Origin of the sequence: Kitasatospora sp. NPDC057015 (assembly GCF_042673745.1) — a bacterium.
Lineage (GTDB): Bacteria > Actinomycetota > Actinomycetes > Streptomycetales > Streptomycetaceae > Kitasatospora.
Genome location: NZ_JBHUSG010000065.1, coordinates 1 through 51,931 on the forward strand (window position 1 = coordinate 1; position 51,931 = coordinate 51,931).

Annotated in this window: 47 protein-coding genes and 5 pseudogenes; 10 read left to right on the forward strand and 42 right to left on the reverse strand. The window is 70.7% G+C overall.

Features of this window, described 5'->3' with window-relative positions:
- Nucleotides 1-91 precede the first annotated feature (91 nt).
- The 8 genes from ACFTWP_RS37320 to ACFTWP_RS37355 form a co-directional block, all read right to left on the reverse strand.
- Entirely contained in the window at nt 92-1,063 is a 972-nt protein-coding gene (locus ACFTWP_RS37320) for a hypothetical protein (RefSeq protein ID WP_380269558.1), read from the reverse strand.
- A gap of 41 nt (nt 1,064-1,104) precedes the next feature.
- On the reverse strand, nt 1,105-1,575 hold the full coding sequence (locus tag ACFTWP_RS37325; RefSeq protein WP_380269559.1) for a hypothetical protein: 471 nt from the start codon (nt 1,573-1,575) through the stop codon (nt 1,105-1,107).
- A gap of 274 nt (nt 1,576-1,849) precedes the next feature.
- A complete protein-coding gene (locus ACFTWP_RS37330) occupies nt 1,850-2,236 on the reverse strand; it encodes a hypothetical protein (protein ID WP_380269560.1) in 387 nt (128 codons plus the stop codon).
- 60 nt (nt 2,237-2,296) lie between these two features.
- Nucleotides 2,297-2,764 carry a hypothetical protein gene (locus ACFTWP_RS37335; protein WP_380269561.1) on the reverse strand — a complete coding sequence of 156 codons (468 nt, stop codon included), beginning with the start codon at nt 2,762-2,764 and terminating at the stop codon, nt 2,297-2,299.
- A gap of 436 nt (nt 2,765-3,200) precedes the next feature.
- The gene (locus ACFTWP_RS37340) at nt 3,201-3,638 is read right to left on the reverse strand and encodes a hypothetical protein (protein ID WP_380269562.1); all 438 of its coding nucleotides are present in this window, start codon (nt 3,636-3,638) and stop codon (nt 3,201-3,203) included.
- Between the two features lie 5 nt (nt 3,639-3,643).
- A complete protein-coding gene (locus tag ACFTWP_RS37345; protein ID WP_380269563.1) occupies nt 3,644-4,156 on the reverse strand; it encodes a hypothetical protein in 513 nt (170 codons plus the stop codon).
- The gene (locus ACFTWP_RS37350; protein ID WP_380269564.1) at nt 4,153-4,935 is read right to left on the reverse strand and encodes a ParB/RepB/Spo0J family partition protein; all 783 of its coding nucleotides are present in this window, start codon (nt 4,933-4,935) and stop codon (nt 4,153-4,155) included. Before ACFTWP_RS37350 ends, ACFTWP_RS37345 begins: the two co-directional genes overlap by 4 nt.
- A gap of 208 nt (nt 4,936-5,143) precedes the next feature.
- A complete protein-coding gene (locus tag ACFTWP_RS37355) occupies nt 5,144-5,935 on the reverse strand; it encodes a hypothetical protein (RefSeq protein WP_380269566.1) in 792 nt (263 codons plus the stop codon).
- Nucleotides 5,936-6,815: 880 nt separating this feature from the next.
- On the opposite strand from ACFTWP_RS37355, the gene ACFTWP_RS37360 reads away from it, so the two are divergent.
- Nucleotides 6,816-7,748 carry a recombinase family protein gene (locus tag ACFTWP_RS37360; RefSeq protein ID WP_380269567.1) on the forward strand — a complete coding sequence of 311 codons (933 nt, stop codon included), beginning with the start codon at nt 6,816-6,818 and terminating at the stop codon, nt 7,746-7,748.
- A gap of 178 nt (nt 7,749-7,926) precedes the next feature.
- Here ACFTWP_RS37360 and ACFTWP_RS37365 read toward each other — a convergent pair.
- Nucleotides 7,927-8,511: pseudogene (locus ACFTWP_RS37365) on the reverse strand (family 43 glycosylhydrolase); the annotation flags it as partial.
- Between the two features lie 915 nt (nt 8,512-9,426).
- Here ACFTWP_RS37365 and ACFTWP_RS37370 point away from each other — a divergent pair.
- The 4 genes and pseudogenes from ACFTWP_RS37370 to ACFTWP_RS37385 all read left to right on the forward strand — a co-directional run.
- Nucleotides 9,427-9,951, forward strand: coding sequence for a DUF1349 domain-containing protein (locus tag ACFTWP_RS37370; RefSeq protein WP_380269568.1), 525 nt, complete (start codon nt 9,427-9,429; stop codon nt 9,949-9,951).
- Nucleotides 9,952-10,260: 309 nt separating this feature from the next.
- On the forward strand, nt 10,261-10,581 hold the full coding sequence (locus ACFTWP_RS37375) for a hypothetical protein (RefSeq protein ID WP_380269569.1): 321 nt from the start codon (nt 10,261-10,263) through the stop codon (nt 10,579-10,581).
- A 50-nt stretch (nt 10,582-10,631) separates the two neighbouring features.
- Nucleotides 10,632-12,272 carry a phosphoglucomutase (alpha-D-glucose-1,6-bisphosphate-dependent) gene (gene pgm / locus ACFTWP_RS37380; RefSeq protein ID WP_380269570.1) on the forward strand — a complete coding sequence of 547 codons (1,641 nt, stop codon included), beginning with the start codon at nt 10,632-10,634 and terminating at the stop codon, nt 12,270-12,272.
- A 9-nt stretch (nt 12,273-12,281) separates the two neighbouring features.
- Nucleotides 12,282-12,596 (forward strand): annotated as a pseudogene (locus ACFTWP_RS37385) (DeoR family transcriptional regulator); the annotation flags it as partial.
- 118 nt (nt 12,597-12,714) lie between these two features.
- On the opposite strand, the gene ACFTWP_RS37390 reads toward ACFTWP_RS37385, so the two are convergent.
- The 4 genes from ACFTWP_RS37390 to ACFTWP_RS37405 form a co-directional block, all read right to left on the reverse strand.
- A complete protein-coding gene (locus ACFTWP_RS37390; protein WP_380269571.1) occupies nt 12,715-14,466 on the reverse strand; it encodes a beta-galactosidase family protein in 1,752 nt (583 codons plus the stop codon).
- 215 nt (nt 14,467-14,681) lie between these two features.
- A complete protein-coding gene (locus ACFTWP_RS37395) occupies nt 14,682-16,022 on the reverse strand; it encodes an ABC transporter substrate-binding protein (RefSeq protein ID WP_380269572.1) in 1,341 nt (446 codons plus the stop codon).
- A gap of 85 nt (nt 16,023-16,107) precedes the next feature.
- Nucleotides 16,108-17,004, reverse strand: coding sequence for a carbohydrate ABC transporter permease (locus tag ACFTWP_RS37400; RefSeq protein WP_380269573.1), 897 nt, complete (start codon nt 17,002-17,004; stop codon nt 16,108-16,110).
- Nucleotides 17,001-17,957: a carbohydrate ABC transporter permease gene (locus ACFTWP_RS37405; protein ID WP_380269574.1), complete on the reverse strand. Its 957-nt coding sequence runs from the start codon at nt 17,955-17,957 to the stop codon at nt 17,001-17,003. The genes ACFTWP_RS37400 and ACFTWP_RS37405 overlap by 4 nt, the downstream gene beginning before the upstream one ends.
- Before the next feature lie 244 nt (nt 17,958-18,201).
- Here ACFTWP_RS37405 and ACFTWP_RS37410 point away from each other — a divergent pair, with 244 nt between their 5' ends.
- Entirely contained in the window at nt 18,202-19,278 is a 1,077-nt protein-coding gene (locus ACFTWP_RS37410; protein ID WP_380269576.1) for a LacI family DNA-binding transcriptional regulator, read from the forward strand.
- Between the two features lie 60 nt (nt 19,279-19,338).
- Here ACFTWP_RS37410 and ACFTWP_RS37415 read toward each other — a convergent pair whose 3' ends face one another.
- Together ACFTWP_RS37415 and ACFTWP_RS37420 are read right to left on the reverse strand one after the other, a co-directional pair.
- On the reverse strand, nt 19,339-19,818 hold the full coding sequence (locus ACFTWP_RS37415) for an RICIN domain-containing protein (protein ID WP_380269577.1): 480 nt from the start codon (nt 19,816-19,818) through the stop codon (nt 19,339-19,341).
- Between the two features lie 56 nt (nt 19,819-19,874).
- Nucleotides 19,875-20,111 (reverse strand): annotated as a pseudogene (locus tag ACFTWP_RS37420) (RICIN domain-containing protein); the annotation flags it as partial.
- Between the two features lie 714 nt (nt 20,112-20,825).
- On the opposite strand from ACFTWP_RS37420, the gene ACFTWP_RS37425 reads away from it, so the two are divergent.
- Nucleotides 20,826-22,868 carry a family 20 glycosylhydrolase gene (locus tag ACFTWP_RS37425; protein ID WP_380269578.1) on the forward strand — a complete coding sequence of 681 codons (2,043 nt, stop codon included), beginning with the start codon at nt 20,826-20,828 and terminating at the stop codon, nt 22,866-22,868.
- 129 nt (nt 22,869-22,997) lie between these two features.
- Here ACFTWP_RS37425 and ACFTWP_RS37430 read toward each other — a convergent pair.
- The 18 genes and pseudogenes from ACFTWP_RS37430 to ACFTWP_RS37515 form a co-directional block, all read right to left on the reverse strand.
- Nucleotides 22,998-23,747, reverse strand: a pseudogene (locus ACFTWP_RS37430) (ISAzo13 family transposase); the annotation flags it as partial.
- A 1-nt stretch (nt 23,748) separates the two neighbouring features.
- Nucleotides 23,749-24,566 (reverse strand): IS5 family transposase gene (locus ACFTWP_RS37435; RefSeq protein ID WP_380269579.1). Its coding sequence is split into 2 segments (ribosomal slippage): nt 23,749-24,218 and nt 24,218-24,566, totalling 819 coding nucleotides; the frame shifts between segments, so codons are not numbered across the junction.
- Nucleotides 24,567-24,604: 38 nt separating this feature from the next.
- Nucleotides 24,605-25,408 (reverse strand): annotated as a pseudogene (locus tag ACFTWP_RS37440) (ISAzo13 family transposase); the annotation flags it as partial.
- 51 nt (nt 25,409-25,459) lie between these two features.
- Nucleotides 25,460-27,100 carry an IS1182 family transposase gene (locus ACFTWP_RS37445; protein ID WP_380269607.1) on the reverse strand — a complete coding sequence of 547 codons (1,641 nt, stop codon included), beginning with the start codon at nt 27,098-27,100 and terminating at the stop codon, nt 25,460-25,462.
- Between the two features lie 68 nt (nt 27,101-27,168).
- Nucleotides 27,169-27,366 (reverse strand): hypothetical protein, encoded by a 198-nt coding sequence (locus ACFTWP_RS37450; RefSeq protein ID WP_380269580.1) that lies wholly within the window; start codon nt 27,364-27,366, stop codon nt 27,169-27,171.
- Between the two features lie 102 nt (nt 27,367-27,468).
- Complete coding sequence (locus ACFTWP_RS37455) at nt 27,469-30,177, reverse strand: SpoIIE family protein phosphatase (protein WP_380269581.1); 2,709 nt, start codon at nt 30,175-30,177, stop codon at nt 27,469-27,471.
- Nucleotides 30,178-30,439: 262 nt separating this feature from the next.
- Nucleotides 30,440-30,982, reverse strand: a complete 543-nt coding sequence (locus ACFTWP_RS37460; RefSeq protein ID WP_380269582.1) for a hypothetical protein — start codon at nt 30,980-30,982, stop codon at nt 30,440-30,442.
- A 191-nt stretch (nt 30,983-31,173) separates the two neighbouring features.
- Complete coding sequence (locus ACFTWP_RS37465; protein ID WP_380269583.1) at nt 31,174-31,401, reverse strand: hypothetical protein; 228 nt, start codon at nt 31,399-31,401, stop codon at nt 31,174-31,176.
- Complete coding sequence (locus ACFTWP_RS37470) at nt 31,398-31,919, reverse strand: LuxR C-terminal-related transcriptional regulator (protein ID WP_380269584.1); 522 nt, start codon at nt 31,917-31,919, stop codon at nt 31,398-31,400. Before ACFTWP_RS37470 ends, ACFTWP_RS37465 begins: the two co-directional genes overlap by 4 nt.
- A 32-nt stretch (nt 31,920-31,951) precedes the next feature.
- Nucleotides 31,952-33,460, reverse strand: coding sequence for a glutamate ligase domain-containing protein (locus tag ACFTWP_RS37475; protein ID WP_380269585.1), 1,509 nt, complete (start codon nt 33,458-33,460; stop codon nt 31,952-31,954).
- Nucleotides 33,461-33,546: 86 nt separating this feature from the next.
- The gene (locus ACFTWP_RS37480) at nt 33,547-34,956 is read right to left on the reverse strand and encodes a glutamine synthetase family protein (RefSeq protein WP_380269586.1); all 1,410 of its coding nucleotides are present in this window, start codon (nt 34,954-34,956) and stop codon (nt 33,547-33,549) included.
- Nucleotides 34,953-36,449 (reverse strand): amino acid permease, encoded by a 1,497-nt coding sequence (locus ACFTWP_RS37485; RefSeq protein WP_380269587.1) that lies wholly within the window; start codon nt 36,447-36,449, stop codon nt 34,953-34,955. The genes ACFTWP_RS37480 and ACFTWP_RS37485 overlap by 4 nt, the downstream gene beginning before the upstream one ends.
- A gap of 64 nt (nt 36,450-36,513) precedes the next feature.
- On the reverse strand, nt 36,514-37,491 hold the full coding sequence (locus tag ACFTWP_RS37490; protein WP_380269588.1) for a hypothetical protein: 978 nt from the start codon (nt 37,489-37,491) through the stop codon (nt 36,514-36,516).
- A gap of 303 nt (nt 37,492-37,794) precedes the next feature.
- Nucleotides 37,795-38,247, reverse strand: a complete 453-nt coding sequence (locus tag ACFTWP_RS37495) for a hypothetical protein (RefSeq protein ID WP_380269589.1) — start codon at nt 38,245-38,247, stop codon at nt 37,795-37,797.
- A 124-nt stretch (nt 38,248-38,371) separates the two neighbouring features.
- Nucleotides 38,372-39,013 carry an HAD-IA family hydrolase gene (locus tag ACFTWP_RS37500; RefSeq protein WP_380269590.1) on the reverse strand — a complete coding sequence of 214 codons (642 nt, stop codon included), beginning with the start codon at nt 39,011-39,013 and terminating at the stop codon, nt 38,372-38,374.
- A gap of 31 nt (nt 39,014-39,044) precedes the next feature.
- The gene (locus tag ACFTWP_RS37505; RefSeq protein WP_380269591.1) at nt 39,045-40,247 is read right to left on the reverse strand and encodes a helix-turn-helix transcriptional regulator; all 1,203 of its coding nucleotides are present in this window, start codon (nt 40,245-40,247) and stop codon (nt 39,045-39,047) included.
- 300 nt (nt 40,248-40,547) lie between these two features.
- Nucleotides 40,548-40,976: an NUDIX domain-containing protein gene (locus ACFTWP_RS37510; RefSeq protein WP_380269592.1), complete on the reverse strand. Its 429-nt coding sequence runs from the start codon at nt 40,974-40,976 to the stop codon at nt 40,548-40,550.
- A gap of 423 nt (nt 40,977-41,399) precedes the next feature.
- Entirely contained in the window at nt 41,400-41,654 is a 255-nt protein-coding gene (locus tag ACFTWP_RS37515) for a hypothetical protein (RefSeq protein ID WP_380269593.1), read from the reverse strand.
- A 59-nt stretch (nt 41,655-41,713) separates the two neighbouring features.
- On the opposite strand from ACFTWP_RS37515, the gene ACFTWP_RS37520 reads away from it, so the two are divergent.
- From ACFTWP_RS37520 to ACFTWP_RS37530, 3 genes are all read left to right on the forward strand, one after another.
- Nucleotides 41,714-42,253 carry a GNAT family N-acetyltransferase gene (locus ACFTWP_RS37520; RefSeq protein WP_380269594.1) on the forward strand — a complete coding sequence of 180 codons (540 nt, stop codon included), beginning with the start codon at nt 41,714-41,716 and terminating at the stop codon, nt 42,251-42,253.
- A gap of 72 nt (nt 42,254-42,325) precedes the next feature.
- A complete protein-coding gene (locus tag ACFTWP_RS37525; RefSeq protein ID WP_380269595.1) occupies nt 42,326-43,498 on the forward strand; it encodes an acetyl-CoA carboxylase biotin carboxylase subunit family protein in 1,173 nt (390 codons plus the stop codon).
- Complete coding sequence (locus ACFTWP_RS37530; protein ID WP_380269596.1) at nt 43,495-43,863, forward strand: hypothetical protein; 369 nt, start codon at nt 43,495-43,497, stop codon at nt 43,861-43,863. Before ACFTWP_RS37525 ends, ACFTWP_RS37530 begins: the two co-directional genes overlap by 4 nt.
- A 302-nt stretch (nt 43,864-44,165) precedes the next feature.
- Here ACFTWP_RS37530 and ACFTWP_RS37535 read toward each other — a convergent pair whose 3' ends face one another.
- The 9 genes from ACFTWP_RS37535 to ACFTWP_RS37575 all read right to left on the reverse strand — a co-directional run.
- Nucleotides 44,166-44,726 (reverse strand): hypothetical protein, encoded by a 561-nt coding sequence (locus tag ACFTWP_RS37535; RefSeq protein WP_380269597.1) that lies wholly within the window; start codon nt 44,724-44,726, stop codon nt 44,166-44,168.
- Nucleotides 44,672-45,259 (reverse strand): hypothetical protein, encoded by a 588-nt coding sequence (locus ACFTWP_RS37540; RefSeq protein ID WP_380269598.1) that lies wholly within the window; start codon nt 45,257-45,259, stop codon nt 44,672-44,674. The genes ACFTWP_RS37535 and ACFTWP_RS37540 overlap by 55 nt, the downstream gene beginning before the upstream one ends.
- 80 nt (nt 45,260-45,339) lie before the next feature.
- A complete protein-coding gene (locus ACFTWP_RS37545) occupies nt 45,340-46,050 on the reverse strand; it encodes a restriction endonuclease (RefSeq protein ID WP_380269599.1) in 711 nt (236 codons plus the stop codon).
- Between the two features lie 43 nt (nt 46,051-46,093).
- Complete coding sequence (locus tag ACFTWP_RS37550; RefSeq protein ID WP_380269600.1) at nt 46,094-46,777, reverse strand: restriction endonuclease; 684 nt, start codon at nt 46,775-46,777, stop codon at nt 46,094-46,096.
- Nucleotides 46,777-46,980, reverse strand: coding sequence for a hypothetical protein (locus ACFTWP_RS37555; protein WP_380269602.1), 204 nt, complete (start codon nt 46,978-46,980; stop codon nt 46,777-46,779). The genes ACFTWP_RS37550 and ACFTWP_RS37555 overlap by 1 nt, the downstream gene beginning before the upstream one ends.
- Before the next feature lie 864 nt (nt 46,981-47,844).
- Complete coding sequence (locus ACFTWP_RS37560; protein ID WP_380269603.1) at nt 47,845-48,375, reverse strand: hypothetical protein; 531 nt, start codon at nt 48,373-48,375, stop codon at nt 47,845-47,847.
- 191 nt (nt 48,376-48,566) lie between these two features.
- Nucleotides 48,567-48,908 (reverse strand): DUF317 domain-containing protein, encoded by a 342-nt coding sequence (locus tag ACFTWP_RS37565; protein WP_380269604.1) that lies wholly within the window; start codon nt 48,906-48,908, stop codon nt 48,567-48,569.
- Nucleotides 48,909-49,184: 276 nt separating this feature from the next.
- The gene (locus tag ACFTWP_RS37570) at nt 49,185-50,984 is read right to left on the reverse strand and encodes a hypothetical protein (RefSeq protein ID WP_380269605.1); all 1,800 of its coding nucleotides are present in this window, start codon (nt 50,982-50,984) and stop codon (nt 49,185-49,187) included.
- A partial coding sequence (locus tag ACFTWP_RS37575; RefSeq protein ID WP_380269606.1) for an AAA family ATPase occupies nt 50,981-51,931 on the reverse strand: 951 nt, incomplete at its 5' end. The genes ACFTWP_RS37570 and ACFTWP_RS37575, both read right to left, overlap by 4 nt.

The following is a 51,931-nucleotide window of genomic DNA, read 5'->3' on the forward strand; positions in this document are numbered from 1 at the left end:
CGTCAGACAGCGCGATCGACACAGCGGAGGGCCCAGGATGCGACACCATAAAAGGGTATCAACTTACCCTCGTGATTTGTGGCGCGTCACACTAGAGAGAGGGGGCGTGGGTGACGCCGGGCTGCGGTACGGCGGCGGGCCGGGCGGGCCCGGTGGCCTGGAGGATCGGTCCGCCGGTCACGGCGTGGGCGGTGGCGGCGGTGGCGGCGCTGGACCGGGCGGAACGCAGCGAGGTGACGGGGGCGTCGACGACGGCGCCCAGGACCGCGAGGTCGCGCTGCAGGCCGGTGATGTTCGACAGCAGCTCTTCGGTGGCGATGCGGGCCTCGGCGATCCGGCCGCCGATCTGCTGGTCCTGCCCGGCCAGGAGGGCAGAGGCCCACTCGTTGATGTCGTCGAGCAGTCCGCTGAGCTGGGGCAGGGCGCCGGTGCGGTCGTCGACGGCGGCGTCCAGCAGGTCGGCGATGTCGCGGCTGTCGGTCAGGGTGCGGATGTTGACCTGCTCGACGGCGAGGTCCTCGGCGGCCTCGGCGAGCCGGTCGGCGCTGGCCGGCGGGGTGGCGAGTCCGCGGGTGGCGACCTGCAGGCCCAGGGTCTGCAGGACGAGGCTCGCGCGGGCGGCGGCCACCAGGGCTGTGCGCTCGTCGGCTCCGGCGGGCTGCAGGTAGATGTCGCGGTCCGGCGCGCTGCCGTCGTACTTGAACCCGAACCGCCGCAGGACATCGGGCACCAGGCCCTCGGTCGAGTCGTTGGCGGTGGCCGCGACGATCCCGTCGGTGGGGTGGCGTGCGAAGACGACGTCCACGCCGTCCACGGGCTCGGGGACGGGCCGCTCCAGCGGTCCGGTGAAGGTGTCCACGCGCAGCCCTCCCGTGTTCAGGAGCAGCGCGGCGCGGGCCGCTCGGGCGACGGCGTCGCTGCCGACGAACGTGTAGGTGCCGTTCTCGCCACGCACGGCGTCGTGCTGTTCGAGAAGACGGCGGGCGCTGTCGGGGAGGCCGGGTGCGATCTCGGCGATGATCGCGCCGTCCGCGCCGGGGGTGAAGGCGATGTCTGCAGGCAAGTTGGGCCTCTGCTGGTAGGAAGGGGAACGGGGAAGTGAGGTCAGCGGCGGCGGGCTTCGAGCGCCGCGACCGCCGGGTGGACGGGACGGTCGGCCAGGCGGGCGGGCAGCTGCACCGGGGCGGCGGGGAGGGCTGCCGCGCGGGCTCGGGCAGACTTCGGCGGGCGGGTCTCGCGCAGGATGTCGATACGGAAGTCCCGCCGGGCCTGGCCCGCGTACCACGTCGCGTAGTCGTCGGTGATGCCGAGATAGGCGTCGTGCAGGTTGTGCCGCAGGCCGAAGTAGTGGTCGGGCTCACCTCGCGGGGTCGCCAGCATCCACTCCGTGTCGCCGAGGGTCCGCCGGGCCTCCACCCGCAGAAGCCCTCGGGCGACCTCCTCCGTGGCCATCCGCACGAGCGGGGGCAGCTCGCAGGTCGACAACCGGGTCAGGGCCTCGGCGGATGCGGCCCGGGAGACAGCCGCCGCGTCGGGGAACGGATCCGTGCTGCGCAGCCACCGGTAGTGCCGCACGACGTCGGCCGTTCCCTGGCGGGATTCGTGCCAGTTGCCCACCCGTAGGCGGCCACGACCAGGAGGTCGACGGCCACGCCTGCGGCTGCGATCTGCTGGTCACGGTCGTCGGCCCCCGGTTCGAGCCCCCAGGCGCCCGGTTCCTCGATCCGGCGCTCGAACCCGCAGTGGTCGAGGATCAGCCGCACCAGCGGGTGGGGCTCGTCGGTGACGACGGCGAACTCCCCGTGGTCGTAGGCCCACCCGAAGAACACCGCCGGGGAGTGCGGTCCGCTCATCGGCTCCGGCCCGCGGCCTGGACGACCGGCGCAACGCGGGCGGGGCCGGCCAGGGCCGTGGCCGCGTGCTTGTGCTCCTCGATCCGGGCGAGCAGGTCGCTCTCCGCCTCGTCGCGGGCGTTGACGGCGTCCTCCAGTACCTCCAGCTGGGCGCTGATGTCGTCCAGCAGCTGGTCGTCGACCCGGCGCTGACGGTCGGCGCAGATCAGCAGCCGCACGCGCTCGAAGGCGACGGTGGTCTCGGCCTTCGTCAGCGTGCGGTGGGCGTCGAGCACGCGCGAGGCAGCGGCGTCCAGCCGGGCCTGCTCGGCGTGCAGGGCGGCGATGCTGTGCCCGAGCGCGGCCTCCACCCGGGAGTCGAGGCGGGTGAGCGATGTGGACAAGTGGAACCTCCGGAAGTACAGGTGCAGACGGAAGGAGGAGAGCGAGAAGGCGGGGTCTGTTCAGCGAGCCCGGCTGGATGCCTTCGCCGTGACGGGCACTGCGGGCGACGGGGCCGGCGCCGCCGGGGCCTTGGGCGGGGCGGAGAGGATCGCGCCAGACCCGGCGCGGGCAGCGGCCGATCCTGGTCGTGCGGGGACCTCGACCGGCAGGCGCCCGTCTGGGAGCCAGAGGTGGGTGCGGTCGCTGAAGCGGCTGCGCGGATCCGTCTCCCACGGCACGACCGGGCCCCGGTCGTGCTCGCTCAGGCCGATCACTTCGATGCCGTGCGGGTGCAGCACGTACGCCCACTCGACATCACCCGTGTCACGATCGGTGATCAAGTAGCTTCCCGCCCCGCTCAGTTCGCGGCTGGGGTCGGTGCTGTGGCCGGCGACCTCGGCGCGGAGGTCGTCGGGGGCGCCGTCGAGGAGGTCGGTGCCCAGGAAGGACCAGCCGACCTTGACGTTGTCGACCAGATGGCGGCCCATCGCCGCCAGGTCGCCGCCGAACCGGTGCTGGAAGGCGGTCAGCAGGAGCGGAAGCTGGTGGCTGGGATAGCCGTCCCAGTGGCAGTAGACGCCCGAGTAACCGGTCTCGGTAGCAAGGGTGATCGCGGAACGAGTGGCCAGGAGGTCCTCCGGGGTTGCTGGGGAAGGTCGCTGAGAGCGGAGATCAGAAGGGCTGTCCCCTGCCGCGGCGCGCGGCCTGCGTGGCAGGCAGGGCCCGAGCGCTGGTGGCGGCCTCGGCGGGTTGCCCGGGGGCCGTGCCCGTGCGGAGCTGGGCGGCGTTGCGCGAGGCGGCGCGGGCCGCGTCGCCCCGCGAGCCCGCGGGAGCCGGGAGGGACAGCGGGCGGCCGAAGTCGGCCACCGCCCGGTCGAAGTCGTCGTGATGGACGACGCCCCACCAGTCGAGGTCCGCCTCCGTCTAGAACGTCGCCCCGCCTCCGGTGGCCGGGTACGAGCCCAGCAGTTCCGTCTCGCCGTGCGCGCCGTTGAAGCGGGCCAGCAGGACGAGGTGGCCGCGGGCGACGTCCCCGTTCACGTGGTGGCTGCGGATCGTGCCGGGTGCGGTGGTCTGGACCGGACCGGGCTCGCTCGCCGCGGCCTGGGCGGCCTGGCGCTGCTGCTCGACCTGGGAGAAGAGGCGAAGGAGGCCGTAATCCGATAGGCGCAGGTTCCGGGCGGCTTCCCGGATCATCCGGTCCCCCACCGACAGCGGGGTGTCCCGGGGCAGGCGGTGCAGCCCGCTCGCGTCGTGCCGCACGAAGCCGGCCCGCTCCAACTGCTGGGCGCCGTGCCGGTCGGGGGCCGAGGCGACATAGGTGCCAAGGTTGGCATCATGCGTGAGGGTCGCGTAGGCCACGGCGCTCACCCCCGCCCGGCTTCGAGTTCCTCGAAGGGACCGTCGCCAGCGGTGTAGCCGTAGACGGCGCGCTCCAGGTCGCCGAGGTGGGCGAAGCCGGTGTGGATGCGGAACATGTCCAGGCGCTCGGCGACGTAGTCCTGGCGGTCCGCCTCGGCGATGGCCACCCGCGCCAGGTTCTTGGTGGACAGGCGGCCCCATTCGAGGAGGTCGGTGGGGGTGGCGTGCTCCATCCACACCCACACTCCGCTGCCCAGCTTCAAGATCCCCTGCGGGTGGAACATTGAGCTGCGCTTGCGGGGCTTGGGGCTGCGGCGTTCGCCGAAGCCGCGCGCGAGCGAGCCGGCGAGCTTGTCGACGGCGGCGGACCGCACGTGGACGTCGAGGTCCTCGGCGGCCAGCCGATCGCGCAGTTCCGCCTCAAGGTCGCTCTTGCGGAAGCGGCCGGTGTCGTCGGTGACCTTGGTCGCGGCTTCCTCGACGATCTCCCACAGCCGCAGGTCAGCGGTGTCGATCACGCCTCCTCACGCTCCCGCCACGCCTGGGCCATCTCGGCCAGGGCCTCCATCGCCTGGTCGATCACCTCTCCGGTGATCGCCCGGCCGGTCAGCATGAACTGCGGGTCGTAGAGGCGGACCGTGTCGGTGCCCCGAGCCTGAGCCAGCGGCGGAACCACCTCGCACAGGAACGTGGTGGCGACCTTCCGCTGGCGGACCTCTTCTTCCGCCCGCTCCTTCCGCTCGGCCCAGGCTCCCGGGAGGGTGAGATCGCCCTCGACCACCCGGTCGGCGAGCTGCGAGTCCTCCGCCCGGAGACGGGCGAGCTGGGCCTCGGCGGAGTCGGCGTACGCCTTGTTCTCCCGGGCCACCTTGTATGCATGGTCCAGCCCCGTCGCCCCGCTGATCACCGCATCCACCAGGTCAGGGGCGTGATGCAACACGGTGTTGGCCTGACCGACGCGGCCGATGGAGACGCCGGCGGTTTCAGAAATTGAACGAACGGACCTCTCAGTTTTTGAACGGGGGTCGTCTACAGAAACTGAAACTGCCTTGGCGGCCACCATCGCCGCCTGTCCCTTCGTCAGACTGCGCCGGCGGATGTTGACCGAGAGGGCATAGGTGGCTGGGTCCTCTCCCTGGTAGGTGGCGAACTGCGGCTCCACTCCAGCGATCTCACATGCCCGGAGGCGGTTACGACCGTCGAGGACGCGGCCTCGCTCGTCCACGACGATCGGGTGGAGCTGGCCGAGTTCCTTGATGTCCTCGGCGAGGGCTTGCAGTTCGTCCTCGTCGAGCATGGGGAAGACGGCGGCGGTGGGGTGAAACTCGATGGATTCCTCCTGGTTGAAGGGGCTGGTCCGGAGCGCTAGTCAGCGGCTGCGGATGGGGAGCGGCGGAGACGGGGTGGGTGCCGACGGCGAAGGCGCGGCCGGCCGCGGCCGTAGCGTGTGGGCGCTGCGAGGTCAATCACCACGCGCAGCAGCCGGGTGCTGCGGGACGGGCAGCTCATCGGGAGAGACCCGGCGCTGAGGGCAGACCCGGCGGAACGGCCGGCGAGGATGCCACCGGCCCCGGGGTGAGGCTGGGCGCGGTGCGAAGACGCGCGGCCTGGGACCGGTCAACCTGCGGGGGTGTGGCCGTGGCGGTCAGGCTTCCCACGTGGGCTGCCAGCTTCGCGAGCGGACCGTCGGCCGCCAGGGCAGCGTAGGGCCACGCCAGTTCGTTGCGCAGTTCCTCCTGGAGGTAGCGCTCCGCCTCCACGTTGTCGTCCGACCCGGTGATGCGGGCCGACACCTGCTGCCAGCCCGCCCTGACCATGTCGAGCTGGGCGAGGGCGTGCTGAACCGGGTCGAGGAGCTGCAGGTCGAATCTGATCTGCGGGTCCAGGCTGTCCGCACTGCGCAGCGCGGCCCTGATCCCGGCGATGAGCGGCGGGCCGTGAAGGATGGCTGTCTCAATGTGCGGCCAGGCGACGCGGTTGCGGGAGTCGTCGGCCTCCTGGTAGTACGCCACGTAGTCGTCTTCGACGTCGTCCGGGTCGGGGCCCCAGTCGGTTGCCGTCTGCTTGATTGCCGCGAGGGCAGTGGTGACGGCACGGGTGCGTGCTTCCCAGACCGCCTGCCGGTAGCTGGGCAGGAAGACTTCCCTGATCTGGCCGGCCGCGGAGGCCGGGTCCTCATCCAAGGAGAGCGCCAAGGGGATCGACGCTCCGGCCGGGATGTCGCTGAACACGCCCGTGCCGTCGGGCCGCAGGGCTGCGACGAGCAGGTTCGCGCGCCCTGGCGGCAGCACGGCCACAAGGCGTTCGCCCGCGGGGCCGGTGAGTTCGGCGGCTTCGTACGGAGCACGGGCACGGTCGGCCTCGGGTTCGGCCGGGGTCCACGACTGCTGTCGCAGTTCGAGCCCGGCGACTCCACCGGTGAGCCGGACGGGGGTTCCTCCAGGCCCGGCCAGCGGGCCGCTTGACAAGATCGGTCGGCCCCGCGCTCGCGGGGGTTCCTCCACCTGGTCGTCCTGGGCGGCTCTGGACTGGGCGTCGGCCCCGCGCTCGCGGGGGTTCCTCCTGCACGTCGAATCCGAGCAGCAGTGCGTCGTCGTCGGCCCCGCGCCCGCGGGGGTCAGCCGGGCAACGTTGCCGAGATGCAGGCCGCGATGGATTCCTCCCCGCGCTGGCGGGAGCCAGCCGGTGCCGTGGACGGCGCCGACGAAAAGGGCCCCTCCTCCCCGTGCAGGTAGCGTTCAGTCAGGCCAAGGTACGCCTGTTGTTCAGGCCGCACTGGTCAGGGCCGAGCATCTGCCGGGTGAGGGTGGCGCTATCGCTACGGGGCACCTCAACTGCTTGCGTCCCTGGTTGAGTAGGCATCAACCCCATTGCACGACCGGGAGCTGATCGCTGGTCGAACATGGGGAGGCGCTCTACCACAGGGTAGTCGTGTACATAGGAGTTCGGATTGGATCGCCTCCCTTCGGGTGGGCGTCCGCGCTGTTTCGGGGGGGCGTGCTCTGCAGCGGTCATGCTCGGTGGTGAGGCGTATGCGCTGAGCCTGTGGAGGTGGTCATGACGGTGGGAAGCCCTGTGTGTGGCGACGTCGCGGCGGGTGGGTCGAGTGCCTTGACGGCGTGGGTGTGCGGGCGCAGTCGGGGCCGCACTGGGGTGGGGGAGCGTGGGGCTGGAAAGTTGCGGTTCGCGTTCTACGGGCGGGTCTCCACCGAGGACCACCAGGACCCGGCGACGTCGCGGGCGTGGCAGTTGGAGCGGGCCGGTGCGGTGGTATCGGGACACGGGCGGGTCGTGGCGGAGTACTTCGACATCGGTCACAGCCGTGCGTTGCCGTGGGCGCGCCGGCCGGAGGCGGCGGCGCTGATCGCCGATCTCGCCGATCCGGAGCGCGGGTTTGATGCGCTGATCATCGGTTCCAGCGAGCGGGCCTTCTACGGCAACCAGTTCGCCTCGATGGCCCCGCTGTTTGAGCACTTCGGAGTCCAGCTGTGGGTTCCGGAGCTGGGCGGCGTGGTTGATCCGAAGGTGGCCGGGCACGAGGAGCTGATGATCCTGCTCGGGATCATCGCCAAGCGGGAGATCACCCGTACCCGGATCCGGGTACGCACCGCCATGCTCGTGCAGACCCGCGACCAGGGGCGCTACCTCGGCGGCAGGCCGCCCTACGGCTACCACCTCGTCGACGCCGGCCTGCATCCGAACCGGACCCTGGCCCGTCGCGGGGTCCGCCTGAACCGGCTGGACACCGATCCGCACACGGCGCCGGTCGTGCGGTGGATCTTCGCGCAGCGCCTGGATGGTCACAGCGTCGCCCGGGTCACCAGGGCGTTGAACGACGCGGGGATTCCGTGCCCGTCCGCTGCTGACCCGGGGCGTAATCCGCACCGCGACGGTGGTGGTTGGCGGCTACCGACGGTGGCCGCGATTCTGGCGAACCCCCGCTATACCGGCCGTCAGGTGTGGAACCGCCAGCGCACCGACCACGACCTCCTCGACCCGGAGAACACCGCCCTGGGCCACCGCGAGGTCATGCGCCCCAACGAGCCCGAGGACTGGGCCATTTCCAGTGAGCAGGCGCACCCCGCGCTGGCACGGAGGCGGACTTCGTGACCGTCCAGGGCATCCGCGCGAGCAAGGAGACAGCCCCCGGCCGGATCTATCTGCTGGCGGGACTCCTGGTGTGCGGGATGTGCCGGCGGAGGATGGAGTCCTGCTGGTCGAATGGCCGTGCCGCTTATCGCTGCTGGCACGGCTACACCAGCGCGACGCCGAAACCCGGCCGGGCGCCGACGTGCAGGTCGGCGTTCTCGTTCGAGGCCGAGGTCATGTACGCCTTGCCGTCGTCGTCCTTGAACAGCGTGATGTCCCGCGACATCTGGTCGCCGAGCGGCCGGAAGCTGCCCTGCCAGGTGTAGTTGCCGTCCACGGTCTTCGACGTGGCGACGGCGGCCCGCGCCTCACTGTAGTCGGTGCTGCTGCCTTCCTTGTGCATCCACATGACGTACTCGCCCGTGGTGCTGTTGAAGATCACCTTCGGCCGCTCGATGTTGGCCGTGGCCAGCTCCGGGCTGGTGGCCCGGGTCAGCACGTGCCGGCGGAACTCCCAGGTCCTGAGGTCCCTGGAGCGGTACACGGAGACGTAGCGGAAGGTGTTGTCGGCGTTGCGGTCCTCACCGAACCAGTAGTAGAACGCACCGACCTTGATCACACCGCCGCCGTGGGCCTGGACCGGGCTTCCCGTGGTGTCGGCGAACTGCGTGGCGTTGGTGATCGTCACGTCCGTGCCGGCCGCGCTGGCCGGCTGGAAGGCCCCGAGCAGGGCGACCACCACGGCGAGCAGGGTGGCGAGCAGGGCTGTCTTCTTGTTGGGCATGGTCCCGTACCTCGTATCAGTGGATCCGGGCATGACGGCCCTGGCCGCATGCCGCCGCGCGGACATGCGAGTGGGATGGCCTGGGAGGACGTCATGCTGCGCCTCGGTGGCAGGGTGGCCTGCGTCCGGACCACACCCTGGGGAGGGGGGTGTGCCGGGTGGTGGAGGGGGCCTCCGAGGACGCGTGGGGGTGGGTCGGCCGACGGCCGGGGTGGTAGGGCCGGCCGGTGTCCTGATGGCAGGGTCGGACGGTGGGTGCCCGGCCCTGCGACGAACCGGCCGGAGTCGTACGCAGCGCTGCTGCGGTCGGGGGATGCGGCTCCTGCGGCCCTCGTCGTCCTGCCCGGAGGGAGTGGGTGTCCGGGAGGTAACAGGCCGCGCCTCGGTGAGATCCCTTTCATGTTGGCGCAATCACGGGCTGGTGGAGCGAGATTGTTCGGGCATGTGGTGTCAAGTGGTGCGAGGAAACGTGCTTGCTCCGATATGTCCAGGTCCCCGGCGATGTCGGTGGGGCGGCCCAGGGGTGTGGGCATGCACAGTCCTTCCGTCCGGCGGAAGTATCGCCCTCTCCCCGGCGATGGCGGAGGGCCGGCCATGTCGGTGCGAGATCTGTGATGCCAGGCGGGTACCGCTTGCACGGCGAGGGTGTCGCTGGCTCTTGACAGCCCAGGGGCGGGGAGCGAAACTCGCTCCAATGACGTGTTTGCGCAAACATCAACGCCGATCGGATTGCCGGCGCGGCCCGGTACTCGAGGTCGGGTCACCGCCCCACCTGTTGCCGTGAACTCCTCCCGTGGCATCGCGGGTTCCGGCACCAGGGGCGTCCCCCGGTTCGCGAGGAGAGGAGATCGTGGTGGTGCAGGAACGAGTCGGCCTGCCGACGTCGACTGTGGAGGTTTCCGGCCTCACCCTAGAATGGGTGGCCATTCCCGGACGTATCGGGACGGTGTGCTGACGGCAACTGCGGCAGCGGGCAGCGACATCTTCACGCCGCCCTTCGGTGCCGCCCCCGGGGCAGACGCCGCCCGGGCGTTGAGCGTTGGTCACCTGGAGGGCGACTGGCAGTTCAAGGCCCGTCTCCGCGTGGCGTTTCGCAGTGCCTGGGACGCCGGCGCGATCATGGTCTGGTCGGACGACGAGTACTGGGCGAAGCTCAACTTCGAGTACGCCCCGGGCGGACATCCGGCGATCTTCTCGGTCGTCACCAGGGGCCGATCCGACGACGCGGTCGGATGGCGGTGGACGGCGAGTGGCTCTGGCTGCGCATCAGCCGACTGGAGGGCGCGTTCGCCTTCCGCGCCTCGGGGGGGTGTGAAGCTGGCATCACGTACGGCAGTTCGCCCTCGGCGAGGAGGCGCCAGCGAAAGTCGGCGTCGGGGTTCAGTCGCCGGTCGGCCAGGGCTGCAAGGTCGTCTTCGACGAGATCTCGTTCGTTCCTGAGTGCCTGGAGGGCCTTCTTGACGGCAGTCGACCCGCCGCGGGCCCCCGTGTCGCGAGTGTTGACTCACGATGTTTCCTGTTTGATTATGTTGCTATCTGATTTCGTCGGCCGACGGCTCCGTGGGCAGGCCTCCGGGCACCCGAGCAGGTTGATCGAGGCTGCCGTCCAGAGCGGGTAGCCGCCTCGCCGACCACCAGGCCCGAACCCCGCTGACTTCCCCCGCCGGCTGCCCCAACAGTTCGCCGGCGGGGGAACCGCCCGGCACCGGGCGGCAGAGCCCCCCACTCGCAGCAGCGTCGGAGCGACTCATGTTCCTCACCTCAAGCCCGGTACAGCCCTCCGCCGTCGACCCGCGGGCGATCCACCACGAGCAACCCCACGTCCGCCTCCTCCAGCAGGGGCGGAGACAGGACGGGTGCTCGCCGTGGCTCGTCACCCTGTCGATGCGCAATCCGGACCGGCGCCGTGGCACGCACAGCTTCGTCGAGTGGGCACGCACCTCCGGGGAGGCGCTCGACGCCGCGCTGCTCCGCGCCCGTTCACCCGAGGCGGTCCGCCATCGCCGCGACGCCGTCCTCGTACTGCCGGACGGCGTGCCGGACCAGCGCGGGCTGTACGGCCGGGCCTGAGTGGCCGCCACCTGCCGAACCATCCCCGTGTCGGGGCGAAGGAGATCGCGATGGTGCACGCACGGGCCGGTTTGCAGGCAGAGCCCGGGGATCTGGTGGACGTGGCAAGGCTGGTGACGGCCTATTACACGCTGCACCCCGACCCGGCGGAGCCCGGGCAGCGGGTGGCGTTCGGTACGTCCGGGCACCGCGGGTCGTCGCTGGACACGGCTTTCAACGAGGACCACATCGCGGCGACCACGCAGGCGATCTGCGAGTACCGGGCCGAACAGGGCACGGACGGGCCGCTGTTCCTCGGCGCGGACACGCACGCGCTCTCCGAGCCGGCGCTCGCCACGGCGCTGGAGGTGCTGGCGGCCAACGGTGTCACGGTGCTGATCGACAGTGCGGACGGGTACACGCCCACGCCCGCCGTCTCGCACGCGATCCTCGCCCACAACCGCGCGCACCCGGCGGGCGGCGCGGACGGCATCGTGGTCACCCCGTCGCACAACCCGCCGCGCGACGGCGGGTTCAAGTACAACCCGCCGCACGGCGGCCCGGCCGGCTCGGAGGCGACCGGCTGGATCCAGGACCGCGCCAACGAGCTGATCGCGGACGGCCTGGCGGGCGTGCGCCGCATCCCGTACACCCGGGCGCTGGCGGCCGCCACCACCGGCCGCTACGACTACCTCACCCACTACGTCGCGGACCTGCCGTCCGTGCTGGACCTGGACGCGGTGCGCGCGGCGGGCGTGCGGATCGGCGCGGACCCGCTGGGCGGCGCCTCCGTCGCGTACTGGGGCCGGATCGCCGAGACGCACCGCCTGGACCTGACGGTGGTGAACCCGCTCACCGATCCGGCCTGGCGGTTCATGTCGCTGGACTGGGACGGGAAGATCCGGATGGACTGCTCCTCCCCGTACGCGATGGCCTCGCTGATCGGTCGCAAGGACGAGTACGACGTCTCCACGGGCAACGACGCGGACGCCGACCGGCACGGCATCGTGACCCCCGACGGCGGGCTGATGAACCCCAACCACTACCTGGCCGTCGCGATCGACTACCTGTACCGGCACCGCCAGGACTGGCCCGCCACGGCGGGCATCGGCAAGACCCTGGTCTCCTCCTCGATGATCGACCGGGTGGCGGCCGAGCTGAAGCGCGACCTGGTCGAGGTGCCGGTCGGGTTCAAGTGGTTCGTGGACGGGCTGCTCGGCGGCTCGGTCGCGTTCGGCGGCGAGGAGTCGGCCGGCGCGTCCTTCCTGCGCCGCGACGGCGGGGTCTGGACCACCGACAAGGACGGCATCCTGCTGGCCCTGCTGGCGGCCGAGATCACCGCGGTGACCGGCGTCAGCCCCTCCCAGCACTACCGCGACCTGACCGCGCGCTTCGGCGACCCGGCGTACGCGCGGGTGGACGCCCCGGCCGACCGTGCGCAGAAGGCGCTGCTGGGCCGGCTCAGCGCCGAACAGGTGACGGCGGACAGCCTGGCGGGCGAGCCGATCACCGCCGTCCTCACCGAGGCGCCCGGCAACGGCGCGTCGATCGGCGGCCTGAAGGTGTGCACCGAGAACGCCTGGTTCGCGGCGCGGCCGTCCGGCACCGAGGACGTCTACAAGATCTACGCCGAGAGCTTCCACGGGCCGGACCACCTGGCCCGGGTGCAGGAGGAGGCCCGGGCCCTGGTCGGGGACGTGCTCGGAGCCTGATCCGCGCGCGGGCCCCTAGCGGATCAGGGCATCCGCTCGCTCAATGTGGATCTCCTGATTCTGGGCGCCCATGGCGTGTCGGAGCGGGCCGGCCTCACCACGCCGAATCTTGCCGAGGCCCAGACGAACCGGGCCCTCGTATCCTGCGCGCGGCGGGTGATGGTGGTTGCCGACCATACCAAGTGGGGCATCGTCGGCCTGAGTGGGTTCGCCGCCCTCGACGAGGTCGACGTCTTCGTCACCGACGGGAATTTGGACGCTCGGGCGCAGGCCGTACTCGTCGAGGCCGTCGGCGAGCTGATCGTGGTGACCGGGCCGGGATGAGACGTTGTCGGTGCAAGACGAACACGTAGCGTTGCCCCGGCTGGTCCCCGCCATGTCAACCATGGTGAGGACCGGCCGGGGCAACGCTACGGGCGGGGGAATGCTGCGCTGCCGGTGCCTATTCCTCGACGGGACCGAGATCCGCGGTGTCGCGGAAGGCGACCGTCCGTTCGCGGTGCGAGGCGTGCAGTTCGAGGAGCACGATCTCGTTGCGTCCCGGTCGCAGGACCGGGCCCGGGACGTAGAGGGTGTGCTGCGGCCCCCGGGACCAGTACCGTCCCAGGTTGAAGCCGTTGACCCAGGCGTTCCCCTTCGTCCACCCCGCCGTGCTGAGGAAGGTGTCCGCCGGCTGGTCGATGTCGACCGTGCCGTGGTGGAAGGCGGGGCCGACCGGCGGCGCCACGGTCTCGGCGAAGGGCAGGCCGAGCAGGGAGCGCAGCGGCAGCGGCCGGTTCGTCCACCCGGTCAGCTCGGTGCCGTTGACCGCGACGCTGCCGGCCAGGCCCTTGCGGTCGTGGATGCCGGCGCCGTAGTTGACGCGTCCCTGGTTCTCCACCAGGAGGCTCAGCACCGCACCGGCCCGGGGCACGGTGAACGCGACGGCGTGCTCGTGGTTCTCCCGTTCGAGCACACCGACCGGCTGGCCGTCGACGAACACCTGGGCCCGGTCGCGTACCGCGAAGGTTTCCAGGAGCGCCGGCCCGGCGGCGGGGAGGGTGCTCTCGTAGAGGACGAAGCCGAAGTCCTGGCCGAGCTCCTCCATGGTCATCGGCCGCTCGGAGAGCACCGGGGTGCTCAGCGCGGACGCGTTGGGGAGCAGCGGCGCACTCAGGGTCAGCCGGATGTCGGCGACGGCGAGCTTGTCGCCGCGGGCCGGCACCGGTTCGTCCGGGACGGGGGCGTACTTCGCGATGACCTCGCGGAAGGCCGTGTACTTCTCGGTCGGGTCGCCCGCCTCGTCGAGCGGGGAGTCGTAGTCGTACGAGGTGACGGTCGGACGGTAGGTGTGCTTGTCGTTGGCGCCGTTGGTGAAGCCGAAGTTGGTGCCGCCGTGGAACATGTAGAAGTTCACCGACGCTCCGGCGGCCAGCAGCTCGTCCAGCGAGGCGGCCGCGTCCGAGGCGTCCCGCACGACGTGGCGGCCGCCCCAGCGGTCGAACCAGCCGATCCAGAACTCGGTGCACATCAGGGGGCCGGCGGGCCGGTGGGCGCGGAGCTCGACCAGGCTCTGCGCAGCGCGACTGCCGAAGTTGGCCGTGCTGAGGATCCCGTCGACGCTGCCCTGCGCGAGGTCGGCGGGCTGGTCGCAGGTGAACAGCGGGACGTCGATGCCGCAGCCCCGGAGCACGGTGGCGAGATGGCCCAGGTGCGCCGGGTCAAGGTGGTAGGCGCCGTACTCGTTCTCCAGCTGCACCGCGAGGACGGGGCCGCCGCGGGTCGCCAGGTACGGCAGCAGGGACGGCAGCAGCTGCCCGAAGTAGGACTCCACCGCCCGGACGTAGCGCGGGTCCTGGGTGCGGAGCCGGATGTCGGGCTCGGTGAGGAGCCAGGACGGGAGCCCGCCGCCCTCCCACTCGGCGCAGATGTACGGTCCCGGGCGCAGGAGGACGTGCAGCCCCTCCTGCGCGGCGAGGTCGAGGAAGGCCGGGAGGTCCAGCCCGGCGTCCATCCGGAACTCTCCGGGGCGCGGCTCGTGCAGGTTCCACGGGACGTACGTCTCGACCGTGTTCAGCCCCATCAGCCGGGCCTTGCGCAGGCGGTCGGCCCACTGCTCCGGGTGCACCCGGAAGTAGTGCAGCCCGCCGGAGAGGATGCGGAAGGGCTTGTCGTGGAGCCGGAATCCCTCGGCGTCTATCTGTAGGGCGGACATGCTGGGCTGCTCCAGTACTCGCGGTGAAGGCGGTGGGTCGGTGGTGGGTGCGCCGTGGACGGCTCCGGCCGGGCCGTGGCCGGTGGTGCTGCCGACAGGGCCGTCGGCCTGCTCCGGAGGCAGGCCGACGACGGGATGTCAGTGGGTGGAGGTGAGGGGACGGGTAGATGCCGCGGCGCGGCGCGGGCGCAGATCGCGCCGCGCCACGGCTCCGGTCACGGAGTGGCGATCGAGAAGCCCTGCTGGGTGCCGAAGTCGGTGATGCGCTTCTGCCAGGCCTCCATGCCGGAGGAGATCGAGCCGTTGCCGGCGATGCCCTGGCCGACGGTGTCCTTGAAGACCGAGTTCGCGTAGACCTGGTACGGCAGGAACTGCCAGGTGGGGCTGACGGCGGCGGACGACTGGGCGAAGACCTGGTTGGCCTTCTGGCCGCCGAGCACCTCGATGGGCTTGTCGAGGAACGCCGGGTCCTTCAGCATGTCCGTGGTGGCCGGGAACAGGCCGCCGTCGGAGAGCGCCTTGGTGCCGTCGGGCTCGGAGTTCAGCCACTTCGCGAAGGCGACGGCCGCGTCCTTGTGCGTGCTCGTCACGGGCACCACGTTCGCCGATCCGCCGTTCTCGGAGGACACCGGGTCGCCGGTGCTCCACTGCGGGACCGGCGCCGCGCGCCACTGGCCGGAGGTCTGCGGGATGGTGCTGGCCAGGTTGCCGGGAGCCCAGGCGCCGACGATCCACATCGCGTACTTGCCGCTGCTCATCGACTGCCACCACTCGTTCGTCCAGCCCGGGGCCGGGTCGACGAGCTTCTTCGCCAGCAGGCCGGACCAGAAGTCGGAGACCTTCTTGGCGCCGTCGTCCGCGAGGTCCACCCCGACCGAGGTGGGGGACTTCTGCTGGAACGGGCGGCTGCCCGCCTGCCAGAGCAGGCTGTCCAGGCCGCCGGCGTCACCGGGGTCGATGGAGGTGATGAAGCGGTTCGGGTCGGCCTGGTGGATCCTGGTGGCCGCGGCCTCGAACTCGGCCCAGGTCTTGGGCGGGGCGATGCCGAACTCGCCGAGGACCTTCTCGTTGTAGAACATCGCCATCGGGCCGGTGTCCTGCGGGATGCCGTAGACCCCGCCGTTGCTCGTCACCTGCGACCAGGCGGCCGCCGTGAACCTGGACCTGAGGTCGGCCGCGCCGTACTCGTCGAGGTTGACCAGCCGCTTGCCCAGCGCGAACTCGGGGAGCGCGAAGTACTCGACCTGGGCGATGTCCGGCCCGCCCGAGCCGGCCTTGACGGCGGTCTGGAGCTTCGTGTACTCGGCGGCGGACTGACCGGCGTTGACGACGTTGACCTTGATCTTGGGGTACTTCTTCTCGAAGCCCGCGACCGCCTTGTCCATGTTCGGAGCCCAGGTCCAGAACGTCAGGGTGGTCGGCGTGTCCAGCGCCGTGGCGGGGTCGCCCGCCTTGCTGCCGCCGTCGCTGCTGCCGCAGGCGGCGAGGCTGAGCACCAGGGCGGCGGCCGGCAGCGTGGCCAGCAGTCTTCTGAGCCGGGTCTTGTGCTGGGACATGTGGATCGCTCCTTGCAGGGGGTGCCGTACCGGGTGGGACCGGGCGGCGGAGGGAGGGGTGGGGACGAGCGGGTCGGTCCGGTGGCTACTGCTTGACGCTGCCGGAGGCCAGTCCGGACTGCCAGAACCGCTGGAGGAAGAGGAACGCGACCACCAGCGGCACGATCGCCAGGACGCTCCCGGTGACGACCAGCGGGTAGAAGCCCGTGGTCGTGGCGCCGCTGCCGGCCGCACCGGTCGCGAGGCTGTTCCACTGGTTGAGGCCGACGGTGAGCGGGAACCACTGCGGGTCGCTGAGGACGATCAGGGGCAGGAAGTAGTTGTTCCAGGTCGCCACGAGGGAGAAGAGGAGGACGGTGACGAACCCCGGTCCGAGCAGCCGCAGCGAGATGGTGAAGAAGGTGCGCAGCTCGCCCGCGCCGTCGATCCGGGCGGCCTCCAGGACGGAGTCGGGCACCGCGTCCTGTGCGTAGACGCGCATCAGGTACAGGCCGAAGGGGCTGACCATCGAGGGCAGCAGGACGGCCCAGGGGCTGTCCACCAGGCCGACCTTGCTGAACAGCAGGTAGGTCGGGACGGCCAGGGCGGTGCCGGGGATGGTGATGGCACCGAGGACGAGGGCGAAGACCGCGTTGCGGCCGCGGAAGCTGTACTTGGCCAGCGCGTACCCGCCGGCGGTCGCGATGACGGCGGCTCCGCCGGCGCCCACGACCGCGTACAGCAGGGTGTTGCCGAACCACCGCACGTAGATGCCGTCGTCGTAGGTCAGCACGTCGTGGATGTTGGTGAAGAGGTGGAATCCGTCGCCGAACCACAGCCCGAAGCTGCTCAGCAGGGACTTGCTGTCCTTGGTGCTGGCGAGCAGGAGCCACACCAGGGGCAGGAAGGCGTAGAGCAGCATCAGGCCCATGGCGACGGTCAGGGCGGTGCTGCGGCGGTTCCGCCGGGGGGAGCGGCCCCTGCGGGCGGTGGTCGAACTCATCGGGCCTGCTCCCTGCTGGTGGCGCGGGACTGCACCGCGTAGGCGACCACGGCGGTGACCAGGCCGAGGATCACGGCGACGGCTGCCGCGTAGTTGAACTGCTGGCCGTTGAACGCCAGGTTGTAGGCGTACATGTTGGGCGTGTAGCTGGTGGTGATCACGTTCGGCGCCAGCGACTGCATGATGTTCGGCTCGTTGAACAGCTGGAAGGTGCCGATGATCGAGAAGATCGTGGCCAGCAGCAGCGCGGGGCGCAGCGCCGGGAGCTTGATGCTCCACGCCTTGCGGAACTCGCCGGCGCCGTCGATCGCCGCCGCCTCGTAGAGCTCCTCCGGGATGGCGCGCAGCGCCGCGTAGAGGATCAGCATGTTGTAGCCGACGAACTCCCAGGTCACGACGTTGCCGATGGACACGAGCATCCAGGACTGGCCGAGCAGGTGCGGGACCTGCACTCCGACGGCCCGGCCGAGCTGGCCGATCAGGCCGAAGCTGTCGCCGTAGAGGTAGCCCCACATGAGGGAGGCGACCACGGCCGGCACGGCGTAGGGGATGAAGATGCCGATGCGGAAGAGTGCGGCCCAGCGGAGCCGGCCGCTGTCGATCGCGAGCGCCGCCAGGAGGGAGACGGCGAGCATGACCGGCACCTGGACGGCGAGGAAGAGCGCGACCCGCCACAGCCCTGCCATCAGCAGGTGGTCCCCCAGCGCGCGGGCGTAGTTCTCGAAGCCGACGAAGGTGTTCCCGCCCACCAGCTGCTCCCGGAAGAAGCTGAGGTGGACGGCGTAGACCAGCGGCCCGACGATCCCGATCACGAAGACCAGCAGGAAGGGGGACAGGAGCACGTACCCGAACCGGCCGTTTCCTGCGGTGCTGGAGCGTTTGCGGCTCAGCCTGCGGCTCGGTGGGGCCGAGTTCTCACTGCTCTGCGCTGAGGGTGGTGACAATGTGCGCACGGTTCAATCCCTTGCAATGTGCGGGCCATGTTTACGCGAACACGCTTGGCTGGCCGCCAGTCTCAGGTGCGCGGCGCCGCGTCGTCAAGGCTCTGTCGCCGAGATGCGGCATCGTTACCTGCATGTGTCTGCGCCGTTTATTCGGTGGGCGGGCAGGGCGGCGCTCTCCCGCGCGGAGCGCACCTCTTGATCGGCCTGGGTTGCTGGAGGTTAATATGTTCGCGCAGACACGTAGGAGGAGCGCATGGATCACAGGGGGAAGCCCGTGGACGCGGAGTCCGACCGTCCCGGACCGGTAGCGGGGGACAAGCGACGGCCCGCCTCGCAGGCCGACGTCGCCTCGCTGGCAGGGGTGTCCTCCCAGACGGTCTCGCGGGTCGCCAACGGCCGCTCCAACGTGGAACCCGAGACCCGGGACAAGGTCCTGTCGGCGATGCGGATACTGGGCTACCAGCGCAACAGTGCGGCGCGCGCGCTCACCCTCGGGCGGTTCCACGTGCTCGGCGTGGTCATGTTCGACCTGAGCGCGCACGGGAACGCCCGCACGCTCGCCGCCATCTCCCGGGCCGCGCAGGCCGCCGGCTACTCGGTGAACATCGTGTGCGCCGAGGAGCAGACCGAGGACGCGGTGCAGCAGGCCGTCCGCCAGCTGACCGACCAGGCGGTGGACGGCCTCGTCGTGATCGAGGCGCAGATCCTCGACCGGCCGGGCTTCAGCGTCTCCACCGGCGTGCCCGTGGTCATCGCGGACGGCGACCCCGAGCACCGGTTCCCGTCCGTCGACACCGACCAGGCCGCCGGAGCGAGCGCCGCGACCCAGCACCTCCTCGACCTCGGGCACCGCACGGTCTGGCACGTCGGCGGCCCCCAGGACTCCTACGCCGCGCGCCGCCGCGCCGCCGCCTGGCACGCCACCCTGAAGGCCGCCGGCGCCCCCGTCCCCGCACTCGAACTCGGGGACTGGACCGCCGAGTCCGGCCACCGGATCGGCAAGGCGCTCGCCGCCCGCCCCGACGTCACGGCCGTCTTCGCGGCCAACGACCACATGGCCCTCGGGGTCATGCTCGCCCTGGCCGAGGCCGGCCGCAGGGTGCCGCAGGACGTCAGCGTGGTCGGGTTCGACGACGTCCCCGAGTCGGCGTACTTCGGGCCACCCCTCAGCACCGTGCGACAGGACTTCGAGGAGGTCGGCCGCCAGTGCGTGGCCCTCCTGCTCAACCAGATAGACCGCCAGGGCGGTGTGCGCACCAACCAAGTCATCACCGTCTCCCCGGAGCTGGTGGTCCGTGCCAGCTCCGGGCCGCGCCCGCCCGGCACGTAGGGGTGAGCCGGCCGGCGGGCCGCCGGGAGCGTCGGGGGGAGCGCTCCCGGCAACCGGGCGTCACCCGACGCGGATCTGCTGGCTGCTGCTCCCGTTGCACGCGTGCTGCACGAGCTGGGCGTTGTCGGCGGTCGAGGCACCGGACACGTCCAGGCACTTGCCGCTGTGCCGGGCCACCACGGTGATGTAACCCACCGCGGTGGTCCGCACCGACCACTCCTGGTTGGTCCCGCCGTTGCAGAAGTACTGCACGAGCGCGGCGTCGTCGGCCGTCGAGGCGTTGGACACGTCCAGGCACTGCCCGGTGTGCCGGACCACGACGTTGACGTACCCGGGGCTGCTGCTGCGCAGGGACCACTGCTGGTCGGCGGCGCCGCCGCAGGTGTACTGGACGGCGGCCGCGCCGGCCGTGGTGGAAGCACCCGAGACGTCCATGCACTTGTTCCTGTGCCGCAGGCGCAGCGCGCTCCAGGTGTCCGACGCGGTGTTGCGAAGCTTCCAGGACTGGTTACTGCCGGTGGTGGGCTGGTAAGTGGCCACCGTCGCACCGTCGCACCGTCGTTACCCGCGGCGCCTGCGACGTCGAGGAGCTTGCCGGTCGAGCTGTTGATCAGCGTACTGTGGCCGTCCCCGGTCGTGGAGAGCATCCAGAGCTGTGCTGCGCTCGTACCGGGCGTGACGAGGGTGAGCGCGTCACCGCTGACCGCGAGCGCCTTGCCGTACTTGGCGTTCCGCGTGGCGTTTGGCTTCCGCGGCGGCTCCGTGTAGGTCGGTCTGCTGCGGGATCTGCGGAAGCTTGCTTTCGAGCGGCTCGGTGTCGGGTGTCTGACCACTGCGACTGACGGTGGACGAAACCGCCGTTTACGGCGATCCCAAGGCGGTTGCCGAGAGGGTAGTCGAAGCGGGGGAGCCTGACCCAGGAGTTGCGCGAATCCACCGTCACCCCGACCGTCATGGCGTCTGCGGGCCCTGTGTCCGCAGACGCCGACTGGGAAGGTGGCAATGCGCCAATATCGGGAGCAGCGCGGTCACCGCTCACTGGCACAGCCCCGGCAACGCCGTTCCCCTCCGTGCTTGAATATGCTTTAATTTGCGCACTGGCATGCAGAAATATGCAGCGGCAGCTCGCCGGCAGCACACTCGGCCCGCGGCGGCCGAAGCGCCCAGGGCAACTACTCCGGACAACCGCACGATGCGGGACGAAGCCGATTTACCACGGACAGCCACCCCGTGCCAGTAATTCCTCGAAGCGTCTCCGGACCCGTCCGACAGTGCCGGGACATTCCTCTCGGAGTGCGAATGCGCGTCACGCCGGAAAGCCCAGCCGTTGCGCCGACGAGGGCCCGTTCCCGGGTCCGTGTCGCCATCCCGCACATCCCTTTCCATCTCCGTTAGGACCAGCGCGGTGCCGCGCCCTGCCCCACGACACATGCGGCTTCGTCGACTAGAAGGAGTCATTGATGCGGTTGTTTCGCCAGCGAGGCCGTGACCTCGCCGTTCTGAGCGCCGTCGCCCTTGCGACGTCGTTGTTATCGGGCACGATGGCGGTGACTGCCGCGCATGCGGTGCCGACACTGCCGGCGATCGTGCCCCAGCCGGTCTCCGAGTCGGCCGTCACGGGCCGCGGGTTCACCCTGGCAGTCGGGACGCAGGTGGACGTGCTGTCCACCGACCCGGCCGCGGTCGGCGTCGGCACCTACCTGTCGGGACTCCTGAAGCCCGCGACCGGGTTCACCCTCCAGGTGGTCAGCTCCACCCGGCCGGCGGGCAACACGCTGGTCCTGGACCCGAACGGCCCGGCCACGCTCGGGGCGGAGGGCTATACCCTCACCTCGAACAGCGGGGGCGTCAGCGTCACGGCGCACGGCGCCGAGGGCCTCTTCCGGGGCGTCCAGACTCTGCGCCAACTGCTGCCGGCCGCCGTGGAGTCGCCCGCGGTGAAGCCGGGGCCGTGGACGGTCCCGCCTGTGCAGATCTCAGACGCGCCCCGGTACTCCTACCGCGGTGCGATGCTCGACGTCGGGCGCCGCTTCTGCCCAGTGGCGCAGGTGAAGCGCTTCATCGACGAGTCCGCCGCCTACAAGATCAACACGCTTCATCTGCACTTGACCGACGACCAGGGCTGGCGGATCGCGATCGGCGCGCTGCCGAACCTGACCACGGTGGGCGCGAGCACCCAGACCGGCTTCACCGGCGGCACCTCTTGGTACTACACGGCGGCCGAATACCAGGACTTGGTGGCGTACGCGAAGTCGCGGTTCATGACGGTCGTCCCGGAGATCGACGGCCCGGGCCACAGCGGCGCGGCGCTGGCCTCGGTCGCCAACCTGAACTGCAACAACCAGGCGATCGCGCCGTACTCCGGCAACGATTTTGGCTTCAGCCTCTACTGCCTCGGCGACGCGCAGCACGTCGCCAACGTCGGCAGTTTCCTGAGCACCGTGATCAGCACGGTGGCGGCGCTCACCCCGGGCCCATACATCCACGTGGGTGGCGACGAGGCTCCGGCGACCACGACTGCCCAGTACGCCGCGTACGTGTCGGCCGCCGGCTCGGCGACCACTGCCTGGGGCAAGACCCTGATCGGCTGGCACCAGCTCGGCCAGGGCACCCTCCCGGCGAACAGCCTGCTCCAGTACTGGGGCACCGCCGAGGACCGCACCTCCGTGGGCGCCTCGTGGGAGTCCGCGAATATTCGGCAGGTCCGCTCCGGGGTCGCGCAGGGCGCCAGGTTCATCATGTCCCCCGCGGACCACGCCTACCTGGACATGCAGTACGACTCCAGCACCCCGTACGGCCTGAGCTGGGCGGGCTACGTCTCGGCCCAGAAAGCCTACGACTGGGACCCGACGACGGTCACCGCCAAGACCGACGGCAGCTCGTCGGTCGTGCCGGCCGCCCAGATCACCGGCGTGGAAGCCGCACTCTGGACCGACAACGCATACTCGCCCAGCAACAGCACACCAAATTCCGGCAGCCAGTTCCCCGAACTGTCCTCCTACACCGACCACATGAGCTTCCCGTGGCTGCCGGCCGTCGCCGAGATCGGCTGGTCGCCGCACTCCACCCACGACTGGACCTCCTTCAGTCAGCGCCTCGCCGCCCAGGGGCCGCGCTGGACGGCGGCGGGCATCGCCTTCTACGCCGCCCCCGACATCACCTGGCCGAGCACCCCCGGCACCCTGAACGGCGTCCACACCGTCACCACCGGCGGCCAGGCCCTGGACGACCCGGCCAGCTCCACCACCAACGCCCTTCAGATGGAAACCTGGGCCCTGCACGGCGGCAGCAACCAGAAGTGGACCTTCAGCCAACAGTTGGACGGGTCCTACACCCTGGTCAACGGCGCATCCGGGCTCTGCCTTGACGTGTACGGCGGCTCGACGTCCCCCGCGGCGACCGTGATCCAGTACACCTGCAGCGGCGGCCTCAACCAGCGCTGGCAGGCCGTGGCACTGCCCGGCGGCGGCTACACCCTGGCCTCGGCCAAGAGCGGACTGCTGCTGACCACCGCCTCGACCGCCGACGGCGCCCTGGTGACCCAGCAGACCGACACCAACTCGGCCCTGCAGCACTGGACGATCATCTGATGTGACCTGTACCGGGCCGGAACCGGCCCGGCCGGGCCGCCCCCACGGGGGCAGGGCGCCCGCTCCGTCCGAGCGGGCGCCCACCGGCTGAGCTTGCTCCAAGGCCGCGTAGTTAGGGCTTGCAGAGAATCAACTCGCTGTCTCGATCTTTGTCGTGAGGGTGATGCCAAGGCGGGCGGCGAGGTACGCGAGGTCGTCCAGGGAGGCCAGTCGGGTGGCGGCGGGTTCGATGGTGTATCCGATCTGGTCCAGGAGCCGACGGGTTTGGCTGATGGCGCGGTTGAGGGTCACGGGTGTGACGGTGAAGAGCGGGGCGATAACGACCTGCGGGAGCTTGAACCGCTGGTAGAGGAGGGTGGCCAGGAGCCGGTCAGCGAGGGTGAGACCGGGGCGGCGGCCGGTGTAGAGGCCAGCGGCGGGGACTTTCTGCCGGTCCCCGCCGCGCCGTTGGTGAAGGTCTTCTTCCCGCTGGAGTTCGCGGGCGGCTCTCAGTTGGGTGATCAGCTGGTCCCACTGGTCGGGCTGCAGGCCGGTCAGGTCCGGGTGGACCAGCCAGGCGCGGTCGGGGCCGGGCAGGTCCTGGGGTGGGACGGGCGGGATGCCGTCCCGGCAGTATTCCTCGGGGCGGAGGGTGTAATTCCAATCGCCGTGCCACTCATGGCGGGTCAGGGGCAGGGCGTCCAGCTGCCGGTCGGCGATGCGGACCCCGGTGGCGTAGGCGGCGGTGTCGAGTTCGGCGTGGACTTTCAGGCCGGTGCGGGTCGTGGTCGCGGCGATGGACTGCACGATGACTTCGTGGCTGGTCAGAGGCCTGCCGCGCCAGTTCATCGTGATGTGGGAGAACAGTCGGTGCTCGATCCGGTTCCATTTAGACCGTGTCCTATGTGGTGGTCTTGGACAGGCGTTTGTGGCATGTGATGACGGCGGCGAGGTCGCAGAAGGCCAGGTAATGGCGGTGATCGCGTTCGTAGCGTCGGGCGATCCGGCGGTAGCCGGTGAGCCACGACATGGTGCGTTCGATGACCCACCGATGGCGGCCGAGGGTCTGGCTCGACTCGATACCCTTACGGGCGATCCGGGGCAGGATCCGCTGCCGGCGGAGCCATTTCCGCAGCTCAGCATTGTCATACGCCTTGTCTGCGTGCAGCTTGCGTGGCAGGAGGTGCAGGCCTCGCTCCGGGTCGTGCTTCGCAAGGAGGGCTTCGACCAGGGGCGTCAGGCCGTGCTGGTCGTGGGTGTTGGCAGAGGAGATGCCGACGACGAGGGGCAGCCCGTTGCGGTCGGACAGGACGTGCACCTTGGAGCCGGGTTTGCCCCGGTCGACGGGGCTGGGACCTGTATGTTCACCCCTTTTTTTGCGCGGACGTGGACGGAGTCGACGACGACCCGTGTCAGGTCCAGGACCTCGGCGGCGGCCAGGCGCTCCAGCATCACCCTGCGGAGCCGGCCCCACAGGCCGTCCTTCGACCAGATCGTGAACCGGCGGTGCACCGTCGACTTCGACACCCCGAAACACGGCGGCAGATGCCGCCACGCACACCCCGTCGTCAATACGTAGACCACCGCGGCGAACACCGCCCGATCGTCCAAGTTCGCTGTCCCACCACCCTGTTGGCGCACCCGGGTAGCAGGAAGCAGTGGCTTGACCACTTCCCACAATCCATCAGGAACGATCCATCCCCACTCAGCGCTCCCCATGACCCACACACCGAGGCCACCACCACATAGGACACGGTCTTAGATGTGCCCGGAGGAAAGTGACAGACAGTGACCTGCAGGCCTGTCTCCAAGGCCAGGGCGGCGAGTTCAGCCTTCCAGGCGCGGGTGCGGTAGCCGTTGGAGCCGCCCGCGTCGGCGGTGATGAGCAGGCGTCTGGCCTGCGGGTAGTCCTGCGTGCCGCGGGCTTTCCACCAGCGGCGGATGGATTCGACGGCGAAGGCGGCGGTGTCGTGGTCGGTGCCGACGCTGACCCAGCCGGTGTTCGCGGCCAGGTCGTAGATGCCGTACGGCACGGCTTTGCCCAGTTCCTTGTCGGGGAAGTCGTGGGTGCTGACCTGCACGGGGTCACCTGCGGGTCGCCACTCCCGGCCCCCGTTCTTCAACGGGCCCACAACCTCCTTCTTTTTCGTATCGACGCTGATCACGGGGTCGCCGGCCGCTTGGTGGGCCTTGGCCTGCTCGTTGATGTAGCGGAACTGTCCGTCCCGGTCGGGGTGTTGCTTTCCTTCGATGACCTTGGCGTTGCCCTGGAGGCTGAAGCCTTCCTCGCGCAGTACGTCGGCGACGGTGTCGGCGGATATCCGGTGGCCCTGGCGGGTGAGCTCAGCGGCCAGGTGACGGGTGGACTTCGTCGTCCAGCGCAGGGGCGACATCGGGTCACCCCGTACATCCGGTTCCACCAGGGCCAGCAGAGCCGGGCGTAGTCCCGGGTCCAGGTCGACCACTCGTTTGCGGCCGCCGCCGACCCGGCGCACTCGTCCCAACGGGGCCTCGCCGGCGTCTAGTTCGGTGATGCCCAGTGACACCGTTGCCTCCAGGATCTACGAGATCCATTGTCAGGTGTGTCCACATCGCGGACTCTGCTGGCCAATTCACATGGCGAGGGTGAGTGATTGCCGGAGCGTGGTGAGGCGGGAGGTCCAGCTGCCGCCCAACGGTGCTCCGATGAGCCAGGCGTCGACGCGGACGAGGTTGAGGGCTATCGCGGTGAGCACGTGCTGCAGGTGGACCTTGTCCTGGTCTCGATAGCGGGCGCGGTGGACGTCGCAACGGCGTGAGGCCTGCGCCATGGTCCCCTCGACTCCGGAGCGGGTGGCGTACTGCGTGCGCCAGGCGTCGGTGGCCTGTTCTGCGCGGATGTGACGCTGGGCCTCCAGTTGGGGGCGGGCTCGGAAGGTCAGGCCCCGGGCGCCGGTGGCCGAGCGGGTGCAGCGGGAGCGGTCCGGGCATGGCCCGCAGTCCGGCATTTTGAAGGTCGCTTGGACGATTGGCAGGCCGTCCGCATTGCTGGTGCTCTTCCAGTTGCGGCTGGTGGCTCCGTTGGGGCAAGTGACTCTCTGTGTCTCCCAGTTGATGGTGAACTGGGTGAGGTCGAACGCTTCGGGGTCGCGGGCCTGCCAGGCCGAGTCCGGCGGCAGTGGACCGACCAGTTCGATTCCGTAGTGGGTGCGGGCGTCGAGGATGTGGTCAACGCTCACGTAGCCGGCGTCGACATATTCCTGTTCGGGTAGCAGGTCTGCGGCGGCGAGGTCGGCATGCCGGGCGGCGACGGTCTCCACGTCGGAGGTGGTCGCCGGCGTGGTGGCGACGTGGACGATGACGTGCGGGCGACTCGTTTCGCAGGTCTCGGTGAAGTGGCCTTTGTAGCCGCTCCAGCCCATGCCGCGCTTGACCCCGTAGCGGGCGTCAGTGTCGTACGGGCTCGTGATCGCCACTGCCCCGGGCGGCCGCTCTCCCTTCCCGCGCAGGCGCGGCCCGTCGTGGTCGCGATAGTACTGCTGGACCCAGACCATCCGCAGGATCTGAAGCGCGGGGATCTCCCGCAGCCACGCGGGCGCGCCGGCAGCGCGGACTGCTTCCAGCAGCTCGTACCCGTCCGTGCCGACCATGACCGCCAGCGCCGCACGAGGCCCCTCCCCCTGCGGCAGGCGGTAGTCACTCGCCCGCTGGGCATAGCGGTCCCACCAGGTGAGGGGAGCATGGCCGGCCAGCCATACCGGGGCGGCCACGGACAAGGCCTCCAGGGCCGCGCGCATCGCCTCGATAGTGAGCTCCAGGCGATTGAGCATCCGCGCGCATGCCAAGACGTGGGTGGCATCGGTACGTTGACGGCCACCCTTCACCAGAAGGCCGTGCTCCCGCAGGATATCCAGCAGCCGCGTGAGAAGTAGCCCGGCCCGGTCGCCCTGCGCCAGCCTGGCGCGGAACTCACTGAGCACGGAGGCGTCGAATCCCGGATCAGTCAGCTCCAGAGCCAGGCAGTACTTCCAGTCCACCCGCGCCCGCACCGCGTCGGCCGCCTGGCGATCCGTCATCCCCTCCGCGAACTGCAGCACCAGCACCATGGCCAGTCGCGCCGGTGAGATTGCCGGGTGCCCTCGCACCGCGAAGTACTCGGCGAACTGCCCGTCGGTGAAGATCTCTCCGAGTGCCTCCCGCACCCGGATCGCCAAGCTCCCCTTGGGGAACGCAGCGTGCGCCACCGGCACCGCACAGCCCGACCTTGGCCACATCGACACCACAGACCACCCACCCAAACTCAGGACGTGCACGTATCAACACGGTCCCACAGGCCGAACGATCACCGCAGCAGTCCCTGTGAATTGGCCAGCAGAGTCAATCCGGGGGTCACCTCACGGTCGGCGAAGTCCTCGTCGCTCCACAGACCGTCCAGGTGGTCCCGCACCCACAGCGCCGTCGTGTCACCGGGTGTTCTGGCACGCGCCATCCTCGCGGTCAGCTCCGGCACCTCGGCGCCCGGACGGGGACGTACCGACATCTCTCACTCCTCGCCAGTCACACGAGCCTCGTACATCCACAAGACTGACGCACCACCACGATCGCAGGCAGCCGAATACCGAGTTCCCCGACAGAGTCAAGCTCAGAGCTCGGCGTCGTCCCACTGGCCGAGCAGGGACTCAGCCGTCTCCTCCTCGTCGGGCGTCTCGGGGGCGCACAGGGCGAGCTCAGCCCAGATGGTCTTGCCGCGGGAGGAATAGCGTGTTCCCCAGTGGGCGGCATATTTGGCGACGAGGAAGAGGCCGCGGCCGCCCTCGTCGGTGTCCTTGGCGCGGCGCAGGTGCGGGGAGGTGCTGCTTCCGTCGGAGACTTCGCAGGTCAGACTAGTGGCGTGGAGCAGGCGTACGCGGACGGGAGCGCTGCCGTAGCGGACAGCGTTGGTGATCAGTTCGCTGAGAACGAGTTCCGCGGCGAAGGTAATGCCCTGAAGGCCCCACTCCTGCAAGGTGCGGGCGCAGGCGTTGCGGACCGGGCCGACCTGGGCGGGGTCGCGGGGCATATCCCATTCGGCGACGTGTGTGGAGTCCAGCCGACGGGTCCGGGCGATCAGCAGTGCTACGTCGTCGGTGGGCCGGACGGGCAGCATCGCTTCGATGACGGCGGAGCAGGTGTCCTCCGGGGTGCGTGTGGGACCGCCGAGTACGTCGTGCAGGGTCTGCAGGCCGGAGTCGAGGCCGTCGCTGTCCTCGATGAGGCCGTCGGTGTGGAGTACGAGACTGGAGCCCTCGGGCAGGGTGACCGCGGCACTTTCGAAGGGCAGGCCGGCGCTGAGGCCCAGGGGCGGTGACACGGGTATGTCGAGGAGTTTCACCGTGCCGTCGGGCAGGACCACGGTCGGCGGCGGGTGACCGGCGGTGGCGGCGGTGACCTGTCCGGAGACGGAGTCGTAGATGGTGCAGAGGCAGGTGGCTCCGGTGCTGGCCTGCCTGGTCCCAACGTCCGATCGGCCGGATCCGTCCCTCTCGGCTTGGGCGTCGATGCGGGTGACGAGTTCGTCCAGGTGCCACAGTAGTTCGTCGGGGGACAGGTCCAGGGCGGCGAAGTTGTGCACGGCGACGCGCAGCCAGCCCATGGTGGCCGCGGCGTGCAGGCCGTGGCCCACGACGTCGCCGACCACGAGTGCGACGCGGGCGCCGGGGAGCGGGATGACGTCGAACCAGTCGCCGCCGACGCCCGCCTTGGCGGGCAGGTAGCGGTGGGCCACCTCCACGGCCTGCTGGTCGGGGAAGCCGCTGGGCATCAGGCTGCGCTGCAGGGTCACGGCGACCGTGTGCTCATGGGTGTAGCGCCTGGCGTTGTCGATGCAGACTGCGGCGCGGCCCGCGAGCTCATCGGCGAAGAATGTGTCCTCTTCCTCGAACGGCGGGGTGGTTCCCGACCGCCAGAAGTTCACGAGTCCCAGGACGACGCCGCGGGCGCGCAGGGGCACGACAGCCAGGGAGTGGATACCGAAGTCCAGGATGCGTTGCGCGCGCTGCGGGTCCTGGGAGCGCCACCCGTCCGAGGAAGCGAGATCGCGGTCGACTACGGAGCGGCCGCCTTCGACGCTGGCCGCCATCGGGGTCTGGGGAGCGAACCGGATGAGCTCGCCCAGGGCGTAGAGGGGGTGGTCCTCGGCCAAGCCGACGATGGCCGACCGGCGCAGTTGGGTACTCGCCCCGGAGGGCTCCTCGCCTCTCAGCACAGGGTCCAGAAGTTCGACGGTGACAATGTCGGCGAAGCGTGGTACCGCCACCTCAGCCAGCTCCTCGGCCGTGCGCGTCACGTCCAGCGTGCTGCCGATCCTCGCGCCGGCGTCGTAGAGGAGCTTCAGCCGTTCCCGTGCCGCGTTGGCCCGCCCGGACAGCGCCCGGAGCTCCGTAGTGTCACGTAGGGTCACCACGGAGCCATGGTTTCTGTCGAACGGAGTCGTGAACCGTTTGTTGAGGGCGAGCAGCCTGCCCTCGATCAGGTGTACCTCGTCGGTGGCGATGCGGTCCGACGTCAGCAGATCGACTGTGCCGGGGGGCAGACCCAACCCGGTGACATGGCTTCCTTCTGCGTCCGACGGCAGGCTCAGCAGCCGCCGGGCCTCGTCGTTGGCGAGCAGCAGCATTCCGTCTCGCCTGACGATGAGGACACCTTCGCGGACCTCGTGCAGGACCGCGTCGTGGTGCTCGTACATGCGGCTCAGCTCGTCGGCGCTGCTGCCGCGGGTATGGCGTCGCAGGCGGATGTTGATCAGGTACGTGCCGAGCCCGCACAGGGTGAGCGCGGCGAGCGCCACGCCGAGCAACGACACCAGTTGCTGCTGCACCTGGGCATTGATTCTCTTCACCGTGATGCCCGCGCTGACCAGGCCGACGATACGGTCACCGTCCCTGATCGGCGCCACTACGCGCACTGTGGGCCCGAAGGACCCGGTGTGGGTCTCGTAGAACGTGTGGCCCTGCTGGGCGGGCGCGATGTGGCCGGAGAATCTCCCGCCGATGAGCCGGGGATCCGGGTGAGTCCATCGGATCCCGTTCGTATTCATGATCGTAATAAAAGCGACACCCGTGTCCAGGCGGACCCTCTCCGTATACGGCTGGAGCAGTGCGGTCGGGTTCGACGAGCGGATCGCGTCGGTAACGAACGAAGAATTGGCGATCGCCCCGGCTACGGCCGTCGTCTGGCGTCGGGCTGCGGTTTCCGCTTGAGCGCCGGCGTTGATGTAGGCGAAAATTGCACAAATGGCGACAGCGACGACCAATAGCGTGGCCTGCAACGCAAAAAGCTGGCCAGCCAGGCTCCGTGGACGACGCAGATGCATGAGAATAAGTGTGCACGACTCCTCGCGCTACGAAAAGTATCATGCTGCTTCGTTCACGTGAGGTAGCAGCGAGTGCTCAGCACTTCGGGCAGCAGTTGGCGATCCTGAGTGATTCGAATGTTCATCAGAGATGACTATAAAAACTTCTCCTATCTGGAGCCCGACCAGGTCGCCGCCACTAACGCAGGGCCGCGGTCTCGACGAGGCCGTCCGCGATCAGGCGCGCGACGGTGCGGTGCCGCTCCGGGGAAGTACCGGCGGTTCAGCTCCGCCGTCTGGGTGCACACGGTGGAACGGGACTTGGAGAGGGCCAGCGCCGCGGTATCGCAGGTATGGCCGAGGGCGAGGAAGATCGCGACGTCGTGCTCGGCCTCGGTGAGAGCGGTGGGGGTTGGGTGGGGTGTTCGATGGAGCCGGAGCGGCTGATGAGCAGCTTCGCGCCGCTGGTGTCGGCCGGGCCCTTGGCACCACCGGGCGCGATGGCCAGGCAGTGGTGGCTGGAGATGTCGAGGTGCAGGGCCGCCTGCCGGAAGGGGTTGATGCCGTCGGCCAGGCTCTCGGTCGCCGAGACGGCGGCGGAGAACAGGTGCGGCAGGCGCAGGGCGCCGAGCCGCTCCACCAGATTCTCACCCAGCATGGGAGCGATCAGCAGACACGGGATCGCCCGGGAGCGGGCCCGGTGCAGCAGCCGCACCAGCGGCGTCGGATCGGCCGGTGCGCTGACGACGCCGGTGGCCAGCAGGGCGGTGGCGGCTGCGGAGAGCCCGGTGCGCGGCACGCCCGCGAGGGCATCGAAGTCGACCACGACACCGTCTCGTTTGCGCAGGTAGTCGTCCAGTTCCCGCCCGCGAGCGGGCGGGCGGCGTAGTGCCTGGCTGGTCTGGGCGCTCGATCGGGGGCTGTTGTGAGGAGGGCGAGTTCCACGTCTTCTCTCGGTGGTGTCGTAAGGGGTACGGCCCTGGCCCGAATGGCCGCCATGGGTGTGGTGCGGGTCGGTCAGCCGCTGGTGGCGCCGGTGTTGCTCAGCCGGGTGCGCTGCTTGACGATGCGGTCGGCGGTGGCGAGGGCGGCGAACGACGTGGCGGTGAAGATCCCCAGGTAGAGGGGGTGGTTGATCTCGGCGCGGTGTTGGAGGAAGTAGACGGTGGCGCCACCGATCTGGGCTCCGAGGAGGAGGCACAGCGCTCGGGAGCGGTCTCCGCTGGGTATCCGGCCGGTGCTCAACGACTGGGCTTGTTCTGCCCGTTGTCGCGAGCGAGCGGCTCGGCGGCCCAGGAGGCGTTGGTGTCGCTCAGGAGCGTGAGCCCGGAGAGGACCCCGACGACGCCGGCTTGGGGCTGGCTGTCGACACCCAGCTGGGTGAGCAGCGTCTCGGTGTAGGTCCGCATCGTGTTCGGCGCGATGCCCCATTCGGCGGTCAGCTCGGTTGTGCTGCGGCCGGTGGACCAGCCGCGCAGGATCTGGGACAGGCGGGGCGTGAGCTGCGGCTTGATGGTGAAGGCGCCGGTGGGGTGGACCGGGGAGGTGACGATGCGCTGGGCGGTGGGCCAGGCGGCGAGGTGCAGCACGGTGCGGGTGCGGGTCCTGGCGAGGAGCGTCTCGATGGCGGCGCGGACGCCGTTCGCCGCCACAGCGACCCCGGGGCCAGCGGAGATCTGGGGGTGGCTGGCGCCGGAGGTGACGAGGACGATCAGCCGGCGGTGCTGGTCGCTGAGGTCGGGCAGGGGCCCGGTGGTGGTCATCGTTCGTTCTTTCGCGGACGCGGGCGGGCGGGTCACAGCTGGCGGGGGATCGGGGAGTGGGGGGCGCCGAGGTGGAACAGCAGGCGTGGGCCGAGGCGGGTGGCCGCCTGGCCGGTACCGATGAGAAGGACGAGGTCGCCGGGGGCGGCGAGGGTGGCGATCTGCTGCTCGACGCCGGGCTCGCACGGGCCGGACCGCACCCGGCGGACCGCGTCCGTTCCGAGGGCCACACCGGCGTGGTGCTCGACGGTGTTGAGGGGATCGTCGGCGTGGACGGAGGTCAGTGGGGTACTGATGGGGAGCAGGACCGCGTGGTCGGCGCCGCGGAGGGCGGCGCCGAGCTCGGCTGCGTGTGCGGTGGTGCGGGCGAAGCCGTCCGGCTCCAGGACGGCGATCACCGAGCCTTCAGTCAGTAGACGGGCCGCCGTGACGTCGTCGGCGACCTCGTGGGGGTGCCGGGCCCGCGAGGCCACCACGGTGATCCCTTTCTGGGTGCCGACGGTGGCGAGCGAGCGTTCGACGCCGCGGAACTCGGCCAGGCGCTCGGCGACGATCTGCGGGTCCTCGCCGAGGACGAGCGTGGTGGCGATGGCGGCGCAGGCGGCCAGGGCGTGGTGGCGGCCGGCGATCGGCAGTACGAACGCGTGCTGCGCGCCGCGGTATCGCAGGGTGAGGTGGTAGGCGTCGCCCGTCCAGCGGGGCACGAGGATCCGCACGTCGGCGCCCTGGTCGAGGCCGACGGTGACGAGGGCGGGGCCGCGCCGGTCGGTCAGGCGCTCGCGCAGGATTGGCGTGCCCTGGTCCCAGGTCGGCAGGACGACGGTGGCGGCGGTGCGGGCGAGGCGCTCGGCGGCTTTGAGGCCTTCGACGTTGTCCAGGTGGTGGGGGGCGTTCGCGCCGGTGCTGGTGATCAGCACGACGGCGGGGCTGATCCGGTTGTCCAGGTGTGGAGCAGGGTGGCGTTGCCAGAGGCTGGGCGGCTGGGCTTCGTGGGTGGTGGTGTCGGGGCAGAAGTCCACGACGAGTCGGCCCGTGCCGCCGTGGCCGGCGGATCCTCCCTGCGCAACGGCGTTGAGGATCCAGCCGGTCGTGCCGTCATCCAGCGCTGCGGCGAGGGCCGCCGCGGCAGTGGCGGTGCTGTGGCTGCCACCGACCGCGACCACCTGCCGCCCAGGGTGCGCGGCCACCGCCGCGAGCGCGGGTGCGCGCCCGAGCATCGGCAGCCGCAGCACCCGGGCGCGGTCGAGTTCGGGGTGGGCGCCGACGACGGCGCCCGACCACGCCACCGCCGTTCGGTCGCCGTGCACGTGCTCGGTCGCGAAGCCGGCTTCGACTCTCACCCCGGCGGCCCGCAGGCCGGCCACCACCGGACTGTCGTGCTCGGCGGGCGGGACGCTGCCGGTGACGTTGGCGCCGCGTTCGGCCAGCCACAGGGCCAGGCCCTCCATGGCGGGCAAGGCGACGTCGACCAGGTGCGGGGCCGACAGCAGCTCGGGCACGGTCGGGGCCGCCACGGTTGCGCGAAGGGTAGTGGTGTCCACGGAGGTCTCCATCGAGGAAGGGTGCAGTGAGGGGTTGGTCCGGGGCTGGCGGCGGGGAGGGGGACGGCCCGCTGCCGGCCCGGGGTTCATGCCTGGGCGAAGCCGCGCTCAAGCTCGGCGTCGGTGACGCGGGCGGCGTGGTGGTCCAGGTCCAGGCGGGCGACGGCGGCCAGGTGCGCGATGATCCGCGCGCCCAGCAGTTCGGCCGCCAGCTCGCTCGTCTCGAACGCAGTGAGGGCCTCGGCCAGGGACCGTGGCACGGGCGCCGCGTCGGTGTCCTGGTAGGCGTCGCCGCTGCTGGGCGGCCGGGGTTTGAGACCGGCAGTGATGCCGTGGCGGATGCCGGCGAGGACGGCCGCCACGGCGAGCATCGGGTTGGCGTCGGCGCCGGGCAGGCGCACCTCCAGCCGCAGGCTCTGATCGTGGCCCACTACCCGCACCGCGCACGAGCGGTTGTCCCGGCCCCAGGTGAAGCGGGCCGGCGCGAACGAGTGGTCTCCGTAGCGCCGGTAGGAGTTGACGTAGGGCGCCCACAGCGGAGCCGTCACCGGCAGCACTGCCAGCAGGCCAGCCACCGCCTGCTCGCCCACCTCCGACAGCACCGTCCCGCCACCCCGGTCGGAGGCCAGCGCCGGTCCCCGGTCGGAGTGCAGGGAGATGTGAAGGTGCATGCCGCTGCCCACCCCGGTGGCCGGAGCCGCCATGAACGAGGGAGCGAGTCCCAGATCGTCGGCGACCACCCTGGTCGCGTGCTTGAACAGCACATGCTGCTCGCACGCGGCCGCCGGTTCCCCGTAGGGGAAGGTGACCTCGACCTGACCGGGGGCACCCTCCAACTTCACCGCCTCGACCGGCAGTCCGGCTCCGGCGAGGACCTGGCGCAGACGTGTGCCGAACTCGCCGACCGGCCCCGGCTGGTCGAGGGCATAGTCGCGGTTGTCCCACGTCGCAGGCCGCAGCCTGCGCCAACCTGCCGCCGCTGCGTCCCGGGCGGTGCCCTCGTAGAGGACGAACTCCGTCTCGATGCCGAGGGCGGCGGACAGGCCGTGGCCGGCCAGCAGGGTGAGCTGCTCGTTCAGCACCGTGACCGGGGCGAGCGGGTGCGGCCACCCGCCGAGAACCGGCTCGGCCAGCACCAGCGCCGTGCCCGGCAGCCACGGCAACACCCGGGCCCGATGGGTGTCGGGCAGCAGCGCGATGTCACCGAAGCCGCTCTCCCACGAGAACGACCCGGTCTGCGGTGCGGCCATGCCCAGGTCGGTGCCGATCACGTACCCGCACATCTCCGGGCTGATCCGGCCCGACCGGAGCCGCTCCAGCAGCACCCGGGCGTCGTACGCCTTGCCCTTGAGCCGTCCCTGCACGTCGACGGCCGCGAGCAGTACGGTTTCGACGTGGTGGGCGTCAACCAGCTGGTCCAGCGGCCCGACGGGCGCCGCGGCCCCGGCCGTCGTCCGGCCCGTGCGGGTGCGGGCAGCGCGCACGGTCGCCCTCATACGATCAGTTCCTCGATCCGGGCCAGGTGCGCGTCCTGGACGACCGGCACGGAGAACTTCGATCCGGCCATCCGGTACCAGGCGGCCGACAGGGCCAGGACGACGATCAGGGTGACGGGGGCGTAGTTGAACGTGTCGACGGTCACCGGGTAGCGCTGCGGCAGGCACACCAGCACGGTCACCACGACGACCCACACCACGGCGGCGGTCCCGACGGGACGGCTCCACTGGCCCAGGTTCCACGGGCCGGGAACGAAGCGGTCGCCCCGCCGCAGCCGCAGGAACACCGGGATGATGTAGGAGGGGGTCATGCCGATCACGTTCACCGCGGTCACGGCCCCGTACGCGACAGGCGACCAGAGCGAGGGCACAGCCAGGAGGAACGCCACCGACACGGCAAGCCAGACCGCCGGCACCGGAACACCGTTAGGTGACACCCTGCGCCAGGTTGCTGAGCCGGGCAGTGCGTTGTCCCGCGAGAAGGCATAGATCATGCGGGACGCCGCAGTGGTTTCGGCCGAGCCGCAGAACAGCTGGGCGCCGATCACGATCAGCAGCAGCGCCTTCGCGCCGGTCGTTCCGAGCGCGTCGAGGAAGATCTGCGCCGGCGGCACCGCCGCCCCGGCGGTGCCGGCGTAGTCCTGCACCGCGAATAGCAGGCCCGTCAGCAGTACGAATCCCGCCAGCAGGGAGACCCAGATCGAGCGGACGATGCCGCGCGGCGCCGCCATGCTGGCGTCCGTCGTCTCTTCCGACAGGTGTGCGCTGGCGTCGTAGCCGCAGAAGGTGTAACCGGCCAGCAGCAGACCGACCGCCGAGACGTAGACCGGGTTCGACCATCCGGTCTCGTTCACGAAGTGCCCGAACACGAAGCCCGCGTCCTGGTGGTGGGAGGGGACGATTGCAAGTACGCCGACGATCACCGCAACGCCAGTCAGGTGCCACCACACCGAGATGCTGTTGAGCAGGCTCACCACCCGGACACCCACGACGTTCAACAGGGCGTGCAGCACCAGAACTCCGGCGAAGATCGTGAGGATCAGGCCCGGAGTCGGCACCACGCCCCACTGGAGCGCGGCGAAGGCGGCTATGAAGCTTGCGGCGCCGTAGTCGATGCCGGCGATCCCGCCCAGCAGGCCCAGGAGGTTGAGCCAGCCGGTTACCCAGCCCCAGCGAGGGCCGCCGAGGCGCTGGGCCATGAAGTAGAGGCCGCCGGAGGTGGGGTAGGCGCTGGTGACCTCGGCCAGGGAGAGGCCGACGAGCAGCACGGCCAGGCCGACGCCGACCCAGCCCCACATCATGACGGCCGGGCCGCCGGTCACGAGCCCGAAGCCGAACAGCGTCATGCAGCCGCTGAGCACCGAGATGACCGAGAAGGAGACGGCGAAGTTCCCGAACCCGCCCATCCGGCGGATCAGTTCGGGCTCGTAGCCGAGGGAGCGCAGATGGTCGTCGTCCCCGTGGACCGGGGCGGAGCGGTGGGACCGAGACATGCAGGAACCTCCATAAGGGGAGACGGCGTTGGGGCACCCGGGCCGGAGGCCGGGCAGAACACGGTCAGCGCGTGGCGGCGAAGGACTGGGCCACGGCCTGGCGGATCAGATCGTCCGGCCGGTCCGACAAACTCATCCAGGGCTGCGAGGAGACGAAGGGGTCCAGCGCCGCGAACACCTCGGCGGCCTGCAGCGGTTGGCGGGTCGCCCAGAGCCCGTGGGCGAGGTGGCTCTCGTCCACCACCGGCCACCGGCCGACACCGCTCGTCCTCGCCTGCCAATGCTCGTAGGCCCGCAGCACCGTGGAGCGGACGCTCTCATCGTTCGTCCACTGGAGCGCGGCTCGCTCCGTACGTCCGGCACGGTGGTAGCGCTCGACGTGCAGATAGAGCGGAAGGGCGTGCAGCGGAGAACCGGTTGGGGCAGCGGGTAGGTAGGCCGCCAGGAACTCCGTCGCGGAGCCACCCTCGCCCCGGACCAGTAGGAAGCGGAGCATGCGGTGGAACGCCTCACGGTTCCACGGGTCCGTCCGGCGGGCCTGGTCGAGGAGACCCCAGGGGCCGGGAGGGAGCATCCGGTCGGGTGCCTCCACCCGGTGCTCGGGACGCGCCTGGGAAGGGTCCAGTTGGGCGAGCGCGAGCAGGCCGATCCACGGAACGGGGTCGTCAGCGAGGGTGGAGGCAGCCCGCCAGCACCACGCCCGGGCCACGTCCTCGCGGGCGGACGCCTCCAGCGGGTTGGTCTGCTGTTGTCCGGCTGCGAGGGCCATCTCGACGGCGGCCCGCGCCTGAAGCGTGACGAGGCCGAAGCCGTTCGGCTCCTCCGCGGCCCAGTACTGCAGGACATCCGTCCGGGCCGCGACCGCACCAAGTGCCTGTGTGCGCGATGTCCATACCGACCGATCGGCCCACGAACCCGCCAGCAGCGTGCGGGTGGCGAGCCAGCGTCCGGCCCGCAACTCCTCGACGGCCCAGCGCAGCTCGCCGTCGTGGCCGGCGGGATGCTGCACCAGCTGAGTGCCGGTGCCGTACGAGGCGTCCATCGCCGTTCCTTCCCAGGAAGATATTGATGAGGCAGCTACGACACCGGATCGGCAGCCAGGAGGCCGCCGATGGTGAATGGCTGCTGTGATGCACGGAGGCGTGCTCTCGATCGCGGACCGGAACCGTCGCGACCGCGACGAACGAAGTGATCGCCTTCGGCCTGAGTATCTGCCCGTTGCGAAGCGGTGCCCGAGAGTGATCGCCAGCGACTATTCGAACAGTCGTATTCACTGCTAAATATGATCTTTCCGGTCGCCTTCGAGGGTGCCGGTGCCTTTCTCCTGCGACCGCTGTGCCGCAGTTCAGTGCCTGGTTGGTGGGGCAGCGCGGGGGGAGAAACTGCCCTGCTCCGGCGCCCGGTTCCCGCCACGGCCGGGGCCGGCGGAGCCGCGGCCGTACAGTGCCTGCCCCGGTGTGTCGAGCGCTCCGGCCGCCAGGAACCAGGCCAGTTCGCCAAGCCGTACCGTCAGGCGTTCCCATGCCTCGGCACTCTCGGCCACCATCGAGCGCGTCCACGTTACGACGCCTCGCGCGGTGCCTGCCGTCAGGGCGTTCTGGACGTCGCTCCAGCCCATCCGCTCCTCCATCGGGGGCAGCGGCCCGGAATCCGTGAACACGGCGGTGACCACCCACTCGCGGGTCTCCGCGTACTGGCGGCAGTGGGCTTCCAGCAGGCCGTCAGGGTCTGCGCCCGGGGAGGCGATGTAGATTGCGACAGGGACACGGCCGGGCGATTGAGGTACGTCCAAGAGCATGTCACTACTGTCACGCCAGCGTCGCTCTCAGCGAACCGGCGGTCCGTACGACTTCCGGAGATCGCGGGACTGTGAACTCGTACGGTGTGTAGGAGTTCACGTCCCACTGGGTCCCTTCGTGCTGTCAGGAGCAGGCTGCCGCACTCGACTCGACGGGGTCGAGGTCCAGCAGGCGCGCCACTCGGGCGGCGGTGCCGGGGCCGTCGGCGAACACCGTCGTGATACCCAACGTCTCGGCCGGCGCGAGGTTCGGCCTGTGGTCGTCCACGAACACGCAGTCGGCACCGGTCAGGCCCATGCGCTGCAGCGTGCGCCTGTAGATCACAGGGTCCGGCTTCGCGATGCCCTCCATCCCGCTGATGACCCGCACATCGAACAGGTCCCAGACCCCGGTCGCCGCATACGGGTTGTACGGATCGACGCCGTAGGAGTTCGACAACAGGGCGACGACGATCCCTGCCGCACGGGCCCGCTCCGCCAGCTCGACCATCTCCGCCACGGCCCGAACCCCGCCATGGGCACGTCCCATGAGGTTCTCGGCGGACACGCCCATGAGCGCCGCGGTCGCCCGGTTCCACTCGGCCTGCGGCATCCGCCCCAGCTCCAGCTCGACGTAGAGCGAGCGCCCCACCGGATCGTCTTCGAGCGTGCGCCGCCAAGCGTCGGCCGGAAGGCCCTCACTGGCACACCACGCCCGCGAGGACTGGCCGATCGGAGTGGTCATCACTCCCGCGAAGTCGAGTATCAGGCCGCGGTAGGACAACACGCACTCCAATGCAGGGGTTTCGGGCTCACGTTCACCGGACGGTCGGAGACGTCCCCAGGATCTCAGACAGTTTACGGATCCGGCTGTTTCCGGCGCGGCCGGCCCTCTGGATGATGACCCCGGGAATGGCCTGGTGCGTCGCCCACTCCGGGTGAGCCGAGCAGACCTCCAGCAGGGTGTCCAGCGAGGTGTCCCACTGCCTCGAATCACACTGCGCGAGCGCGACATCGAGCATCATCCGGTTGTGCGCCGCCTGCGTCAGGCCGGACGGATCGAACCGGCGGGAAATGTCCAGTGCCCGGCCGGCCTGCCCGAGGGTGACGTTGATCCCCACGGCCTGGGCACCGGCATAGGAAGGGCCGAACTGGAGACCGTTCCCGTAGACATCACGCCCCAGGCGGGCCGCCACCGCGTGCGCCTGCGACAGCAGGTCCCCAGCCCGATCGGCGTCTCCGAGCCGGGACGCCGCGACCGCCGCAAAGGTGATGTTCTTCCCGTACGCCGCCAGCAGCCCAGCTCCCTGCTCCGAGAAGGTCGGTTCGGTGCGGGCCGCCGCTGCCTCGGCCTCCTTGAGCGCCTGCTCCACCCGTGCGTCTCGCAGCAGCACCCGCGCCCTGGCGGACCCCAGCATCGACACCCGCACCGGATCGGCCGCCAACTCTGCGTGCCGGATCGCGTGGCCGATCGAGGCGTACGCCAGATCCCGCGCACCGAGGAAATTCGCGATCAACCCGGCTGCCCGGTAGGCATCCGAGAGCAGAGCACTTGCTGCGGCCTCCTGGCTGACAGGCACCGCCTGGGCAAACAATGCCACCGACCGCAGGAACGGCGCGGCCAGGACACCAGCCTCGGCATACGCCCCCCGCCAGTAGATCCGCCACAGCCGCTCAGCTGCCTCCGCGAGATCGGCCGGCCCCGGAGCAGCGCCCTCGGCCGGATCCGCCAGGATGCCCGCAGCAGTGTCGTGGACCGTCCGCGACAGCTCACGAAGCATCGACCGGTCATCCCGTCCCATCCCCCGACGGGGAGCCTGCTGGCCCAGGACCACCGACACGTCGGAGTGCAGCGCCTCCGCCAGCCGGAGCAGAGTCGGAAGTGAGACGTTCTTGTCCTGCTCCGCCTTCTGGATCGTGTGCATCGATAGACCGCTACGGCCGGCCAGGTCAGCCTGAGTCTCCTTCCCCCGGAGCATCTTGATCCGCTCACCTGTGGTGAAGTCCTGCCACTGGCCCATAGGTACCCCCCTCGACTGCTTTCGATTTTCGGACGGTACCCGCCCGACCGCACTGGTGGCGGTGTTCCTGGAAAAAGCGTCTTTCCCCGCTGTAGATATGACGCAGCATCACTACTGCGAATCGGCTTTCGCCGAACGCGAGGTGACACGAGATGGCCGCACGCGGGTCTCTAGGCTTGCCAACCCTTGACCTGCGGGATGGTTGCCTCCGCAGGGGAGCGCTGAGGACGGCCTCCGTGTCGAGCCAGGCGTACCTCGCGATGTGGCTGAACAGGATGACCGCCCTCGGCGATGTCGAGGTCAGGAACGCTGGAGCTCGCCACCTGTGATGGCCTCGCGCAGGACGGCGGTGAACTCATCGGGGAGGAGGTTGATGGCGTCGAGCGCGGTGGTGGTGACGGGGATCTCCTCCAGGATGTACTCGCCTCGGCCTTCCTGGCTGAACTCGGGGCCGGTGCGGCCCTCGAAGCTCCACTTCTCGATCGTGGCCAGGTAGAAAGTCTCGTGGTCGGTGTCGGTCTGGTGGGTGTGGAGGACGCTGACGATCTGGGCTTCGCCGGCGATCTCCTCGCGGACCTCGCGTCGCAGGGCGTCCTCGGGGTCGGCGTCGGTCGGTTCGATCTTGCCGCCGACGATGACCCAGTACGGGTCGATGCCAGGGCGGATGCGCTTGATCAGCAGCATGGTGTCGTTCGGAGTGAGGAGGACGGCTCGGACTCGGTGCTGCACGTTGCACTCTTTCTGTCCCGGTGGTGTGCGGCGGCCAGTGAATGATCCAGCCTCGTCGAACGCCAGGGCCTGGTCGGGGGTCGGAGAGGAACGTAATTGCTGCAGCGACGTCTTGGGGTCGGCGTCGGCGCTGGACGCATTGGCAGACGATCAGATCCTATGGGAGTGTCGGTCGTTCCCCGCCCCGACTTGGACGGCCCTGGGCAGAGCAGGGTTCACGCCGGCCGGTCCAGGTTCTCGGGCCAGCGACCGGGTGAGCCCGAGCCGGCCGGCCTTGGGGCGCGATGGCGGTGGTCGAAGCACCTCCTCCTGACATGCCGTGCTGGTGGGCGAGACCTCGGACGGCATTGGTGCCAGCGTCTCCGACTTTGACCACCGGCCGCTACTGGTAGGGGCAGGGACGCAACCAGCGGCGTCCCTGAGTCAGGTTACGGCTGCGAGTTCGGATCGGGTGAGGTGGATGAAGTCGGTGACGCGAGGCTCGCTCTTCCACTCGTCGAGTGCGCCGACGAGATCGAGGATGTACCCGCGGGCTCGGGCGGAGCGGACCCGACCGAGCACGTTGAGGGCCTGATGGCCCATGGCGAGACCTTGGTCGAGGTCGCGTTCCTGGAGGTGGGTGGTACCCAGGACGGCGAAGCGGATGCCGACGGCGCGAGTGTAGCGGCCGGCGGGCATGGCGTCGGCCTGCTGGTTCCAGGCGTGTGCGGCACGGGGGTTGCGCAGGCCGGCGCGACGTGCGCCGCCGGTGGAGGCGCGGCACGGAGGCGGGCCTGGCACTGGACGCCCTGACCGGCCCCGCGATGCTGCCCGCCCTGCCGGCGTTCGCGCAGCTGGCCGTCGGCACAGCGGACCGCCACGGCACCCGCCTGTACGGAGCGGACATGCTGCTGCAGCTCGCCGCCGTGCCCGGCGCCGTCCTGCTCGCCGCCCGCCACCAAAGCGAACTGGTCGGCGGCATCTACGGCTGGCTCCACGAAGGCCGCCTGTCCCTGTGGGCCTCCGGCGTCGACTACGAGCACGACCTGGCTCGCAGCGTCTACACCTGGCTCATGACGGAGGCGCCCCGCTGGGCCATCGACCAGGGGGCCCACACCATCGACGCTGGCCGCGCCAACTACCAGGCCAAGGCCCGCTTCGGCTACCGGCCCCACGTCCTGCGCACCGTCATCCACCTGCCCGGCCACCAACTGGTCACCGCCAACGCCCTCACTCGCCTGTCCAAGCGCCTCGGCGAACAGGCGCTCCCCTACCTGGCACCAGGCGCTACCTGGTGAACCGCTATCAGCCGGTCACACCCCGCTCCCGGCCGGCCTGCGCCGCACCTGCCACCGACCACGAAGGACCCCATGCCGCACGCGACCACCTCCTCGCCCGCCGCGCGATCGGCCACCGACCGCAATTCCCCGACTTCCGGCGTCCTACTCGTCGTCAACGCCGGTGACCGCGCCTACCGGGAGTACGGACTCGCCCAGATCGCCGCGCGACACCGCGCGGTCCTCATCGGGCGCAGCGGGCCCAGCTGGGAGGTGCCGTACATCGCCGACCACGAGGTCGCCGACCTCGACGACCTGGACGACCTGCTGGAAGCGGCGGACGACCTCGCCCTCAACGGGATCCGGGGCGTCCTCACCTGGGACGAGTTCTCCCTGGTGGGCGCCGCCCACATCGCCGAGCGCCTCGGGACGCCCGGCAACTCCACCGCCACCGCCATGGCGTGCCGCGACAAGGCCGCCTCCCGGGCCGCGTTCGACGCCGCCAACGTCCCCTCGGCGAAGAGCACCCCCGTCACCACCCTGGAGGAGGCCGAACGGGCCGCCGACGCCACCGGGTACCCGGTCGTCCTCAAGCCCGCCCGCCAGGCCGGCAGCCTCGGCGTCATCAAGGCCGAGAACCCCGCCGCCCTCGCCACCGCCTACGCCCACGCCGCCCAGGCCGCCGAAGACGACGAAGGCACCGACGTCCTGGTGGAGGAGTACCTGGACGGCCCGGAGATCTCCGTGGAGTGCGTCACCGTCCGAGGAGCCACCACCCCGGTCGCCATCACCCGCAAGCAACTCGGGGCGGAGCCGTTCTTCGAGGAGACCGGTCACAGCGTCGAGGCAGGCGACCCGCTCCTGGCCCTCGCCGGGCCCGTAGCCGTCGCCGCCCTCACCGCCCTCGGCTTCGCCAACGGCGTCAGCCACGTCGAGATGCGCCTCACCAGCGCCGGCCCGCGCCTGATCGAAGTCAACGGCCGCCTCGGCGGAGACCTGATCCCCCACCTGGTACGGGAGGCCACCGGCATCGACCTGCCGCTCGCCGCCGCCGACATCGCCCTCGGCCTGGAACCGGACCTCACGCCCACCCTGGGCCGGCTCCACGCCGATGACGGAAACGCGCATCCGACCCCACGAAGGAGGAGCAACTCGCCGACCCTGGGCGGATGTGATCCAGAATACGGCAGGGAAATCGGGCAACAGGGAACCAAAAGTGCACCCCGGAGCATTTACTCCCGTACACCACACGAGAGGGCTCCTTGAACACTCCTGACGGCCGTGACCCCGAGACCCCCCGATACACCAACTTCCGCTTCGGCCAGGACCCCCAACCCGCCCCGGAGCCGGCCACCGTCCTGGCAGTCCCCCACCCCGAACCCCTCATGCCCCGCGGCATCGTCATCACCTGCGCCGCCTGCGAAGCCAACCGCGACTGGCTCCTGATCCAGGTCGGCCCCCTCGTCTTCGTCCGCTGCCGCTGCGCCCACGAGTGGCAGGAGCGCGACCTCGGCGCCGGCGAGGTCGACACCGCACGCACCGAGGGCCCCGAGCGGGAGTGGGAGACCTTCGAGGAGATGTACCGCGGGCTCGGCTACGACGGGCTGTTCCGCATGACGTACCTCGGCTGACGAACGGTCCTGCATCCGATGGGCGTCCCGCATCGCGGTGTTCCGGCGCTGTCGGGAGTGGGCCCGCTGAGGCAGACCCCCTCCTGGCGGCCCGGCCTGGGACCCGCTGCCCAGGCAACCGGGCTTGGTGGGATGCCGCGTGAACAACGTGCTGGATCGGCCGGGCACCCCCACGGCTTCGCCGCCGGGGCGCCCGGAGTCGTTGCATCCGTGGATGCGCAGGGCCGGGGGTCAGGCGTCGAGGAGGTCCTCGCTGATCAAGTCCCAGGCCGGCCGGTCCCCGTCCAGGCGGCGGACCACCGTCAGCAGCCGTCCGTCCAGGAAGGCATCCAGCCTGCCGGGGCCGGGTCGCGGTGCCTGCGCCGGGCGCGGTGGTCGACCGGCAGTCCTTCGGCGAGGACACCGACCAGGACCTCGTGCGTTGCAGGGCCGATCCGGTCGCCTCTGATCCACTCGCCTCTGACGGGCACTCCCGCGACGGTGCCGAGGGTGGTGGGGCTGCGCTCGAACAGCCGGTCCATCGCCGAGTCGGCCCAGTCGTCGGCCAGCTCGACGGCCTCCTCGATCCGCGTCCGGGCGCGCACCGGCGGCAGCGACGGTTCCAGGAAGCCGAGAGGTTCGTTCAGCAGATCTTCGGTGTCGGGTAGGTCGAAGGCGTCCGCGCGCTCGCGGGGACGCGGCACCGGCATGACCCAGGTCTCGCCGCCGATCTCCGTCATCCAGTCCTTGGCAACGGCGTTGACCAGTTGGTCGTCGTCGGGCAGGAACACGTCGACCACGACGCCGCCGGGCCCGATCCACACCCAGCTCATGAAGTGGGCGTGGCTGCCCTCGTCCTTCGACCAGTTGGCGAGGGTCGCCATGCGGCTGCGCTGGTCAGGGGTCTCCGATGCGGGGAACGGTGTCTTGGCGATGCGGCTGCGGCCCCTGGCTTCCCCGGCCAAAGGTGGAATAGCAGGTCCGGGCGCGGGCCTGAGGTGCCGTAAAAACCTTTGAGCTGCTTGGGGAGCACGCCGAAGCTGTTGAGGGTCCGCTTGCCGGGCTTCCACTCGAACAGGGCCTCGCTGACCGCCGACATGACTCCCAGGCCGGTGCACTCACTGACGAAGCTGCGGATGTGCCGGGAGGACGCGGTGAGCTGCGGGTAGTGCGCGGTCAGCGGCGACCCGTCGACCGCCTCGGCCACGTAGCTGGTCAGCAGCGCGATCTCGCCGTCCCGCACACCCTGGTCGATGATCTTGCGCAGGTCGCATGCCACGGCGTTGACGTTGACGAGCTGGGAGAGGGACACCGGCAGCACGCCCCGGCCGAGTTCGGTGGCCACGACCGTCACGGCCTTCCCGTCGAGGCCGAACCGGGGCTTGGTACGCCAGAGCCTGGCGCGCACGGTGTTCATGCCGGGAGGATACGGAGCCGCACCGACAGCCCGGCCGATGCCCCATCCCTTGGGGGCACCGCGCGTGGGGGCGGGCGGGTTCAGGCGGCAGTGCGGTTCTCGTCGAGCTCCGCGTCCATCGCGTCGTACAGGTGAGTACCGTGGGCCCACCGCTTCAGCGTCCGCCGGCCCACCAGCGCCAGATCCTGGTCGTCGCCGAGTGCCCTTGCGTCCGCCGTGAAGCCGTTGAGCCCGACCATCACGGGCATATCCGCGTGGTGCACGGGCCTCGCGGTGCCGTTGAACGTCTGCACGTCCCGGGAGCCGACCGGCCTGGCGTAGTGCTTGACCTGCACGACCACCTTGCGGCCGTGGTGGTCCCAGGCGATGACGTCCGCGCCGAGGTCGCGCGGCCCCCCGGAGTGCTCGACCCGGGTGAAGCCGTCCCGGGCCAGCATCGCGGCGCACGCCTTCTCGAAGTCGGTCGGGTGCATCGCGTCCAGGTGGCGCATCCGGTAGACCGGACCCGCCGGCTCCTCCTCGCCGTCGTCGAAGTCGTCGTTGAAGTCGTCGTAGTGGGCGTACCCGCGAGGGGCGAAGAGTCTGACCAGCAGGACGGCGGCGAGGACGACGGGGCTGGCGATGAGCGCCGACCACCACGGGTGGCCGGCGATCCAGTCCCACACGTCCGCGCTGAGCCAGTGCCAGAACGTGGTGGACAGCCACTGCCAGAACATCTTGGCGACGGCAACGGCCACCAGCGCCCCCGCGATGAACTTCAGCAGCGGATCGAACGTGCCGTCCTCGCGCACTGTCGCCCTCCCTGTCGCTGTCGGATTATGTGCGGTGGAACGGTCATGCCGCCGGCCGGCCCAGTCCGCGCCTGGACGTGCGGGCCGGCAGCCGCAGCAGGTCGTGCAGGGTGAGACCGTGCTCGGCCCACAGGCGGAGCCGGTCGCGGTCGACCCAGTGCACGTGGTGCTTGTCGCCCCACGCCTTGGCATCGCGGGTGAAGGAGCCATTGGTGACCACGACCGCGATATCGGCGCCGTGCGCGGGTCCGGCGGTGCCCTTGACCTGGTACATCACCTGGGAGCCGACCTTCGCGCCGACCTTGGTGTGCTTGGCCTGGAGCACGATCCGGCCCAGGACCGGGTGCTGGCCGATCACGTCGGCGGCCTGGTCGCCCTGCTGACCGACCTTCCGGGCGCTCCAGCCGTCGCGCACCAGCAGATCCCGCAGCGCGAACTCGAACTCCTGGTCACCGAGGGCGTCGATGCCGGCCAGGCTGAGCCGCAGCGCCGCCAGCCGCCCGGCGCGCACCCGGGTCGCCGCCCGGCGCCGCACCCACCACACGCCCGCACCGACGCCGGCCGCCGCCGCGATAGCCGCCAGGACGGGCCAGTTGCGCGCGGCAGCCCGGACAGCGGTCTCGGCGGCCCGGGCGAGCCAGACGAGCACCGCGAGGGCAACGACCGCGGCTGCGAGAAGCTCGGTGGTGCCGCGCGGCCGGCGCCACCGGCGCCGCCTGCGCGCCATCAGCGCGCCGCGGGGGCGGAGGCGGCCGGCGCCGGCGTGCTCGGCGTGGTCGTGTCGCTGTCGCTGAAGCCGATGAAGTGTCCCCACAGCCACACCAGCGCGCAGATCCCGGCGATCGTCCAGCCGCTCATCTTCTTGGCGCTGGGCCGCGGGTTGCGGCGGATGTGCCTGCGGACGACGTGATATCCCTCGGGTACCGGCATCGGAGTCGTTCCCCTCCCCTCGGCGGACCGCCCCACGCGGCCCGTCTGGTCATTGATGTACCAGCGGCCCACGACAGGAACTGGCCGATCACCGGCAAGCGACCGCTGGCCTGGTCGTGTTCCGGACAACGTGCCACCGCGGCCTCGATGACCGGGCCTGGCCCCGAACACCGCCGATGACCTTGCGTGATCGAACGACCCCGTGGAGCAGCCGGTCGACGGCGAGCGAGGGACTCAGATGCCCGCGGCCCGGGAGCAGTGCCCTGGCCTGCGCGGATACCGGACCGGCAGCGGCGCGGGGGTTCCGGTCATGAAGTTGGCGACAAATCAGCGGCGCACTCCGGTGGCACGGGCCGGGGCCGTTCGCGCCGGATCCGCCGGTCCACGCGGTCGGCGGCGCCCGGGCAGAAAAGTGAGCCGGCAGCTTCGAGGAGACCTGCCGTGCACTCGGCTGCGAAGGCCTGTCCCGCACGACGTACCTCGGCCACCAGTGTTGTTGCGTCTGGTGAAACAACTCCGGAGTGCCACTGGCCTGGGCGTTCCCAGGAGATCGGTTGCCGACTGCCCCTTGTGGCGGGCCACAGGGCAGCGATGTTGCTGCGAGCGCAACAACAGCCCGAAGGTGGTGCCCCGTCTGCGGCACCCACGGCGAGCGGGTGCCGCAGACGGCCAGGCGCCGCAGTGCGACGCCTCGGACGACCTGGGCGGATCAGGAGTTCGCCGGAAGCCGGCCACCAGGACAGCGCCGCCGCTTCCTCGCTGGGCGGTCTGTCGCGGGTGCGCAACGCTCCGGGCCGCAGACACACCAGGGGCCCGCACCGAAGTGCGGGCCCCCTGGCCGTCCGGCCCGGAGCGCGGGAGGACTCAGCGGACGATATAGCGACTGACAGCGTCGACCGTGTCGGCCACGACGACGTGCCCGTCACGCTCCAGGCGGCCAAGGCTCAGCCTAACCGGGCCGGGACGCCGCCCCAGCTGGCGAGCGAGCCTGTCAGCGCTGCACGGCAGCGGGGCGCCGCGCAGCCACCGCAGGACGTCGGCGTCGGTGAGGTCGTCCCAGGTGCGGGCCGCCCGGACCGTCAGGAAAACGAAGGCGGCGCACGAGATGAGGCTGCCGCCGTGGAAGCCGGGGTCGGTGACGGCGTCGCGGACGCTGAGGAAGGCGAACCAGGCGGTGCCCGCCGCGCCGTAGGCGACCAGGACGCGGATGAATCCCTTGAAGGCGTGGTTGCGGGCGGTGTACTTCACGTGCTGGAGCCTCCAGGGCCGGGGACGAGGAGAGGACGGTGCGCCAGGGCGTCGGGCGTGGATCAGCTGGACCCGGTCGCGCTGGTGCGGGATCCGCCCGCCGGCCAGGGCGGCCGTCGTGGCGCGCTGCAGGCGCTGGAGCTTCACCTGGAGCGCGACCTGCTGGCCGCACGTCAGGATGAGAGCGGCGGCGAGGAGGTTGAGGTGGAGGACGGCGCAGGTCGTGGCCGTGGCGGCGGTGGTGATGGTGCCGGCGATGGCGAGGTACTGAACGGCGGCGAAGGTCTTGGTGAGGTCGGTGTCGCGGGCGTTGCTGATGTGGCGCGTCCTTCGGTGTGTCAGCGGCTGGTGCGGTTGTGCATGGCGGCGAGCAGGTCCAGGACCAGCTCGACCGGCGCGTTGCGGTCGAACACGGCCTTCCAGCCCGGCTCGCGGGCCGTGCCGGTGACCGCGATCGTCCAGGTGTCCGCGTTCGGGTCGTCAGGGGCGTAGCCGAGGTAGACACGCGTGTCGGCAGAGGCGGCGTGGAGACTGCCATGGGGGTCGACGACCCAGCTGAAGCCGTGGGCGGCCAGGAACTCGGACACCCCGTAGGGACTGCCCGGGCCGGTCAGCCAGCTGCGGTGCTCGATCGGGCCACCGGGCTTGAGGCCAGGGACAGTGGGAGCGTTGATCGCCACGGTCACGACGCTGCGCCTTCCTGTTCGGGGAGGGGGAGCGTCCATGTTTGCTTGGGTTCGACCGGTTCGCGTAGCCGATGGCGTCTGCCGCAGGCGAACACCGGCGCCGACCGCGGAAACGGCCCTGCGGACGGGCGGCGCCCCGTGTCCTGTCTCGATGAACCCGGCGGAGTCTCGGTGACCCTGGCCGGTAGTGGACCACTCGTCTCGGTGAGGTTGGCGACGTTGGCGGACAGGGGCTTCTGCGTCTGATCATCGTGGCCGTGTGACGGCGTCTCAGCGTGTTTTGCGGATGGCGTCGGTGGCGGCCTTAGCGATGGCGGCGGGAGCACTGGAGGGCCGGGGCAGGTGGAGCAGGGTGGTCCCTGGCAGGTGGAGGGACGCCTGGGTGAGGGTGAGCTGGAGTACGGCGCAGCCGGCGGCGGTGAGGCGTTTGATGCGGGTGACGGCCTGAGCGGTTTCGCCGCCGGTGTAGCGGGCGTCGGTGACGATCACGAGGAGGCGGCCCGCGCCAGGGCGGCCGAGGTCGAGACCGTGGTCGAGTGCGTCGATGGCATCGCCGAGGTTGTGGCTGCCGCCGTTGGCGTGGAACTGGGTCACGCGGTCTGGCACCCGGTGGGTGGGCCGGGTCAGTGCGGTCAGATTCATGTCGTAGGCGATGGTGGCGGTGCGGGAGTCGGGGTCGGTGAGGGCTGCTGCGTGGGCCACGATCCAGGCGGCGGAGGCGACGGGTTTGCAGGCGGCACGCATGGAGCCGGAGATGTCGACGGCGATGCCCACGCGCAGTGGTGGGGTGGGGGAGTTGCTGCGGCGGGTGCGGGTGAACGGCTCTGCTGTGGGTGTTGAGCCGGCGGCGCGCTGGGCGTCGCGGGCGAGGGCCTGGCGCATGTTGAGGCGGCCGGGCGGGGTGGGGCTGGTGGTCCGCTCCTCGGTGCGTTCCCGGTAGGCGGCGGCGCGTAGGGCGCGGCTCAGGCGCGCGGCGGCGCTCTGCTCGGCGGCGGTGGGCTTGCGGGTGCCGGTGATCGGGTTGTCGGAGGGCCTTGGTGTGCCGTCTGGGCTGACGGTGGTGCCGTCCCAGTTGAAGACCGACTTGGCGGTGGCGGCGGCTTTGCGTCGCCGGCCGGCCTGCTGGGCGCGGTCGTTGGCCTGTGCCCTGGACTGTGCGGCCATGGCGTTGTTCGCGGCGAGTTGTGCCGCGAGGTCGGCACGGTCGTTGGCGGCCATGTTGTCCAGGACGACCGTCACGGCGCCGGACAGCAGATCGGTGAGGTCCTGCGGCGCGTCGGGCAGGGCGGGGGCGGCGGTGTCCAGGGCGTCGCACCAGTCCTGGGCGTGCGCGAGCATGGTGGTGGCGTCGTGGTCGGCGCACCGGTGGGCTGCGGTCCAGATGCCGGTGAGGGTGGCCAGCAGGTCGGTGCCCAGGACCTTCTCGCACAGGTCGGCGACGGCTTTGGTCTCGCCGGCGTCCAGGATGCCGGCGTCGCGGCGGCCGAGGATCAGGGCCGCCGCGCTGGCGGCGTGCTCGACGCCCTGGAGGGTGGGGTTGGCGATGTCGGGCATGACGAGGGTCCGGGCGCTGGTGCGCAGGTACGTGCGGTCGGTGGGCCGCCTGATCAGGTGGGCGCCTTCGACGCGGCTCTCCTCCAGCAGGAGTGCGGCCTGGACGACGCGGGGGTCCGCGCCGGGCGGCTGCCGCCAGACGGAGTGGGCGGCGTGGGCGGCCTCGTGGACGAACACTCCCCAGGCAGCGGGATAGCGCTCCTCGTCACCCACGATCCGCGGACGGACCTCATGGGCCTGAAGGGGGGCGAACAGCTCGGCGTCGAACTCGATCTCCGCCAGGCCGGGGAAGTAGGCGGCCGGTGCGCCGCTGCGGGTGCCGGGGCGGCAGGTGACGAGGAGGTCCTGGCGGCCGGACAGGGCGACCAGCCGGTCGCCGAGTTCGGCTCCCACGCGCAGCCACGCGGCCGGGGAGGACCGGGGCTGTGCGGGCGGGGCGCCGTCGTTGTCCCAGCGCGCGAGGTCGGCGTCGTCGTTGGGTGTGGTGGCGGGGGGCTGGACGTGGTGGGCGCTCATCGCTGGCGGCCCCGGTGCGCGGGTCCGGTGGGCTGCTGGGTGGCCGAAGCGGTCGCGGCGGAGAGCTGTCGGCCGAGGGTGAGGGGCTTGACCTCCTTGATGCCGGCGATCTTGCCGACGGCGGCGGCGACGGCGTCGCGGTCCTCCAGGGGAGCGATGCCGATCAGGTTGGCGAGCGCGGCCTTGGTGCCGAGGACGGCCTCGGTCTTCTGGTAGCTGAGCAGCTCCCGTAGCTGGGGGGCCCAGCCCAGTTCGCCGAGTTCGACCTGGCCGGCGAGATGTCGGGCGATCCGGACCACCCGGGCGTCGATCTTCAGGGCCAGGGCGAGGTCGTAGTCCGTGCCGACCTGGATCTGTACGCTGAATCGGCTCGCGAGCGCCTCCGTCAGCACGGCGCCGTGCACGCCGGGGTTGTGGCCTGCCACCACGTAGAAGCCCTGCTTGGCCTGGATGGTCTCGCCGTTGTGGGCCTTGACCTGGATCTGGCGGCGCCCGTCCATGGCCGGGTAGAGCGCGGCCAGCACCTTCGGTGAGATCAGGGTGGCGTCGTCGATCAGCAGGGCGCGGCCCTCGGTCATCGCGGTGACCAGCGGGCCGTACTGGAAGACGTAGTTGCCGCCGTCGTCCTGCGTGTACTCGCCGATCAGGTCGCCGACGGTGGTGTCGCCGTCGCCGGCGACGGTGAGCAGGTCGGGGAACGCCGCCTCCACCAGGGATGTCTTGCCGGTGCCCGGGGGACCGTAGAGCAGCACCGGCACGTCGGCGTCGCGCAAGCGATTTAGCGCCTCGACGTCGGGCAGGTCGGCCAGCTCCCGGGGGTGGTAGAGCTGGCCCCCCGCACGGCGGATCGGACCGCCCGGCTTGGACGCGGGCGCTGCGGGAGCGGTCGTGCGGGCCGTGGCCGCGGCGGCGCGGGGAGAGTGCGTTCCCGGCGGACTGATCGCCGC

What these genes read in the sequence shown, in the direction of transcription:
- ACFTWP_RS37335 (WP_380269561.1), bottom strand. Translation starts at nt 2,764, where the DNA reads ATGGGCCGCCATCTGGTCGACAACGTCAAGGTCGGCTGGTCCTTCCTG.
- ACFTWP_RS37350 (WP_380269564.1), bottom strand. Translation starts at nt 4,935, where the DNA reads ATGCTCGACGAGGACGAACTGCAAGCCCTCGCCGAGGACATCAAGGAA.
- ACFTWP_RS37370 (WP_380269568.1), top strand. Translation starts at nt 9,427, where the DNA reads ATGGGTGGCCATTCCCGGACGTATCGGGACGGTGTGCTGACGGCAACT.
- ACFTWP_RS37375 (WP_380269569.1), top strand. Translation starts at nt 10,261, where the DNA reads ATGTTCCTCACCTCAAGCCCGGTACAGCCCTCCGCCGTCGACCCGCGG.
- pgm (WP_380269570.1), top strand. Translation starts at nt 10,632, where the DNA reads ATGGTGCACGCACGGGCCGGTTTGCAGGCAGAGCCCGGGGATCTGGTG.
- ACFTWP_RS37390 (WP_380269571.1), bottom strand. Translation starts at nt 14,466, where the DNA reads ATGTCCGCCCTACAGATAGACGCCGAGGGATTCCGGCTCCACGACAAG.
- ACFTWP_RS37395 (WP_380269572.1), bottom strand. Translation starts at nt 16,022, where the DNA reads ATGTCCCAGCACAAGACCCGGCTCAGAAGACTGCTGGCCACGCTGCCG.
- ACFTWP_RS37400 (WP_380269573.1), bottom strand. Translation starts at nt 17,004, where the DNA reads ATGAGTTCGACCACCGCCCGCAGGGGCCGCTCCCCCCGGCGGAACCGC.
- ACFTWP_RS37410 (WP_380269576.1), top strand. Translation starts at nt 18,202, where the DNA reads ATGGATCACAGGGGGAAGCCCGTGGACGCGGAGTCCGACCGTCCCGGA.
- ACFTWP_RS37445 (WP_380269607.1), bottom strand. Translation starts at nt 27,100, where the DNA reads ATGTGGCCAAGGTCGGGCTGTGCGGTGCCGGTGGCGCACGCTGCGTTC.
- ACFTWP_RS37450 (WP_380269580.1), bottom strand. Translation starts at nt 27,366, where the DNA reads ATGTCGGTACGTCCCCGTCCGGGCGCCGAGGTGCCGGAGCTGACCGCG.
- ACFTWP_RS37455 (WP_380269581.1), bottom strand. Translation starts at nt 30,177, where the DNA reads ATGCATCTGCGTCGTCCACGGAGCCTGGCTGGCCAGCTTTTTGCGTTG.
- ACFTWP_RS37470 (WP_380269584.1), bottom strand. Translation starts at nt 31,919, where the DNA reads ATGACCACCACCGGGCCCCTGCCCGACCTCAGCGACCAGCACCGCCGG.
- ACFTWP_RS37480 (WP_380269586.1), bottom strand. Translation starts at nt 34,956, where the DNA reads ATGAGGGCGACCGTGCGCGCTGCCCGCACCCGCACGGGCCGGACGACG.
- ACFTWP_RS37485 (WP_380269587.1), bottom strand. Translation starts at nt 36,449, where the DNA reads ATGTCTCGGTCCCACCGCTCCGCCCCGGTCCACGGGGACGACGACCAT.
- ACFTWP_RS37490 (WP_380269588.1), bottom strand. Translation starts at nt 37,491, where the DNA reads ATGGACGCCTCGTACGGCACCGGCACTCAGCTGGTGCAGCATCCCGCC.
- ACFTWP_RS37495 (WP_380269589.1), bottom strand. Translation starts at nt 38,247, where the DNA reads ATGCTCTTGGACGTACCTCAATCGCCCGGCCGTGTCCCTGTCGCAATC.
- ACFTWP_RS37505 (WP_380269591.1), bottom strand. Translation starts at nt 40,247, where the DNA reads ATGGGCCAGTGGCAGGACTTCACCACAGGTGAGCGGATCAAGATGCTC.
- ACFTWP_RS37515 (WP_380269593.1), bottom strand. Translation starts at nt 41,654, where the DNA reads ATGCCCGCCGGCCGCTACACTCGCGCCGTCGGCATCCGCTTCGCCGTC.
- ACFTWP_RS37525 (WP_380269595.1), top strand. Translation starts at nt 42,326, where the DNA reads ATGCCGCACGCGACCACCTCCTCGCCCGCCGCGCGATCGGCCACCGAC.
- ACFTWP_RS37535 (WP_380269597.1), bottom strand. Translation starts at nt 44,726, where the DNA reads ATGGCGACCCTCGCCAACTGGTCGAAGGACGAGGGCAGCCACGCCCAC.
- ACFTWP_RS37540 (WP_380269598.1), bottom strand. Translation starts at nt 45,259, where the DNA reads ATGAACACCGTGCGCGCCAGGCTCTGGCGTACCAAGCCCCGGTTCGGC.
- ACFTWP_RS37550 (WP_380269600.1), bottom strand. Translation starts at nt 46,777, where the DNA reads ATGGCGCGCAGGCGGCGCCGGTGGCGCCGGCCGCGCGGCACCACCGAG.
- ACFTWP_RS37555 (WP_380269602.1), bottom strand. Translation starts at nt 46,980, where the DNA reads ATGCCGGTACCCGAGGGATATCACGTCGTCCGCAGGCACATCCGCCGC.
- ACFTWP_RS37570 (WP_380269605.1), bottom strand. Translation starts at nt 50,984, where the DNA reads ATGAGCGCCCACCACGTCCAGCCCCCCGCCACCACACCCAACGACGAC.